Annotated in this window: 63 protein-coding genes and 1 other RNA gene (2 of these 64 only partly in view); 36 read left to right on the forward strand and 28 right to left on the reverse strand. The window is 57.7% G+C overall.

Features of this window, described 5'->3' with window-relative positions; all coding sequences use genetic code 11:
• The 8 genes from MWU60_RS12485 to MWU60_RS12520 form a co-directional block, all read left to right on the forward strand.
• A protein-coding gene (locus tag MWU60_RS12485; RefSeq protein ID WP_247227662.1) for an ABC transporter substrate-binding protein crosses the window boundary here: on the forward strand, positions 1-64 show its 3' portion. Its footprint begins 1,673 nt before the window's first position; the window shows 64 of its 1,737 coding nt (coding positions 1,674-1,737); its start codon lies off the left edge, out of view; it ends in the stop codon at positions 62-64.
• A gap of 89 nt (positions 65-153) precedes the next feature.
• A complete protein-coding gene (locus MWU60_RS12490) occupies positions 154-1,221 on the forward strand; it encodes an ABC transporter ATP-binding protein (protein WP_247227663.1) in 1,068 nt (355 codons plus the stop codon).
• Positions 1,221-2,297 (forward strand): ABC transporter ATP-binding protein, encoded by a 1,077-nt coding sequence (locus MWU60_RS12495; protein ID WP_247227664.1) that lies wholly within the window; start codon positions 1,221-1,223, stop codon positions 2,295-2,297. Before MWU60_RS12490 ends, MWU60_RS12495 begins: the two co-directional genes overlap by 1 nt.
• Positions 2,294-3,157 carry a sugar ABC transporter permease gene (locus tag MWU60_RS12500; protein WP_247227665.1) on the forward strand — a complete coding sequence of 288 codons (864 nt, stop codon included), beginning with the start codon at positions 2,294-2,296 and terminating at the stop codon, positions 3,155-3,157. Before MWU60_RS12495 ends, MWU60_RS12500 begins: the two co-directional genes overlap by 4 nt.
• Entirely contained in the window at positions 3,154-3,951 is a 798-nt protein-coding gene (locus tag MWU60_RS12505) for a carbohydrate ABC transporter permease (RefSeq protein ID WP_247227666.1), read from the forward strand. Before MWU60_RS12500 ends, MWU60_RS12505 begins: the two co-directional genes overlap by 4 nt.
• A 1-nt stretch (position 3,952) precedes the next feature.
• Complete coding sequence (locus MWU60_RS12510; protein WP_247227667.1) at positions 3,953-4,231, forward strand: DUF2160 domain-containing protein; 279 nt, start codon at positions 3,953-3,955, stop codon at positions 4,229-4,231.
• Between the two features lie 83 nt (positions 4,232-4,314).
• The gene (locus tag MWU60_RS12515; RefSeq protein ID WP_247227668.1) at positions 4,315-4,710 is read left to right on the forward strand and encodes a BlaI/MecI/CopY family transcriptional regulator; all 396 of its coding nucleotides are present in this window, start codon (positions 4,315-4,317) and stop codon (positions 4,708-4,710) included.
• On the forward strand, positions 4,700-5,824 hold the full coding sequence (locus MWU60_RS12520) for a M56 family metallopeptidase (protein ID WP_247227669.1): 1,125 nt from the start codon (positions 4,700-4,702) through the stop codon (positions 5,822-5,824). Before MWU60_RS12515 ends, MWU60_RS12520 begins: the two co-directional genes overlap by 11 nt.
• Positions 5,825-5,922: 98 nt before the next feature.
• On the opposite strand, the gene rpmG is transcribed toward MWU60_RS12520, so the two are convergent.
• Complete coding sequence (rpmG, locus tag MWU60_RS12525; RefSeq protein ID WP_008233681.1) at positions 5,923-6,090, reverse strand: 50S ribosomal protein L33; 168 nt, start codon at positions 6,088-6,090, stop codon at positions 5,923-5,925.
• A gap of 283 nt (positions 6,091-6,373) precedes the next feature.
• On the opposite strand from rpmG, the gene MWU60_RS12530 reads away from it, so the two are divergent.
• Complete coding sequence (locus tag MWU60_RS12530) at positions 6,374-6,922, forward strand: YaeQ family protein (RefSeq protein ID WP_247227670.1); 549 nt, start codon at positions 6,374-6,376, stop codon at positions 6,920-6,922.
• Between the two features lie 36 nt (positions 6,923-6,958).
• Here the strand turns inward: MWU60_RS12530 and rnpB are convergent.
• The 6 genes from rnpB to MWU60_RS12560 form a co-directional block, all read right to left on the reverse strand.
• Positions 6,959-7,330: RNase P RNA component class A (gene rnpB / locus MWU60_RS12535), an RNA gene on the reverse strand.
• Positions 7,331-7,342: 12 nt separating this feature from the next.
• Positions 7,343-7,993, reverse strand: a complete 651-nt coding sequence (locus MWU60_RS12540; protein ID WP_247228013.1) for an N-acetylmuramoyl-L-alanine amidase — start codon at positions 7,991-7,993, stop codon at positions 7,343-7,345.
• Between the two features lie 59 nt (positions 7,994-8,052).
• Entirely contained in the window at positions 8,053-8,799 is a 747-nt protein-coding gene (locus tag MWU60_RS12545; protein WP_247227671.1) for a hypothetical protein, read from the reverse strand.
• A gap of 40 nt (positions 8,800-8,839) precedes the next feature.
• Positions 8,840-10,327: an Asp-tRNA(Asn)/Glu-tRNA(Gln) amidotransferase subunit GatA gene (gatA, locus tag MWU60_RS12550; protein ID WP_247227672.1), complete on the reverse strand. Its 1,488-nt coding sequence runs from the start codon at positions 10,325-10,327 to the stop codon at positions 8,840-8,842.
• Positions 10,327-10,614, reverse strand: coding sequence for an Asp-tRNA(Asn)/Glu-tRNA(Gln) amidotransferase subunit GatC (gene gatC / locus MWU60_RS12555; protein WP_247227673.1), 288 nt, complete (start codon positions 10,612-10,614; stop codon positions 10,327-10,329). Before gatC ends, gatA begins: the two co-directional genes overlap by 1 nt.
• 33 nt (positions 10,615-10,647) lie before the next feature.
• Positions 10,648-11,301, reverse strand: coding sequence for a ceramidase domain-containing protein (locus MWU60_RS12560; RefSeq protein ID WP_247227674.1), 654 nt, complete (start codon positions 11,299-11,301; stop codon positions 10,648-10,650).
• A gap of 53 nt (positions 11,302-11,354) precedes the next feature.
• Here MWU60_RS12560 and MWU60_RS12565 point away from each other — a divergent pair, with 53 nt between their 5' ends.
• A complete protein-coding gene (locus MWU60_RS12565) occupies positions 11,355-12,026 on the forward strand; it encodes a metal-dependent hydrolase (RefSeq protein WP_247227675.1) in 672 nt (223 codons plus the stop codon).
• Here MWU60_RS12565 and MWU60_RS12570 read toward each other — a convergent pair.
• Positions 12,023-12,469, reverse strand: a complete 447-nt coding sequence (locus MWU60_RS12570) for a nucleoside deaminase (RefSeq protein WP_247228015.1) — start codon at positions 12,467-12,469, stop codon at positions 12,023-12,025. The genes MWU60_RS12565 and MWU60_RS12570 overlap by 4 nt on opposite strands.
• A gap of 65 nt (positions 12,470-12,534) precedes the next feature.
• On the opposite strand from MWU60_RS12570, the gene MWU60_RS12575 reads away from it, so the two are divergent.
• From MWU60_RS12575 to dtd, 11 genes are all read left to right on the forward strand, one after another.
• Positions 12,535-13,338, forward strand: coding sequence for a pseudouridine synthase (locus MWU60_RS12575; protein WP_247227676.1), 804 nt, complete (start codon positions 12,535-12,537; stop codon positions 13,336-13,338).
• A gap of 64 nt (positions 13,339-13,402) precedes the next feature.
• Positions 13,403-14,224 (forward strand): TerC family protein, encoded by an 822-nt coding sequence (locus tag MWU60_RS12580; protein WP_247227677.1) that lies wholly within the window; start codon positions 13,403-13,405, stop codon positions 14,222-14,224.
• A gap of 56 nt (positions 14,225-14,280) precedes the next feature.
• Entirely contained in the window at positions 14,281-14,484 is a 204-nt protein-coding gene (locus MWU60_RS12585) for a hypothetical protein (protein ID WP_247227678.1), read from the forward strand.
• A complete protein-coding gene (locus tag MWU60_RS12590) occupies positions 14,484-15,380 on the forward strand; it encodes a 5-bromo-4-chloroindolyl phosphate hydrolysis family protein (RefSeq protein WP_247227679.1) in 897 nt (298 codons plus the stop codon). The genes MWU60_RS12585 and MWU60_RS12590 overlap by 1 nt, the downstream gene beginning before the upstream one ends.
• Positions 15,380-16,573, forward strand: coding sequence for a toxic anion resistance protein (locus MWU60_RS12595; protein WP_247227680.1), 1,194 nt, complete (start codon positions 15,380-15,382; stop codon positions 16,571-16,573). The genes MWU60_RS12590 and MWU60_RS12595 overlap by 1 nt, the downstream gene beginning before the upstream one ends.
• A gap of 3 nt (positions 16,574-16,576) precedes the next feature.
• Positions 16,577-17,539: a DUF2927 domain-containing protein gene (locus MWU60_RS12600; protein WP_247227681.1), complete on the forward strand. Its 963-nt coding sequence runs from the start codon at positions 16,577-16,579 to the stop codon at positions 17,537-17,539.
• A gap of 46 nt (positions 17,540-17,585) precedes the next feature.
• Positions 17,586-18,689 (forward strand): SPFH domain-containing protein, encoded by a 1,104-nt coding sequence (locus MWU60_RS12605; RefSeq protein WP_247227682.1) that lies wholly within the window; start codon positions 17,586-17,588, stop codon positions 18,687-18,689.
• The gene (locus MWU60_RS12610) at positions 18,686-19,108 is read left to right on the forward strand and encodes a hypothetical protein (protein WP_247227683.1); all 423 of its coding nucleotides are present in this window, start codon (positions 18,686-18,688) and stop codon (positions 19,106-19,108) included. The genes MWU60_RS12605 and MWU60_RS12610 overlap by 4 nt, the downstream gene beginning before the upstream one ends.
• Position 19,109: 1 nt before the next feature.
• Positions 19,110-20,213, forward strand: a complete 1,104-nt coding sequence (locus MWU60_RS12615) for a TFIIB-type zinc finger domain-containing protein (protein WP_247227684.1) — start codon at positions 19,110-19,112, stop codon at positions 20,211-20,213.
• A gap of 19 nt (positions 20,214-20,232) precedes the next feature.
• The gene (locus tag MWU60_RS12620) at positions 20,233-21,138 is read left to right on the forward strand and encodes a carbohydrate kinase (protein WP_247227685.1); all 906 of its coding nucleotides are present in this window, start codon (positions 20,233-20,235) and stop codon (positions 21,136-21,138) included.
• A complete protein-coding gene (gene dtd, locus MWU60_RS12625; protein WP_247227686.1) occupies positions 21,135-21,572 on the forward strand; it encodes a D-aminoacyl-tRNA deacylase in 438 nt (145 codons plus the stop codon). The genes MWU60_RS12620 and dtd overlap by 4 nt, the downstream gene beginning before the upstream one ends.
• Here the strand turns inward: dtd and MWU60_RS12630 are convergent, their stop codons facing one another.
• The 3 genes from MWU60_RS12630 to MWU60_RS12640 form a co-directional block, all read right to left on the reverse strand.
• Positions 21,573-22,049 carry a CAP domain-containing protein gene (locus tag MWU60_RS12630; protein WP_247227687.1) on the reverse strand — a complete coding sequence of 159 codons (477 nt, stop codon included), beginning with the start codon at positions 22,047-22,049 and terminating at the stop codon, positions 21,573-21,575.
• A gap of 118 nt (positions 22,050-22,167) precedes the next feature.
• Positions 22,168-23,727, reverse strand: a complete 1,560-nt coding sequence (locus MWU60_RS12635) for a trimethylamine methyltransferase family protein (protein ID WP_247227689.1) — start codon at positions 23,725-23,727, stop codon at positions 22,168-22,170.
• Between the two features lie 84 nt (positions 23,728-23,811).
• Positions 23,812-24,516: an HAD family hydrolase gene (locus MWU60_RS12640; RefSeq protein WP_247227690.1), complete on the reverse strand. Its 705-nt coding sequence runs from the start codon at positions 24,514-24,516 to the stop codon at positions 23,812-23,814.
• A 61-nt stretch (positions 24,517-24,577) separates the two neighbouring features.
• Between MWU60_RS12640 and MWU60_RS12645 the strand changes: the two genes are divergently transcribed.
• Positions 24,578-27,763 (forward strand): reductive dehalogenase domain-containing protein, encoded by a 3,186-nt coding sequence (locus MWU60_RS12645; protein WP_247228016.1) that lies wholly within the window; start codon positions 24,578-24,580, stop codon positions 27,761-27,763.
• Here MWU60_RS12645 and MWU60_RS12650 read toward each other — a convergent pair.
• The gene (locus tag MWU60_RS12650) at positions 27,760-28,038 is read right to left on the reverse strand and encodes a DUF3572 domain-containing protein (protein WP_247227691.1); all 279 of its coding nucleotides are present in this window, start codon (positions 28,036-28,038) and stop codon (positions 27,760-27,762) included. The two genes, MWU60_RS12645 and MWU60_RS12650, sit on opposite strands and share 4 nt — an antisense overlap.
• 96 nt (positions 28,039-28,134) lie before the next feature.
• On the opposite strand from MWU60_RS12650, the gene MWU60_RS12655 reads away from it, so the two are divergent.
• The gene (locus MWU60_RS12655; protein ID WP_247227693.1) at positions 28,135-29,526 is read left to right on the forward strand and encodes a diguanylate cyclase; all 1,392 of its coding nucleotides are present in this window, start codon (positions 28,135-28,137) and stop codon (positions 29,524-29,526) included.
• On the opposite strand, the gene MWU60_RS12660 is transcribed toward MWU60_RS12655, so the two are convergent.
• The 4 genes from MWU60_RS12660 to MWU60_RS12675 form a co-directional block, all read right to left on the reverse strand.
• Positions 29,515-30,006, reverse strand: a complete 492-nt coding sequence (locus MWU60_RS12660) for a periplasmic heavy metal sensor (protein WP_247227694.1) — start codon at positions 30,004-30,006, stop codon at positions 29,515-29,517. The genes MWU60_RS12655 and MWU60_RS12660 overlap by 12 nt on opposite strands.
• Complete coding sequence (locus MWU60_RS12665) at positions 29,999-30,361, reverse strand: hypothetical protein (RefSeq protein WP_247227695.1); 363 nt, start codon at positions 30,359-30,361, stop codon at positions 29,999-30,001. Before MWU60_RS12665 ends, MWU60_RS12660 begins: the two co-directional genes overlap by 8 nt.
• Positions 30,339-30,932 (reverse strand): RNA polymerase sigma factor, encoded by a 594-nt coding sequence (locus MWU60_RS12670; RefSeq protein WP_247227696.1) that lies wholly within the window; start codon positions 30,930-30,932, stop codon positions 30,339-30,341. The genes MWU60_RS12665 and MWU60_RS12670 overlap by 23 nt, the downstream gene beginning before the upstream one ends.
• Before the next feature lie 75 nt (positions 30,933-31,007).
• Positions 31,008-31,463: an EF-hand domain-containing protein gene (locus MWU60_RS12675; RefSeq protein ID WP_247227697.1), complete on the reverse strand. Its 456-nt coding sequence runs from the start codon at positions 31,461-31,463 to the stop codon at positions 31,008-31,010.
• A 179-nt stretch (positions 31,464-31,642) separates the two neighbouring features.
• Between MWU60_RS12675 and MWU60_RS12680 the strand changes: the two genes are divergently transcribed.
• Together MWU60_RS12680 and MWU60_RS12685 are read left to right on the forward strand one after the other, a co-directional pair.
• Positions 31,643-32,032 carry a DUF983 domain-containing protein gene (locus MWU60_RS12680; RefSeq protein ID WP_247227698.1) on the forward strand — a complete coding sequence of 130 codons (390 nt, stop codon included), beginning with the start codon at positions 31,643-31,645 and terminating at the stop codon, positions 32,030-32,032.
• Positions 32,010-32,720, forward strand: a complete 711-nt coding sequence (locus MWU60_RS12685) for an NUDIX hydrolase (RefSeq protein WP_247227700.1) — start codon at positions 32,010-32,012, stop codon at positions 32,718-32,720. Before MWU60_RS12680 ends, MWU60_RS12685 begins: the two co-directional genes overlap by 23 nt.
• Here MWU60_RS12685 and MWU60_RS12690 read toward each other — a convergent pair.
• Together MWU60_RS12690 and MWU60_RS12695 are read right to left on the reverse strand one after the other, a co-directional pair.
• Entirely contained in the window at positions 32,717-33,619 is a 903-nt protein-coding gene (locus MWU60_RS12690) for a DMT family transporter (RefSeq protein ID WP_247227701.1), read from the reverse strand. The two genes, MWU60_RS12685 and MWU60_RS12690, sit on opposite strands and share 4 nt — an antisense overlap.
• 23 nt (positions 33,620-33,642) lie before the next feature.
• Positions 33,643-34,530 (reverse strand): fatty acid desaturase, encoded by an 888-nt coding sequence (locus tag MWU60_RS12695; RefSeq protein WP_247227702.1) that lies wholly within the window; start codon positions 34,528-34,530, stop codon positions 33,643-33,645.
• Between the two features lie 82 nt (positions 34,531-34,612).
• Here MWU60_RS12695 and MWU60_RS12700 point away from each other — a divergent pair, with 82 nt between their 5' ends.
• Positions 34,613-35,473, forward strand: coding sequence for a helix-turn-helix transcriptional regulator (locus MWU60_RS12700; RefSeq protein WP_247227703.1), 861 nt, complete (start codon positions 34,613-34,615; stop codon positions 35,471-35,473).
• Here the strand turns inward: MWU60_RS12700 and MWU60_RS12705 are convergent.
• Genes MWU60_RS12705 through MWU60_RS12720 form a run of 4 tightly spaced genes read right to left on the reverse strand, consistent with a single transcriptional unit; the run spans position 35,470 to position 38,623 of the window.
• Positions 35,470-36,930, reverse strand: a complete 1,461-nt coding sequence (locus MWU60_RS12705) for a carnitine 3-dehydrogenase (RefSeq protein ID WP_247227704.1) — start codon at positions 36,928-36,930, stop codon at positions 35,470-35,472. The two genes, MWU60_RS12700 and MWU60_RS12705, sit on opposite strands and share 4 nt — an antisense overlap.
• 3 nt (positions 36,931-36,933) lie before the next feature.
• Entirely contained in the window at positions 36,934-37,182 is a 249-nt protein-coding gene (locus MWU60_RS12710; protein ID WP_247227705.1) for a hypothetical protein, read from the reverse strand.
• A gap of 2 nt (positions 37,183-37,184) precedes the next feature.
• Positions 37,185-37,712, reverse strand: a complete 528-nt coding sequence (locus tag MWU60_RS12715) for a lipocalin family protein (protein ID WP_247227706.1) — start codon at positions 37,710-37,712, stop codon at positions 37,185-37,187.
• Positions 37,709-38,623, reverse strand: coding sequence for a 3-keto-5-aminohexanoate cleavage protein (locus tag MWU60_RS12720; protein WP_247227707.1), 915 nt, complete (start codon positions 38,621-38,623; stop codon positions 37,709-37,711). The genes MWU60_RS12715 and MWU60_RS12720 overlap by 4 nt, the downstream gene beginning before the upstream one ends.
• 252 nt (positions 38,624-38,875) lie before the next feature.
• Between MWU60_RS12720 and MWU60_RS12725 the strand changes: the two genes are divergently transcribed.
• A complete protein-coding gene (locus tag MWU60_RS12725; RefSeq protein ID WP_247227709.1) occupies positions 38,876-39,355 on the forward strand; it encodes a GNAT family N-acetyltransferase in 480 nt (159 codons plus the stop codon).
• 12 nt (positions 39,356-39,367) lie between these two features.
• Here MWU60_RS12725 and MWU60_RS12730 read toward each other — a convergent pair whose 3' ends face one another.
• Positions 39,368-40,411 (reverse strand): aldo/keto reductase, encoded by a 1,044-nt coding sequence (locus MWU60_RS12730; protein WP_247227710.1) that lies wholly within the window; start codon positions 40,409-40,411, stop codon positions 39,368-39,370.
• A 131-nt stretch (positions 40,412-40,542) separates the two neighbouring features.
• Between MWU60_RS12730 and MWU60_RS12735 the strand changes: the two genes are divergently transcribed.
• Positions 40,543-41,766 carry an MFS transporter gene (locus MWU60_RS12735; protein ID WP_247227711.1) on the forward strand — a complete coding sequence of 408 codons (1,224 nt, stop codon included), beginning with the start codon at positions 40,543-40,545 and terminating at the stop codon, positions 41,764-41,766.
• Here MWU60_RS12735 and MWU60_RS12740 read toward each other — a convergent pair.
• On the reverse strand, positions 41,763-42,227 hold the full coding sequence (locus tag MWU60_RS12740; RefSeq protein ID WP_247227712.1) for a hypothetical protein: 465 nt from the start codon (positions 42,225-42,227) through the stop codon (positions 41,763-41,765). The two genes, MWU60_RS12735 and MWU60_RS12740, sit on opposite strands and share 4 nt — an antisense overlap.
• Positions 42,228-42,360: 133 nt before the next feature.
• Between MWU60_RS12740 and metG the strand changes: the two genes are divergently transcribed.
• Positions 42,361-44,079 (forward strand): methionine--tRNA ligase, encoded by a 1,719-nt coding sequence (metG, locus tag MWU60_RS12745; RefSeq protein WP_247227713.1) that lies wholly within the window; start codon positions 42,361-42,363, stop codon positions 44,077-44,079.
• Positions 44,080-44,081: 2 nt separating this feature from the next.
• Complete coding sequence (locus MWU60_RS12750) at positions 44,082-44,684, forward strand: YdeI/OmpD-associated family protein (protein WP_247227714.1); 603 nt, start codon at positions 44,082-44,084, stop codon at positions 44,682-44,684.
• 13 nt (positions 44,685-44,697) lie between these two features.
• Here MWU60_RS12750 and MWU60_RS12755 read toward each other — a convergent pair whose 3' ends face one another.
• The 3 genes from MWU60_RS12755 to MWU60_RS12765 all read right to left on the reverse strand — a co-directional run bounded on the left by MWU60_RS12755 (position 44,698) and on the right by MWU60_RS12765 (position 48,528).
• On the reverse strand, positions 44,698-45,849 hold the full coding sequence (locus tag MWU60_RS12755) for a TRAP transporter substrate-binding protein (protein WP_247227716.1): 1,152 nt from the start codon (positions 45,847-45,849) through the stop codon (positions 44,698-44,700).
• Positions 45,846-46,880 carry a hypothetical protein gene (locus tag MWU60_RS12760; protein ID WP_247227718.1) on the reverse strand — a complete coding sequence of 345 codons (1,035 nt, stop codon included), beginning with the start codon at positions 46,878-46,880 and terminating at the stop codon, positions 45,846-45,848. The genes MWU60_RS12755 and MWU60_RS12760 overlap by 4 nt, the downstream gene beginning before the upstream one ends.
• A gap of 91 nt (positions 46,881-46,971) precedes the next feature.
• Positions 46,972-48,528, reverse strand: coding sequence for a phosphate ABC transporter substrate-binding/OmpA family protein (locus tag MWU60_RS12765; RefSeq protein WP_247227719.1), 1,557 nt, complete (start codon positions 48,526-48,528; stop codon positions 46,972-46,974).
• A 335-nt stretch (positions 48,529-48,863) separates the two neighbouring features.
• On the opposite strand from MWU60_RS12765, the gene MWU60_RS12770 reads away from it, so the two are divergent.
• Entirely contained in the window at positions 48,864-49,577 is a 714-nt protein-coding gene (locus MWU60_RS12770) for an acylneuraminate cytidylyltransferase family protein (RefSeq protein WP_247227720.1), read from the forward strand.
• Here MWU60_RS12770 and MWU60_RS12775 read toward each other — a convergent pair.
• The gene (locus MWU60_RS12775; protein WP_247227721.1) at positions 49,574-50,281 is read right to left on the reverse strand and encodes a tyrosine-protein phosphatase; all 708 of its coding nucleotides are present in this window, start codon (positions 50,279-50,281) and stop codon (positions 49,574-49,576) included. The two genes, MWU60_RS12770 and MWU60_RS12775, sit on opposite strands and share 4 nt — an antisense overlap.
• Positions 50,282-50,413: 132 nt before the next feature.
• Between MWU60_RS12775 and MWU60_RS12780 the strand changes: the two genes are divergently transcribed.
• The 5 genes from MWU60_RS12780 to MWU60_RS12800 all read left to right on the forward strand — a co-directional run.
• Entirely contained in the window at positions 50,414-51,445 is a 1,032-nt protein-coding gene (locus tag MWU60_RS12780; RefSeq protein ID WP_247227722.1) for an N-acetylneuraminate synthase family protein, read from the forward strand.
• On the forward strand, positions 51,438-52,574 hold the full coding sequence (locus MWU60_RS12785) for a capsular biosynthesis protein (RefSeq protein WP_247227723.1): 1,137 nt from the start codon (positions 51,438-51,440) through the stop codon (positions 52,572-52,574). Before MWU60_RS12780 ends, MWU60_RS12785 begins: the two co-directional genes overlap by 8 nt.
• On the forward strand, positions 52,571-53,497 hold the full coding sequence (locus MWU60_RS12790) for a glycosyltransferase family 92 protein (protein ID WP_247227725.1): 927 nt from the start codon (positions 52,571-52,573) through the stop codon (positions 53,495-53,497). Before MWU60_RS12785 ends, MWU60_RS12790 begins: the two co-directional genes overlap by 4 nt.
• Positions 53,498-53,504: 7 nt before the next feature.
• The gene (locus MWU60_RS12795; RefSeq protein ID WP_247227726.1) at positions 53,505-54,263 is read left to right on the forward strand and encodes a polysaccharide pyruvyl transferase family protein; all 759 of its coding nucleotides are present in this window, start codon (positions 53,505-53,507) and stop codon (positions 54,261-54,263) included.
• A 76-nt stretch (positions 54,264-54,339) separates the two neighbouring features.
• Positions 54,340-54,459 carry the beginning of a putative DNA modification/repair radical SAM protein gene (locus tag MWU60_RS12800; protein ID WP_247227728.1) on the forward strand. It continues 1,116 nt past the right edge of the window, so 120 of the gene's 1,236 nt are visible here — the first part of the coding sequence; the start codon lies at positions 54,340-54,342; its stop codon lies off the right edge, out of view.

Consider the following 54,459-nt stretch of genomic DNA (forward strand, 5'->3'; position numbering starts at 1 on the left):
CGAGAAGCCGCAGGGTGAAACCGTCAACTACGACGAATTGGTCGCCCGCTGGGCGTCTGAGTAACCTCCCTGTCTGGCGCTAAGTTGCGCCGACACACGACCGGGGCCTGTCATGGGCCCCGGTCACTCATCCCGACCTCTCAAAGAGCACCCATGACACTCCAAGTTTCAAACATCACCAAAATTGTTGCGGGCCAGGTCCACATCAAGCCGACGACGCTGACGCTTGAGACCGGGCACTTCAACGTCCTTTTGGGCAAAACCGGGTCTGGAAAGACGTCGCTGATCAAGATGATGGCCGGGCTTGATCCGATTGCAGATGGTCAGATTTTGATGGACGGCCAAGACGTCACCAAGCTCAGCACGCAAAAGCGCAACATCTCATTGGTGCATCAGTTCTTTGTCAATTATCCGCATATGACAGTTTACGACAATATCGCCTCGCCGCTGAAAGTGGCTGGAATGGCGCAGTCGGAAATACAGGGCCGCGTCGAGGAAGCAGCCGACATCCTTCAACTGCGCCCGATGCTAAACCGCCGCCCCCATGAATTATCCGGTGGCCAGCAACAGCGCACCGCGTTGGCGCGTGCCATTGCCAAGGAAAGCCGTGCGGTGTTTCTGGACGAACCGCTTGCAAACCTTGATTACAAACTGCGCGAAGAGCTGCGCGAGCAGCTGCCCGAACTTTTTGCCGGACGCGGCGCTGTTGTTGTCTATGCCACATCAGAACCCGAAGAGGCCCTGCTCTTGGGTGGCTACACCGGCCTGATGGATGACGGCAACGTCGCCCAGTTTGGGCCTACTGCCGCCTTGTACCGCAAACCCGAAACGCTTGTGGCAGCGGCTGTTTTTTCCGACCCCCCCATCAATTCGGCGACCGTCACCAAAGAAGGCAACATCGTCCGTATGGGCGATGCGGTTTGGGACGCGCCCGATGCCGGTATGGCCGACGGCAACTACGTCGTGGCCGTGCGCCCGCACCACGTCTCCCCTGTGCAGACCGCCAAAAATACCGTCGCCCTTTCAGGCGAGGTTCTGGTGACCGAACTTTCCGGCTCTGAGAGCTCTGCGCATTTTCGCATGCCGAGTGCCGATTGGGTGTCACTGGCGCATGGGGTTCACCCTTATGAGATCGGCGTGACGCACCCCTTCTATCTGGACCCCAGTGCATGCTTTTACTTCGCGCCCGATGGCGCCCGCGTGATAGGAGAAACCGCCTAATGGCCAAGATCACCCTATCCAAGCTGCGACACAGCTACATGCCCAATCCTACGTCGCCCGATGATTATGCGCTCAAAGAGATTGATCTTGATTGGTCTGATGGCGGCGCATACGCGCTGCTGGGACCGTCCGGTTGTGGAAAATCGACGTTGCTGAACATTATCTCGGGGCTGCTGGAGCCTTCGGAAGGGCAAATCCTGTTTGATGGCAAAGACGTCACTGCCCTGCCCCCGGACCAACGCAACATCGCGCAGGTTTTTCAGTTCCCGGTGATCTACGACACGATGACGGTCTTTGATAACCTTGCTTTCCCGCTGCGCAATCGTGGGGTGGATGAGGCACGCGTTCAGCGCCGCGTCTCTGAAATTGCCACGATGCTAGAAGTGACCGACCTGCTGGGGACCAAAGCCGCTGGCCTGTCCCCCGACAACAAGCAGAAGATTTCGATGGGCCGGGGATTGGTCCGCGATGATGTCAACGTCGTCATGTTCGATGAACCGCTGACCGTCATTGACCCGCATCTGAAATGGAAACTCCGCTCGAAACTCAAAGAGCTGCACCAGAAGGTGCGCGCAACGATGATCTACGTCACCCATGACCAGACGGAAGCACTGACATTTGCCGATCAGGTTGTTGTGATGCAAGACGGCGAGATCGTGCAAATCGGCACGCCGGTTGAGCTGTTTGAGCGTCCGGCGCACACGTTTGTCGGCCATTTCATTGGCTCACCAGGAATGAATGTGCTGGCGGCTGAAATGCGCGATGGTGGGGCATTTCTGAATGGGCACCACATCGCGCTGGAAGGTGCTGTGACCGCGCAAGATGGAACGCCGCAGATCGGTGTCCGGCCTGAGTTCGTGCGCATTGGCGACACCGGCCTACCGGCGACGGTGCGCAAAGTATCCGACATCGGACGGCACAGCGTCATTGAGGCAATGGTTGGCGATACGTCCGTCAAGGCCATCACCGAGGGTGCGGTGCCCGAACAAGGTGCCGATGTGCATCTGCAATTCCAACAAGACCAGACGCGGCTTTACCGTGACGGCTGGCTTGCGACCGAAGGGGCAGCATCATGAAAACCCAAAACCAAAAAGCGTGGTACTTCGTTCTGCCGGTCCTGTTACTGGTCGCCTTCAACGCGCTGATCCCGATGATGACGGTGGTCAATTATTCGGTGCAGGAAACATTCGGCAATAACGTGTTTTTCTGGGAAGGACTGCGCTGGTTTGAAGAACTGCTGAACTCCGACCGCTTCCACGCCGCCTTGGGCCGCCAGTTCCTTTTCACCGGTTTGATCCTGCTGATCGAGGTTCCACTTGGCATCATCATCGCCTTGTCGATGCCGCGCAAAGGCCCTTGGGTGCCGGTCTGTCTGATTCTGATGGCGCTGCCGATGTTGATCCCTTGGAATGTCGTGGGTGCGATGTGGAACATCTTTACCCTGCCCGACATCGGCCTGCTGGGCTATCTGATGAACACGACGCTGGGCATTGATTATGACATGACGCAAAGTCCTTTTGCGGCGTGGGCCACGATTATCACGATGGACGTCTGGCACTGGACGTCGCTGGTTGTCTTACTGTCCTATGCGGGCCTGGTGTCGATCCCGGACGCCTATTATCAGGCGGCAAAGATCGACGGTGCATCACCTTTCAAAGTGTTCCGCTACATCCAACTGCCCAAGATGAAACAGGTACTGACCATCGCAATACTGTTGCGGTTCATGGACAGTTTCAACATCTACACCGAGGTCTTCGTCTTAACGGGCGGCGGTCCAGGAAACTCAACAACGCTGTTGTCCATCGACCTTGTCAAAATCGCGCTTGGGCAGTTCGATCTTGGTCCTGCCGCTGCGATGTCGCTGATCTACTTTGCGATCACGCTGCTGGTCAGTTGGCTGTTCTACACCCTCATGACGAAGGATGACGCGAAATGAAGAAACGCGCGCTTATTCCGATCCTCTATATCGCCTTCCTGATGTTGCCGATTTACTGGCTGGTTGCGATGTCGTTTAAAACGACGAATGAAATTCTGTCCGGGTTCAGCCTGTTTCCACAGAGCTTCACGCTGGAAAACTATGCCACCATCTTTACCGATCCGACGTGGTACTGGGGCTATATCAATTCGATCCTCTATGTCTCTCTGAACACCGTGATCTCACTCGCCGTGGCCCTGCCTGCCGCCTACGCATTCAGCAGGTATCGGTTTCTTGGCGACAAGACGCTGTTCTTCTGGCTTCTGACCAACCGGATGGCACCTGCGGCCGTTTTTGCTTTGCCGTTCTTTCAACTTTATTCCGCCGTGGGGCTGTTTGACACGCACATCGCCGTGGCACTGGCGCATTGCCTTTTCAACATTCCACTTGCGGTCTGGATTTTGGAAGGCTTCATGAGCGGAGTGCCGAAGGAACTGGACGAAACCGCCTATGTCGACGGCTATTCCTTCCCACATTTCTTTGTCACGATTTTCGTGCCCACGATCAAAGCTGGTGTGGGTGTCGCAGCTTTCTTCTGCTTCATGTTCTCATGGGTTGAGCTTTTGTTGGCCAAAACGCTCACCTCCGTCAACGCCAAACCAATCGCCGCAGAAATGACCAAGACCGCATCCTCGGCAGGCTATGAATTGGGACTGCTGGCGGCGGCGGGGACATTGACCATCATACCCGGCGCCATCGTGATCTATTTCGTGCGCAACTACATCGCCAAGGGCTTTGCCCTGGGGAGGGTCTGATATGTTTGGCTGGATGGCATGGACATGGCCGACTGGGCTGTTTTTTATCGGATTGTTCACCGCAATGGGGATCATCACTTTCATCGAAATCCGCTACCCCGGCACATCGGAACGCAAGGGCGCGCTGGGGCTGACCACAACACGCGGGGATCGGTTGTTTTTGTCGCTTCTGGGCACGGCCTACATTTTCCTTGCTTGGATCTTCTTTTTCGGAATGCCGCTTTGGGGCCCGCTAGCAATCAGCATCGCGTGGGGCGGCTTTTGCTTTTGGAAGGTCTGACGCGAAATTTCTTGGCGATACGAAAGTCTTAGTATCTACTTCCCCACGGGAGGGGAGCAGTTCAGATGATGATGAGGCGCGGTATGCGGCAAAAGAAAAAAAGCGAGTTCCTGACCGAAGTTGAACTTGAGTTCATGACAGAGCTTTGGGCATTGGGCGAAGGCAGCGTACGTGACGTGCTGGCCCAGCTCGCACCCGACCGCAACCTTGCCTACACTTCGGCGGCAACGATCCTGCGAATTATGGAACAAAAGAATTTTGTCGTCAGCGAAAAGCGCGGCAAGGTGTTTGTCTATCGACCGCTGCTTGCCAAAGATGCGTATCAGTCAAAAACCCTCCGCGATCTGTCTGATAAGCTTTTTGACGGCACGCCTGCATCTATGGTGGCGCGGCTTGTCGATGATCAGGGCATGTCAGAAGAGGCACTTACCGAAATACGGGCACTTTTGGATAGGAGGTTGAAAGACAATGACAACTGAACACCTACTTAGCGCCTATATCGACACCAATGTTGTGCTTATTGCCGTGGCAATCATCTGGTTTGGATCCAAGCAGATACTGGCGCGGTCGTCGCTACGCACGGCCTATCAGCTGCAACTGCACCTGCTTTACGGGCTCGTCGCAATGGTCGCGCTGTCTCCGCTTTTTGTGGCCGGTATCGAGATCTTGCAGCAACGCGGCATTCTTTCACAGCATTCAGGATTGCGGCTCTCAGACTTCCTTGTGTCGCAGTATCTGCACGGCAACATTGCCCTCGCTCCAACGGAATTTGAACGCATCCTGGCATGGCGCAGTGAAATCACCCATGAAATCGCGTCCGTCTCAAGCGGATTAAGCTATGTGGTCCTGACCGGATTGATTGGCGGGTTCGCCATCGTCGTGATACGCAATGCACGCGATACGCTGAGCCTGATGAAGATGATCCGCAACAGCTATGTGCTGCGCCGCATTGGCCGGATTGATATCCGCTTTACCCATCAGACACGGGTGCCCTTTTCAACCCGCGGGTTGTTTCGCCATTATGTCGTTTTGCCGACCGATCTGCTAGCGCAGCAAAATGACGTGCGGATTGCCGTGTCTCACGAAGTGCAGCACATCCGTCAGCACGACCTGACGTGGGAAATAGCACTGGAACTCATCCGCCCATTTTTCTTTTGGAACCCCGCCTTTGCGGTTTGCAAACGCGACGTCGAGCGGCTGCGGGAACTTGCCTGTGATCAACAGGTGCTGGGCAGAAAGACGCATCCTGTGTTGGACTACTGCGAATGTCTTTTGCGGGTTTGTCAGACAAGCCTGACCGGGGACCGCAGAAACCAGATCATCACGCCAAGCGTGCCCTTTGTGCAAATTGACCGTCGGATGCACGCCAGTCACACGGGCAGCTTTCTCAAGCTCCGTATCGTGTCTTTGCTGGATGGAAATGCCGCAGGCGAGGCCCGCCGCATCGGCAAAGCGATCATCATGCTATCGGTTGTTTTGACACTTTTCGCGGCCCTGTCATTGCGGCCCACAAACGACTGGAGCCATGATCGGCTGATGCTGTCCACGATCGTGAACCTTGAGCGGCTGAACACGCGGACAGTCCTGCCCTAGAGCGCGCTGACCCAAGACATCCTTCGGTCCCAACACCATCAAAGAGAAAAGCCGCGCTCAAAGAACGCGGCCTCATCACTGTTCAAAGTGGCGATCAGTTACTTGATCTTGCCTTCTTTGTATTCGACATGCTTGCGCACAACGGGGTCGTACTTTTTGATGACCATCTTTTCGGTCATTGTACGTGCGTTCTTTTTTGTCACATAAAAGTGCCCGGTCCCCGCAGTGGAGTTCAGGCGGATTTTGATGGTGGTAGGCTTCGCCATATCTCATATCCTCTGATTGCGGGCCGCGTTCGGCACATCGCGTTAATCTAATTGAAGCTGCCTTTTACCCGTGGGTGGGGCCGAGTCAACCGCAAAGGTGCGGGTAAGCTGGGAATATAGAGGCGGGGTGGTTCCATGTGCGTGATTGGCAGGTTTGGACAGCGGCGACAGCAATGGTGCTGGATCAGCGTTCTAAGGTCAGAACCCTGAAGCCTGTTTATATGCTTTCACAGAACGAGTTAACACACTAGGCATCTCTGAGCTTGCAAGTTTGGGAAGTATCATGGCGCAAAAAGCCACCATCTATAAAGTTGAACTTTCCGTTTCCGATATGGATCGTCACTATTATGAGACCCATAAACTGACCGTCGCCAAACATCCCTCTGAGACGGATGAACGGATGATGGTGCGTATTCTCGCTTTTGCACTGAATGCCCACGAGCAACTGGAAATGACCAAGGGCCTTTCAACAGACGAAGAGCCCGACATCTGGCATAAAAGCCTCAGCGGCGAGCTTGAGTTATGGGTCGCATTGGGACAACCAAGCGAAAAGATCATTCGTCAGTCCTGCGGCAAATCCAACAAAGTGATTATCTATTCCTACGGCGGCAGAACAGCCGAGATGTGGTGGGAAAAGATCAAGAATGGCACCACCCGGTTTGACGGCCTGACGGTCGTGAATTTTTCCGAAGCGGACACCAGCGCACTGGGCCAACTTGCCAATCGCGCAATGAAACTACAGGTCAACATACAGGACGGCGATGTGATGGTCAGTGTTAATGACAGCATCGTTTACGTAGCCCCGGTCATATGGAAGAATGCTGCATCGTGAGCGGATGTCATACATCCGGCCCACTCAGTAACAAATTTGCGCGGATGGCCTATAAGCCGGATTCTGTCCCTTGTGGTTGCCCACAAATGGATGACCATTCATCTTAAGCGCCTGTTGCCAAGCGCCCTCTAGCTGCCAACCCGGACCGTCTGGGGTTCAAGCATCCCCGTCTTGCGACGCGAGGTCCCTATTTGGCATTGCTCCCGGTGGGGCTTGCCGTGCCGCTTCTGTTACCAGTCGCGCGGTGGGCTCTTACCCCACCGTTTCACCTTTTCCTGACCAAGGTCAGGTAGTCTGTTCTCTGTGGCGCTATCCCTGGGGTTACCCCCGCCGGGCGTTACCCGGCACCGTGCTTTTTGGAGTCCGGACTTTCCTCGGCATCACTGCCGCAGTCATCCAGCCATCCGCGCAATTGCGCAGTTAGGCCCAAGCTGCGTTCACGTCAACGGGGAAACGGCGGGCAAGGTCGGTGATCATGGCAAGGTCAGTCGCATCCAGCGGGCCTTTTGCACCTGGCCGAAACCGCAAACGGAAGCTTTGCAAAAGCAAAGCGGGATCGTCCGTGGCCGTATACCCGAAGGCCGCCATCGCAGCACCAAACCGCGCGTCATCGGCCCCTCGCGGGCCCTCTTCCAAAGAGGGCGCGCCAGCGACCAATGAGGGCCACACAGACAGCCCTTCAAGCGCCAGCCTGCGCCAGTCAAATCGCCCGCCGGGATCAATCTTGCGCCCCGGTGCCATATCCGAATGCCCGATCACCCGCTCTGGCCGGATGTCCCACCGCGCTTTGATCCCATTGAGCAAATCCGTCAGCGCGTCGATCTGCGTCGCCGCAAATGGCGTGAACCCGGTGTTGGCCAACTCAATTCCGATTGAGCGGCTGTTCACATCCGTGACACCGCCCCAAGCCCCCGCCCCCGCATGCCAAGCGCGCAACGCCTCAGGCACCAGCGACACGACCTCACCGTCTTCCGCAATCAGGTAGTGCGCAGAGACTTCCGTTTCAGGATTACACAGCGTGTCCGCCGCAGCACGCGCGGTTGTCATCGCGGTATAGTGGATCACCACCATGTCCGGCGTCGCCGCATCGCGACGCGGCCCGCAGTTGGGCGATTGTCGTGTGGTCAGCTTCAGTTGCGCACAGCCTGAATGAAAGGCGCTGGATCCCAACCACAGGCGAACCCGTCGCCATCCGGGTCAAGTCCACGCCGATCCCGTTCCGGACCGCCACGGGCAAGAAAATCGCGCTGCGCGTCATCTGGCGTGGCGTAGACCGCACAGTTCCGCCTGAAGCGCCCCTCGCCGGACAACAAAGAGCGGCTGTACCATTCCTGTCCCTTCACGTTCGGCGCATTCAATGCGTATTGCACGATATTCGGGCCGGTATTGGAAGGGCGCTCAGGCACTGCCGTAGGCGCGATCTGTTCGCGCGCCGCAGCTTGCGCCGCACGGCGTTGCGCGTCACTTTCAATGGTCTCGCGACCACTGACCGCATCAAAGCTCTGCTCATCCGATAGGCTACCATCAGAGTTCGCCAGGGCGGGAGCCGCATTGGTTGGGGAAGCATCAAGGCCTTGCCTGCGTAAAGGATCGCCTGAAGTATTCAGCGGGCCCCCACTACCAATCCCGGCCTGCGCCAATGCGCTGGAAGGGATGCCCTGCGTTTGGTTTGCCGGTGCGCCGGACGGTATCGAATTGACCCGTGGCCCCGGCACAATTGTGCCACGTGGCGCGGTCAGTTGGGCCTCACGGCGCGCGCGCTCAAGTTCGAAATCGGAAAAATCATCAAAGCCCACGCCCCGTTCGGTTGGAACAACCCTCGGGGAACAGGCACTCAGACCGATCAATGTCACTGCAATAAGGATGCTCGGTTTCATACCATGTTACCTGTCAGACTACGTTTTCTTATCGGAGGGTTTACCACCACTTTGCAGGTTTGGCCACAAAACCGGCGGATTGCTCGAGGTTGTAGGCTACATTGAGCAATTCCCCCTCTTCCCAAGGCCGCCCGATCAGCTGTAATCCAAGTGGCAAACCTTGCTTATCCTGCCCCGTCGGCACTGCGATACCCGGCAGACCTGCCAGGTTGACCGTCACGGTAAACACGTCATTCAGATACATCTGGATCGGATCAGCATCCGTCATTTCACCCAATCCAAAGGCCGCAGATGGTGTTGCTGGCGTCAGGATTGCATCAATCCCATCGGCAAAGACCTTCTCAAAGTCCTGCTTGATGAGCGCACGCACCCGGCGCGCCCGGTTGTAATAGGCATCGTAAAAACCAGCGGAGAGCACATAGGTTCCCACCATGACCCGGCGCTGCACTTCTGGCCCAAAGCCTTCGGCGCGGGTTTTTTCATACATCTCGGTGATGCCGTCGCCCTGCGCCAGCTTGGCCCGATGGCCAAAGCGCACACCATCATAGCGCGCAAGGTTCGAGGATGCTTCAGCCGGCGCGATGACGTAATACGCAGGCAGCGCGTATTTCGTATGCGGCAGCGTGATATCAACGATCTTGGCGCCTGCGTCTTTCAACATCGCAGTGCCATCAGCCCAAAGCTGTTCGATCTCTTCCGGCATCCCGTCCATGTGGTATTCCTTGGGAATGCCGATGGCTTTGCCACGAATATCACCCGTCAAAGCCGCTTCAAAGTCCGGCACCGGCAAATCCGCGCTGGTGCTATCGAGCGGATCATGGCCCGCCATGGCCTTTAGCATAATCGCGGCATCGCGCACGTCTTTGGTCATCGGCCCCGCCTGATCAAGGGATGAGGCGAAAGCCACGATGCCCCAGCGTGACACACGACCGTATGTGGGCTTCATCCCAGTGATACCGACAAAAGCGGCGGGCTGGCGAATAGAGCCACCGGTATCCGTGCCCGTTGCGGCAAGGCAAAGATCGGCTGCAACAGCACTGGCAGAGCCACCAGACGACCCACCGGGTGTGAGTGCCGTATCATCATTGCCACGGCGCCAAGGGTTGACCGCGTTGCCATAGACAGACGTCTCGTTTGACGAACCCATCGCGAATTCATCCATGTTGAGCTTGCCCAACATCACGGCACCTGCATCAAAAAGCTGGGTGGTGACGGTGCTTTCGTATTCTGGCTTGAAGCCTTCAAGGATACGGGAGGCTGCCTGCGACGGCACACCCTTGGTGCAGAACAGGTCCTTGATGCCCAGCGGGATGCCACACATATCGGGGGCATCGCCTGCTTTGATCCGCGTATCAGCGGCGGCGGCCTGCGCCTGCGCGATCTCCGGCGTATGGTGCACGAAAGCGCCCAGCGCGTCTGCACCTGCGATGGCGGTCAGACAAGCTGATGTAATCTCGGCGCTGGATGTATCACCCTTGCGCATCGCGTCGCGGGCCTGTGCGATGGTCAGTTTGGTCAGGTCAGACATTATTCCACCACCTTTGGCACAGCAAAGAACCCTTCGCGCGCGTCAGGCGCGTTCTTCAAAACCGCCTCTTGTTGATCACCGTCTGTCACCACATCGGCGCGACGCTTCAGGCGCTGCGGGGTGACTGATGTCATCGGCTCCACGCCGTCCACATCGACCTCGTTCAGCTGCTCGATGAACCCAAGGATCGCGCTGAACTCGGATGCCAGCGCGGGCAGTGCGTCGTCTTCCACCTTTATGCGGGCCAGCTTGGCCACGCGGCGGGCGGTTTCGGTGTCAATCGACATGTGGAAACTCTCCGGTAAATCTGTGACCCGCGTTTAGCGCCCTGCGGGGGCAGTCGCAAGCATGTGGCGGATGTAAACATGGATCATCCAGCCCAGCATGATCCCATTGAGCACATGCCACATGAAATGGGTGCCAATCGGGAAGACATCGCACAGGATTTCATCAAGCGACCGGATGGTGATCGACAGGCACAGCAACGCCGCGCCAAATAGAAACCCTTGGGCGATTCCCGGTCTTTTGCGCAGGAAGATGGCATAAAGCACCAGCAGGATCGGCACGGTCCAATAGAAATTGGAAATCGCAATAAAGGGGATCTGGTTCAGGATCGGCACCATCGCCGCGGCATAGGGAATGAACAAGGCGGTTGCGAAAACCGCATACCAATGACCCATCGGCACAATGTCCCGGTTCACAACGAACAGGTAGACAAGGATGAAAACACCAATCGGCACCACATCCGCGACCGAGGCCCAGATCGTCGCATGGGTGTGAAACAGGAAACTGCCAACCCCGATCGCAAACAAGATACCTGACAAGACCCGCGCCATCGGAACGCCCGCGCTGCGCCGCCAAAAGATGATAGCCGCGATAATGAACGCCAGATTGGTGGTCGCGTTCAGAGGCTCGGACCAGTAGGTGAAATCCGTCCGCTCGCAATAGCCGTCAATCTGTTCGAACCAGTCCACTTTGCGCCCTCGCCTTTTGCGCCTATCCTGCCGACAAAGCGATGGAGGGCAATATGAAAATCACCTGGCTGGGGCATGCAAGTTTCCGAATTGAAATCGAAGGGGCGGTCTTGCTGATCGATCCTTGGCTAGACGGGAACCCGTCGTTTCCAAACGAACACCGCGCGGCCGCGTTGCAGGGTGCAACCCATATTCTTCTGACCCATGGCCATTTCGATCATACGTCAGAGGTTGATGCGATTGCCAAGGAAACCGGCGCCCCGGTCGTGGGCATCCCAGAGCTTTGCGCGATCTTCGATGCGCATGAGACGGTGGAGTTCAACAAAGGCGGCACCGTCGATCTGGGCGGGGCGATGGTGTCGATGGTGCAGGCGACGCATTCGTCTTCCGTGGGGTCCGCCTATGCCGGGACCGAGGCCGGCTATATGATCAAAGGCGAAGAGCATATGATCTATGTCTCAGGCGATACCGATATCATGGCCGATATGGATTGGATGGGGGATTTCTATAATCCTGACATCGGCATCCTGTGCTGTGGCGGGCACTATACGATGGGGATGGAAGGTGCTGCCTATGCCGCCAAACGCTACTTTAACTTCAAGACGGTGATCCCGTGCCACTATGGGACTTTTCCCGTGCTTGAACAATCAGCCCAACCTTTGGTGGACGGGCTGCCAAGCGTCGATGTACGCACCCCTGCAGTGATGGAAACGCTGGCGTTCTAGCGCTTTGCCGCGAAGAAATCGCGCAGCAGAGTTTCTGAAGCCTGCGCATCAATGCTGTCATAAACTTCAGGCGCGTGGTGACATTGCGGATGGCTGAAGATACGCGGCCCCTGCGCAACGCCACCTGATTTGGGGTCTGCCGCCCCGTAATAAAGCCGTGCAATCCGCGCATTGCTGATCGCGGCCGCACACATCGGGCAAGGTTCCAGCGTCACATAAAGGTCGTAGCCCGTCAGCCGCTCTTGCCCCAAGGCAGCACAGGCCGCTCGGATCGCCAGTACTTCGGCATGGGCGGTCGGATCGTTCATTTCCCGCGTACGGTTGCCTGCCTGTGCAATCACACCGTCTGGCCCCGCAATGACAGCACCAACAGGCACCTCGCCGCGTGCGCCTGCCGCGTGTGCCTCCTGCAGGGCGATGTGCATGTAGGTCCGAAACTCCATATCCATTGCATGCACCGCCGCTGCTATCGCTGGCAAGGGGCGATCAAAGCCGTTATGGGGCTTGCATGAACACTGATACCCCCCCACCCGGCGACCGGATCGCCAAAGTCCTGTCCCGCGCAGGCATCGCCAGCCGCCGCGAGGCCGAACGTATGATCGAAGACGGCCGCGTCAGCGTCAACGGCAAGACCATCACCAGTCCCGCGCTGAATGTGACCGACGCCGACCGCATCGTCGTGGATGGCAAACAGGTGGGCGAGCCCGAGCCGCCGCGCATCTGGCTTTATCATAAACCTGCGGGGCTTGTGACGACGGAACGGGACGAGAAAGATCGGCCAACTGTCTTTGCGTCGCTACCCGAGAGCATGCCGCGCGTGATGTCAGTTGGGCGGCTTGACCTGAATTCCGAAGGGTTGCTGCTGCTGACGAATGACGGTGAGGTAAAGCGCAAGCTGGAACTGCCGTCAACCGGCTGGCTGCGCCGCTACCGCGTGCGCATCAACGGGTCGGTCAGTGAGGCCAGGCTGGACGAACTGCGCGCCGGTATCACTGTCGAAGGCATCCAGTATCAGCCCATGGTCGTAACGTTTGACCGTCAGCAAGGGGCCAACGCCTGGCTCACAATCAGTCTGCGTGAAGGCAAAAACCGCGAAATCCGTCGGGCGATGGGTGAAATCGGCGTGACCGTGAACCGCCTGATCCGCGTGAGCTATGGCCCATTCCAACTGGCAGCCCTGAAACCGGGCGAAGTGGAAGAACTGAAACAACGCGTTGTGCGTGATCAACTGGGAATTTCGGGAAAACCCACACCAAAACGGGTCCGAAAGCCCGTGAATCGCCCTGCAAGGGGGAAAAAGCGGCCCAGTTGAACCTTGTTCTACCCCAAGCGTTGTGCATGGTGGTTGCTAATAAAAATACCTGGGGGACTTTGCATTGGCCGACTTGCTGACGCTCGAAAACGCTATCAACCTGATCATGCTGTGCTTTTTGCAAGCAGTATTGGGTTTCGACAACCTGCTATACATCTCAATCGAGAGTAAGCGCGCACCGGTTGCGCAACAAAAATCCGTGCGCACATGGGGCATCATCATTGCGGTCGCCCTGCGGGTCGTGCTGCTTTTCACCATGATCCGGCTGATTGATATGCTCGCCGAGCCGTTCTTTATCATGGATTGGGAAGGTGTCATCGAAGGTGGCGTGAACTTCGCAACCATCGTCTTTGTGTTCGGTGGCGCCTTTATTATGTACACGGCGGTCAAAGAGATCGGCCATATGCTGTCGATGGATAAGCTTGACCATGACGTTGATGGCAAAGGGGCCAAGTCAGCGACCCAAGTAGTGATAATGATCGTGGTGATGAACCTGATCTTCTCGTTCGACTCCGTGCTGTCCGCGCTTGCGATCACCGACGTCTTCCCGATCCTGGCCTTTGCGATCATCCTGTCTGGTCTGGCGATGCTTTTGCTGGCTGACGGTGTGACGCGGTTCTTGGAAAAGAACCGGATGTATGAAGTTCTGGGTCTGTTTATCCTGCTGATCGTCGGTGTTGTTCTGCTGGGCGAGGCTGGACCGGCGGCGGCCCATGCCATGCATGACGACAGCCTGCAAATCATGGTCTTTGGTCAGGACATCATTCCGATGTCAAAATCTACATTCTACTTCTCGGTCGTGGTTCTTGTTGCAGTGGAAGTCATCCAGTCCGGCTATCGCCGCAAACTGGATGCAGAGCGCGCGGCGTTGCAGAAACACTCGTAATTCAACGTACTACACCCTATTTGGAATGATGAAGAAACGAGCGGAGTAACGCGAAAATGGTGCGGTTGATCCTTGTAGTTGCCTTTGTAGCCGTGGTTGCGATTGCAATCATTGCTGTGCTGGGGACAATGATGGCGGTTGCCCGACCAAGTGCGGGAAAGGATGTTGACGATATGCCTGCGAAATTCCGACGGATCACTTATGTCCTGCTGGTTGTCCTGCTCTTTGGGGTCACGACAGGCTGGCTAGGGGGCGTGTGATGGCCAAACGCTTTGGCGGCAAATACAGCCCCGATGGGCAGGCACCTAAGGGTCCGCGGGACTCTGTGCAAAGCGACCGTCAGATCGCTGTGTCCAGTGGTCGGGTCAAGCTGCTTTATGTGCCCGCGGTTGTTTTGGCAGCTACGTCCCTGAATGAAGGGCCCGTCACGCTGGTCACAGCGCTTGTCGGTGCAGCGGTCCTGACGCTTGCGGCTTGGTTGCTGCAGGAAGGGCTTGAGGCCGAAGCTGCCTATAACGCCCGCAAAGTCGCCCGACGCCCTGCCCTGCCGCGCAAGATGCTGGCCACGGTGCTGACCGGCGTTGGTGTCGCGATTGCGGCCTATACCGGGGATAGCGGCACTGTTGGCTCCATACTTTACGGGATTGCAGCAGCAGGCCTGCACACTGCCACGTTCGGCATTGATCCGATGACCGACAAACGCATGGAGGGTGTTGATACCTTCCAGCAAGACCGCGTCGCTCGCGTGGTGGACGAGGCCGAGGCGCATCTGGACGTGATGAAGTCGCAGATTGAGGCAGTGTCTGACCGTCGCCTGACCGAACGGGTTGAGGATTTTCAGATCATCGCCCGCCGCATGATCCGCACGGTCGAAGAAGACCCGCGTGATCTGAGCGGCGCGCGCAAGTTTCTGGGCGTCTATCTGATGGGTGCGCGCGATGCGACGGTCAAATTCGTCGATCTCTATACACGCAAGAAAGATGCCGATGTGCGCGCAGACTATGAAGCGCTTCTGGACGATCTGGAACAGAACTTTGCCGCTCGCACCGATAAAATGCTGCTCGATGATCGCAGTGATGTGGATATTGAAATTAAAGTACTCCGCGACCGCCTTCAACGCGAAGGTGTAAGCTTGAAAACGAAAGGAAACGATTAATGTCAGAGACCGTCCGCCAAAAGGCCGAAGCGGCACTTGCCGAAGTCGAAAAAGTCACCGCAGTTGTCCTGCCAGAGCCAAAGGGTGAGCTGATCACGTTAGAGGCTGCTGATCCGGCGACAAGCGCCGAGATTGAAAGACGCGTGGCTGAGATTAATATCGAAGAAACCAACTCCATTGTGTCGTTCGGGTCCTCCGCCCAAGCGGAATTGCAGGAAATCAGCCAATCCATGCTGGCAGGTGTCCGCAACAAGGACGTCGGTCCTGCCGGGGATAGCCTACGCAATATCGTGACAACGATCCGTGGCTTTTCCATCTCAGAACTCGACGTGCGCCGCGAGCGCAGTTGGTGGGAGCGCCTGCTGGGTCGTGCGGCGCCGATGGCAAAATTCGCCGCCCGCTTTGAAGAGGTGCAAGGTCAGATTGATCACATCACCGACGATCTGCTCAAGCACGAGCATGTCCTGCTTAAGGACATCGAAAGCCTGGATGTGCTTTATGACAAGACCCTGCAATTCTACGATGAACTGGGGCTCTATATCGCGGCTGGTGAAGCCAAGATCGCTGATCTGGACGCAAATACCATCCCCGCCAAAGAGGCCGAAGTGCAAGCCGCCGCCGAAGATCAGGCCGTAATGAAAGCGCAGGAACTGCGTGACCTGCGATCGGCCCGCGATGATCTGGAACGCCGGGTGCATGATCTGAAACTGACCCGACAGGTGACAATGCAATCGCTGCCGTCCATCCGTCTGGTGCAGGAAAACGACAAATCACTGGTCACCAAGATCAACTCGACGCTGGTCAACACCGTCCCACTTTGGGAAACCCAGCTGGCACAGGCCGTCACGATCCAACGCTCAAGTGAAGCAGCAGAGGCCGTGCGCGATGCCAATGATCTGACCAACGAATTGCTGAAAGCCAACGCCGAAAACCTGCGTCAGGCCAACCGTACCATCCGCGAAGAAATGGAACGCGGTGTGTTTGACATCAATGCGGTGAAAGAGGCCAACGCCAACCTGATCGCCACGATCAACGAAAGCCTTGAGATTGCCGACGAAGGCAAGCGCAAGCGGGCCGAGGCCGAGACCGAGTTGCAGAAGATGGAGCAGGAGTTGAAAGAAACCCTCGCCTCTGCCAAAGCGCGCGGCACAGGTACCGGCGACAATATCGGCACGGCGGCTGGCGCTGAATAAAATATGACGATTGGGGGCAACACAAACCGTATCCTGATGCTCGTCCTAGCGACGGGTCTGATGGGCTGCGATTTGTTCATGCCCCCGATTGATGCCCCAACGCCACCCACGGTCGAGGTCCCGGAACCACCCGCCGGGCCGGTCGTCACACAACCTAGCCAAGCCAGCAAAGATCTGACGACCTATTATACACGCCTGCAAAACGACCTGCTGACCCAAGGCCTACTACGCGGCGACGGCGGCGGGCCCGACACGCCCTTTACAGATACACAACTGGCCCGCAACTTTGTTCGCATCGCATTGTTCAACGAATACCGCGATGACAGCGATTTCCAGCGCCCTCAGGCGACAGTGTCCAAGCTACGCCGCTGGACCGGGCCGATCCGCATGTCGGTAGAGTTTGGCAATACCGTCCCGCTTGCCCAGCGCGATGTTGATCTGGCCAGTGTCAGCGCCTACGCCGCACGTCTTTCGCGGACCACGGGCGTGCCGATCAGCATCACAGACCAGAACCCGAATTTCCGGGTGCTGTTCCTTGGCGAAGATGATCGCCGGCTTTACGGCCCCCGTCTACGCCAACTCATCCCCCGCATTTCCGACGCAACGGTGCGCACTTTCGTGAACCTGCCCCGCGACCAGCTTTGCGTCGTGATCGGCACTTTCGCGCCCGGCCAGTCGAATTATACCAAAGCCGTCGCGATGATCCGCGCCGAACATCCCAACCTGATGCGCAGTGCTTGTATCCACGAAGAGCTGGCGCAAGGCATGGGCCTTGCCAACGACAGCCCCGGCGCGCGGCCTTCAATCTTTAACGACGACGAAGAATTTGCGCTGCTGACAACGCATGATGAGCTATTGTTGCGCATGCTTTACGACCCCCGCCTGCAAACCGGGATGGACCCCGCCGTTGCTGCCCCGATTGCACGCCAGATTGCGCGCGAATATCTTGCGCCAGGACAAAGCTAACCGGATGCCCCCGCATCCATATTGATTGAACCACGGAGGCCACATCATGGGCATTTTCGATTTTCTGACCGGTGAATTCATCGACGTCATCCATTGGACTGACAAGACCCGCGACACGATGGTTTGGCGGTTCGAGCGTGAGGGGCACGAGATCAAATACGGCGCCAAGCTGACCGTGCGCGAAGGTCAGGCAGCCGTGTTCGTCCATGAAGGCCAGTTGGCGGATGTCTTCACCCCCGGCCTGTATATGCTGGAAACCAACAACATGCCGATCATGACGACCCTGCAACATTGGGATCATGGTTTCCAAAGCCCATTCAAATCCGAAATTTACTACGTCAACACGACCCGCTTCTCGAACCTCAAATGGGGCACGAAGAACCCCATCATGGTGCGCGACCCGGAATTTGGGCCGACCCGCCTGCGCGCCTTTGGCACCTATACCGTGAAGGTTGCCGATCCGGCTGTGTTCCTCCGTGAAATCGTCGGCACCGATGGCGAATTCACGATGGACGAAATCAGCTACCAGATCCGTAATATCATCGTGCAGGAATTCAGCCGCGTGATCGCGCAATCGGGCATTCCGGTGCTGGATATGGCCGCGAATACGGCTGATCTGGGCAAGCTGATTGCCAGCGCGATTGATCCCACGATGAAGCAATACGGCCTGACGATCCCAGAGCTATATATCGAGAACATCAGCCTGCCGCCCGCGGTAGAAGATGCGCTGGATAAGCGCACGTCCATGGGCCTCGCCGGTGATCTGGGCAAGTTCACCCAATACTCTGCCGCAGAGGCGATGACGTCGGCCGCGAATAACCCCGCAGGCGGCGGCATGGCTGCTGGCCTTGGCGCGGGTATGGGTATGGCGATGGCAGGTCAGATGGCACAAGGCGGCCCTTGGGGTGGGGCGCCGGCAGCAGCACCTCCGCCTCCCCCACCGGTTGAGCATGTCTGGCATATTGCATCAGGTGGCGAGGTCACCGGCCCATTTTCAAAGGCCGCGATGGGCCGCATGGTCACCGAGGGCAAACTGAGCCGTGACAGCATGGTCTGGACCCAAGGGCAGGACGGCTGGATTGCAGCGGGCGAGGTCATGGAACTGGCCCAACTCTTCACCGTTATGCCACCACCGCCCCCCGGCGCATGACGCGACGCAGGCTGACAATCCTGCTGCATTGGTCAACGCTGATGCTGGTGCTGGTCATGGTCAAAGGCGGCACGTCCGCGGCATGGGTTCGTTGGGCCTTTGTGCTGGGAGGTGGTGTCTGGATCGGCATGGCGCTGATCAAGGGCATGATGTGCAAACCGGGCCCGAAGCTGACAGGCACGATGCGGACTGTCTATCCTTGGATGCACCGCGGCATGTACGCCGTCTTGGCCGTTACCGTGGCGTTGAACGGCGCGGCACTCATGGGTTGGATGCCGCATGACACCGGATGGATAGCACTGCTGGTGCTTCTTGCAGCGGGCGCTTTGCATGGGCTGTTTCACTTCTGGCGGCACAACGTGCTGTTTGATGGCGCACTGCGGGTGATGATGCCCCGTTTTATGCATAAGATACTGTAAGATGGCAGACGGACAAACCTCAGATACCGACCACCGCTTTCCCTGCGATGCCTGCGGGTCTGATCTGCGGTTTGATCCCGGTGAGCATCAGCTGACCTGCGATCACTGCGGCAACGTCCAAGCGATCGAAAGCGCGGGGCCTTGGGCGGGCAGCATTGTCGAGCTGGACTTTCAGCGTGCCGTGCAGGAACGGCTGGCCGATGAGGATATCGAAGAAACCCGCGTCAACGCCTGCCCCAATTGCGGCGCGCAGACCGAATTTGACCCGGATATTCACGCCGCCGAATGCCCCTTCTGTGCAACCCCGGTCGTCACTGATACCGGCACGCATCGCCACATCAAGCCACGGGGATTGCTGCCCTTTGCGCTGGAAGAGGCACAGGCGCGCAATGCGTTGGTCAGTTGGCTGGGAAGCCTGTGGTTCGCACCCAACGGGCTGACCGACTATGCCCGCAAGGGGCGCAAGATGAACGGGATCTATGTCCCTTATTGGACCTTCGATGCCGATACCAAAAGCCGCTATACCGGGCAGCGCGGCACGCATTACTATGAAACCAAAACCGTGGTCCGCGACGGCAAGCGCCGCCAGGTGCGCGTGCGCAAAACCCGCTGGCGTCCCGCATCCGGGCGCGTCGCGCGGTTCTTTGATGACGTGCTGGTATTGGCGTCACGGTCCCTGCCCAAAAAGTACACTGACGGGCTGGAACCTTGGGATCTATCGCAATTGGAGCCCTATAATCCCGAATACCTCGCTGGATTTCGGGCAGAAGGATATCAGGTGGAACTGACCGACGGGTTCACCGAAGCCCGCGCCTATATGGACCGGATGATCCATCGCGATGTAAAATACGACATTGGCGGCGACGCGCAGCGCGTGCATTCGGTTGATACGGACGTCAAAGATGTGACCTTCAAACATGTGCTGCTGCCCGTCTGGCTGGCGGCCTACAAATACCGCGGACAGACCTATCGCTTTGTCGTCAACGGACGCACAGGGCGAGTGCAGGGCGAACGCCCTTATTCCGCGTGGAAGATTGCATTTGCGGTGGTTGTGGGACTAATCCTTGCGCTTGGCGTCGGATTTGTTATCGCTAACAGCCAGTAAAGACGGAAAGGCCTCTGCGATGATCCTGTGCTGCGGTGAAGCCCTGATTGATATGTTGCCGCGTGAAACGGCCGCCGGTGAAACCGCCTTTGCGCCGCATGCGGGTGGATCGGTGTTCAACACTGCCGTGGCACTGGGGCGGCTGGATGCGCCGGTGCAGTTCTTTTCTGGCCTGTCGTCCGACCTTTTCGGGGATATCCTGCGCGCGCAGTTGGCCGCATCACAGGTCGATAGCAGCCCTGCCGCGATTGCAGACCGCCCAACCACGCTGGCCTTTGTGACGCTGACCGATGGTCATGCATCTTACGCATTCTATGATGAAAACACCGCCGGGCGTATGCTGTCGGAAAGCGATCTGCCCAAAACTGACGCCGACGCGCTGTTCTTTGGCGGCATCAGCTTGGTCGTCGAACCCTGCGGTGCGGCCTACGAGGCGATGATGCTGCGCGAAGCCTCACATCGCCTGACCATGATTGACCCCAACATTCGGCCTTCCTTTATCACTGATGAGGCCGCCTATCGCGCACGGCTGACACGCATGATGGGTGTCGCGGATATCATCAAAACCTCTGACGAAGATCTGGAGTGGATCACTGGCAATACAGATGCGGATGCACTGCTTGCCAGTACTGGCGCGCAGGTGATCCTGCTGACGCGCGGCGGCGATGGGGTCAGCATCTTCACAGCAAGCGGGACCTACGATGTTGCCGCCGAGAAAGCCGAGGTGGTCGACACCGTTGGCGCAGGTGACACCTTCAGCGCGGGGTTCATGGCCCAAATGCATAGAAGCGGGCATTTGACCAAATCCGGGATCAAACAAGCAACCAAAGCGGATCTGCGCGCCGCTGCCAGCTTTGGGGCCAAGGTAGCAGCCATCACAGTCAGCCGGGCCGGAGCCAACCCGCCTTGGAGCCGCGAGCTTTGAGAGCACTTGTTCAGCGCGTCACCGACGCCTGTGTGCGCGTTGATGGCGCACTCATTGGAGAGATCGGCACAGGTCTGTTGATCCTTGTCTGCGCGATGGACGGCGATGATGCGGCAAAATCCAAAGCACTCGCTGCAAAGATCAGCAAGCTGCGCATTTTTACCGACGAGGCTGGCAAGATGAACAGATCGCTGGTGGACGTGGGCGGTGCGGCCCTGATCGTCAGCCAGTTCACGTTGGCCGCGGATACATCACGCGGCAACCGTCCCGGCTTTTCTGCCGCCGCAAGCCCTGATCAGGGCCGTGCGCTTTATGAACAGTTTGTCACGGATATCGCAGATTTGGGGATCAACACCGCGACCGGATCTTTTGGGGCTGACATGGCTGTCAGCCTTACCAACGATGGACCAGTCACCATTTGGTTGGACGTCTAACTAGCACTGCTTGCCGACAACCAGCACCCAATAGGGGCCTTTGGGGCCTTGGGTGATCCCGATCCCCATGTCCTCAATCCGGGGGTGCAGCATATTGCGGCGGTGACCGGGTGAATTCATCCAGCCAGAGATGATCCGCTGCGCCTGCGGATAACCCCATGCGATGTTCTCAGCCACGATACAATCATTGTAACCGGCCTGTTGGACGCGCGCCTGAGAGCTGGATCCGTCCGATCCACGGTGATCAAAGAAATCATTCGCCAGCATATCACAGGCATGCACCATCGCGGCCTGACCCAAGCGGCGGTTAAAGCGCAACGGCGCTTGGCCATTGGCGCGGCGGCTCTGATTGACGCCGGCTGCGATCTCGGTTGCCAGTTGATTGACATTCGGCGGAGTAACGCAGTTGCCAGCGACGGCGGCTGTGCCCAGAGAGGAAAACGCCAGAGCGGCAATAACGCGTGCGAGATTTTTCATAACGTTTGCCCCGAAACGTAAGTACATTTGCTGTACTCTTCACCTAGGAACAGGGCAACGCTAAGGCAGGCGGTGGGCCGCTCTGCGGCAATTACGTGCCGAAACCCAAAATACCGTGCTAAAAGTCAGTAGGCGCTCCTCCTTCGGCTTTGCGCCGGTCCACGAAGGCCCTGAGTTCTTCTTTCACTGCGACGTCCATAGGAGGCTCTTCAAACTGCGCGATGATGTCTTTGAAAATCCGATGGGCGCGTTCTGCCGTCCAGACACCGCCTGCGACTTCCCATGCTTCATAGTTGCGCCAATCTGACACGAAGGGCTGGTAGAACGCCTCTTCATAGCGTTCCTGCGTGTGTTCAATACCAAAGAAATGGCCATTGGGTCCGACTTCTTTGATCGCGTCAATCGCAATGTCATCAGGCGTCGTCGCTACGATCTGTGGTTCCATGTACCGCTGGATCATCTGGATCACTTCGCAATCCATGATGAATTTCTCTGGGCTGGCGATGAGGCCACCTTCTAGCCAGCCTGCCGCATGATACACGACGTTCGTTCCCGACTGCACCGCCGACCAAAGCGAATTGGATGTTTCCCACATCGCCTGCCCGTCAGGGACATTCGCCGCACAAACGCCAGAGGCCCGCATCGGCAACCCGTAGAACCGTGCCATTTGGCCAGTCACCTGGGTTGCACGCATATATTCAGGCGTCCCAAACGCGGGCGCGCCAGATTTCATATCAACATTGCTGGTGAATGTGCCGATCACGCAAGGCGCGCCGGGGCGGACGTATTGGAACAAAGCAATCGCGCTGATAGCCTCGGCGATTGAAAGTGTCACGGCCCCGGTCATTGTCACAGGTGCCATCGCTCCGGCAAGCGTGAAAGGTGTCACGATCACCGCTTGCCCCCGTCGCACACAACGCAGGCAGCCGTCGATCATCGGCACGTCGTGTTTCAGCGGCGAGGTCGAGTTGATGTTGGTGTACATATGCGGCTTGGATGCGAATTCTTCCTCGGTCATCCCGCCCGCGATCTTGACCATTTCCATCACATCCTCGACCCGCTCTCTGCCTAACGAATAGGCGTGGGCCACTTTGTCGGTCAGGGTCATCTTGTCATAGACCACGTCCAGATGGCGGACCGACGCGTGCACATCGACCGGCTCCACCGGATAGCCGCCCGCGAAATGGATGCAGTTGAAGTATTGGGTCAGCCGCAACAGGTTGGCGCATTGTTCACGACTGCCAGAGACCTTCTTGCCAATCTCCAGGTCAAAGTAATTCGGCGGCGATGAGACATTTCCAAACAGGATATGTTTACCCCCGATCGTGATTTTCTTGTCCGGGTTACGCGGTGTGATATCGAACTGCGCCGGTGCGTGGCCCAACATCTCCATCACCCAGTCGCGCCCCATGCGCACGTTGGTGCCGTTTACGGTGCAGCCAGCCTCTTGGAAGAGCGCCAGCGCCTCTTCATTCAGAAACTCGATCCCGATATCTTCAAGAATGCGCATCGCGCCGTCATGGATCGCCTGCACACCATCCGCGTCCAAAGGCTCGGTCGGCAGGTCGGTGTTGATCGGAAGCCGCCAGGGCATTTGCTCAATCGTCGCTGTGCCGCGTCGGTTTGCAGCCCCTGCCCTGCCGCCGCCGCGCCGCCTTGGTTTGCTGGTGTCTGTCATGGGTTTGATCCCTCGTTACTTGAGGATCAGCATCGCAAAGCGAGAATGACTTGGATGATGGGAAACCGACAGATGATGTCGGATTTAGAGTGCCAGCAGTTTTTCTGATTTAAGCCAGCCGGGAATGGCACCAATATCCGGCAAGACGACATCCGCGAAAGGCGCAAGTTCCGCATGTGGCGCAGGCCCCGTCAGCACACCAACCGTACGCATGCCGGCCGCCTGACCTGCGTGCAGATCATGGGTGCTGTCACCAACCATCAGGCAGGTCTTTGCATCCAATCCGGTATGCGCACAAAAAGCATGGAGCTGGCCGGGGGCAGGTTTGCCCCCATGCCCGCTGTCGTAACCCGCGATAAAATCAAAGTGCTTAGTCACACCGGCGCGGTCCAGATGCGTCCGCGCGGGCGCTTCTGCGTCATTGGTAGCGATGCCGAGGCGCAAGCCCAATGCAGTCAATTCGCTGAAGTAGGGAACGAGCGGGACCGCTTCAACTTGTGTCACTTCCGCCGTGGCTGCGTTCATACGGGCCAATAGTGCAGATTTATCCTTGTCGGGAATTGCGCTGAGAATGCAATCGGCCGTCTCACCAGCCGTGGCTGCAATCACGATGCTGTCAGGCCGAAATTGATTTGCCACGACGTCAAATCCCAATGCGTCAGAAAGCGCGTCGAAAACCGCAGGATCGCCCCTGCTTTCGGCCTCCAGCATTCCGCGCGTCCACGCCCCCCAGGTGGCGTTGAAATCAAACAACGTCCCGTCCTTGTCGAAAATGATGCCCTTGATCACGCGTCACCTCACCCTTCGTGCATTGACACCGGACCCTGCGCGCAAGACGGTGTCAATCGACATGTTGAAACTCCGCTCTTACGCTGCCCGCCCGATGCATCTTGGCCCCTTTCCTTTGGAAGGATTGCGACGCGTCGATGCAGTCGATTTATCCGATTTGCCGCCCATGAAAGGGCTGTCCTTTCGCAGGCCAGATGACCCCAAAAGCATCATCAACGCGATGCAGGATTATCAGGCGATGCTGGATGCCACCCGTGACGGCATGGTCAAGCGCGAGATCGCAGAAATTCCAGAGGGTTTGACGGAACGTGCCAATCACCTCAAGGCCTTTGGCTACTATTGCGATGCCAGCATGGTTGGTGTTTGCGAACTGACGGACGCGGCTTGGCTAGATAAGCCGATTGCAAACCCTGATGTAGACAGGCTTGCCCAGAAGCTGCGCACAATCCAACCCAAATCGCTTGCCGCGGGCATTGATGTCATCATGGCGGGCCTGCGCGAAAGCATGGCAATGCCGCCCGAGGATTGCCGCCACCACACGCATGCGCTGGTATTTTTGTACGATCACCCCCGCCCGCCCAAGGACACCGAACAAGGTACCGACTGGATCAAGGACGCCCTGCCCCAGCGGGCCTGCCTGCGCGGGATGGAAACCGCTGTTACACTGGCCAGCTATATCCGCACGCTGGGTTACGACGCACGGGCGCATTCGATGGCAGCATCCGATGTGCATTTGGGCACTCTTGCGGCCCTTGCGGGCCTTGTCGCGTTGGAAGACGGCACGCTGAAAAATCCATTCACGGGCGACCGCTATGGGCTGGCTGCGCTCACGACAACGCTCGCGATGACGCCGGACCAGCCGATTACACCGAGGCAGAAACCGCCCAGCAGTTATCGCACCGGGCTTGGCGATCATGCCAAATCTGCCCGCACCCGCGACCCTTTTGCAAAACGCGACTTTGCCCTTGGGCCGCACCCGTTTGAGACCCTCAAGCGCGTAGACGAGCCCACGACTTACATCGACAGGCCCAATGTCGCACGCGTGCCCAAACGCGCCAATCTGTTTGTGCGCGGGCTTTTCGGTGACATGGGCAAGCACGTGCAAGAGGCCACGAAAAACGGCAACTACGTGCGCAAATCTGCCGCCGCCTATGCCTTCCGCCCATCACTGGGGGCCTTTGTGCTGTTACAGGATGGTGAAGCCGTAGGTGACCCCGTCAGCGACACCCCTGAAAGCAATGCAGCCAATATCAAAGCCGCGCTATATTTCCTTGGGGTCGATGCTGTCGGCCTTTCGGCCTGCCCGGACTGGACCTACTACAGCCACGACACAACCGGCGCGCCGATCACGCCTTACCATGAAAACGCCATTTCGATGATTGTCGATCAGGGGCATGAGACGATGGAGGGCGCATCCGGCGACGACTGGATCGCCTGTGCGCAATCCATGCGCGCTTATCTGCGATTCTCCCTATTGGGCGGCGTCCTCGCACAGCATCTGCGCAACCTCGGCTATACCGCCCGCGTCCATTCCGTGATGGATGAAGAAGTGCTGCACCCGCCCCTCTTGCTCCTCTCCGGCTTGGGCGAGGTCAGCCGCATCGGCGAGGTGATCCTGAACCCTTTCCTCGGCCCCCGTCTGAAATCCGGTGTCGTTACGACAAATATGCCGATGACCCACGACAAGCCCATCGACTTTGGCCTGCAAAAGTTCTGCGATGCCTGCAACAAATGCGCCCGTGAATGCCCCTCGGGCGCGATCACTGCCGGGCCAAAGCTGATGTTCAACGGATACGAGATTTGGAAATCCGACAGCCAGAAATGCACCACCTACCGGGTCAGCCAAAAGAACGGTGCGATGTGCGGGCGGTGCATGAAAACCTGCCCATGGAACCTTGAAGGGCTGTTTGCCGAGGCCCCTTTCCGCAAGCTGGCCATGACCGTCCCGCAGGCGGCCAAGACGCTGGCGGCATTGGATGATAAGCTGGGCAAAGGATCAATAAACCCGGTCAAGAAATGGTGGTGGGATCTGGAGATGGAGGATGATGGCGCCTACCGCCCATCGCGCCATCCGGTGAATGCGCGCAGCCTGCAAACCGATCTTGATCTGCAATACGCCGATCAGACGCTTGCGGTCTATCCAGCGCCGCTCGCACCACCGCCTTACCCGTGGCCCGCACCTATGGATCGCGAGGCCGGGATTGCGGCGTATGAGGCGATGATATCGGCGGAGGAACACCAGAAACGGCGTGCAGAAGGGCAGCCACCAGAGCATGTCTACGCCCCCGCCCAAGGCGATGCCCCGGTCCTAGAAGTTGTGATCAGCAACGCCACGCAAATGACGGACGCGGTGACAAAATACGAATTCTCACGCCCCGATGGCAGCGACCTGCCCCCTGCCACCGCAGGCGCACATATTGATGTGGTCGTGGCACCCGAGTTCTTCCGCCAGTACTCGCTTAGCGGTGATCCTGCCGACCGCAGCAAATACCAGATCGCCGTACTGCGCGAAGATGAAGGGCGTGGTGGATCAAAGCTGATGCATCGGATTTTTGAAGTAGGACGGCGGGTCTTTATCTCGCTCCCGATCAATCATTTCCCGCTGTTTGAGGAGGCATCCAAAACGCTGCTGATGGGTGGCGGTATTGGCATTACGCCGATGATCGCGATGGCGCACCGGCTCCATGCAATTGGGGCTGACTTTGACCTGCATTATAGTATGCGCCGCCGCACAGATGCGGGATTTCTTGACGACCTGAACGACATGGCTTGGTCGGACAAGCTGCATCTACATGTCTCTGAAGAAGGGACGCGCGCTGATCTGGCAGCGCTCACGCAGTATCAACCGGGCGCGCATATCTACACCTGCGGGCCGGACGTATATATGGCCGCTGTAATGGACGCAGCTGCGGCCAACGGGTTCCCCGAAGACGCGCGTCATCTTGAGTATTTCGCGGTACCAGAACAGCCGGAATATGAGAATCATCCGTTCATGCTGATCCTCAACGATGGTCGTACGGTCGCCGTATCAGCGGGGGAAACGGCATCAGATGCGCTCATTGCGGCGGGCGTTCATGTCGATGTAAAATGCTCTGACGGTCTATGCGGCGTATGCAAATGTGGCCTGCGCAATGGGGCCGTCGAACACCGCGATTTCGTGCTGTCCAAGGCCCAGCGTGAAACCGAAATCATTCTTTGCCAAAGCAGGGCTGCGGAACCGGGCGGCACACTGAAAATCGACCTCTAGGTCCAATGCACGTTTTGCGCACCCGGTAAGGCATAACGTGCTTGCAATGGCAGCTCATAGGCCAGCCCGATCGTATCGCAAAACGCCATCACCCACGCATCATCCATCGTGATGAATTCAAGCACAGCACCCAGAAACGCAGGGTCCGTGGCGCGGTCGCGCAAATCATCAACGGACCCGCCTGAGGCCCCCAAAAACGTCGGGCAAAGTTCATCATTTCCGGCCAACCACGCCAAGGCCTGTAGGGCAATCACTTCGGCTTGTTCTTGTTGCATTCATCTTCCTTACGCTGATGGAAACCGTTTCTTAACCATTAATCCCGACATTGCTTGCAAGGAATCGAGCTAACCGCTCTTGAAAAGGTGCAAGAAATGCCAGGCCGCATATTGATCATCGACACTGTTGCGACAAACAGGATCGTGTTGAAAGTGAAAATGATAGCCGCACAGTTTGTTGTGGATGCCTGCTCTAGCAAGGCCGAGGCGATACGCATTATCGCCGCCAACAAACCCGACCTGATTTTAGTCAACCTGTCCGACGCGACCGAGGATCAACACAGCTTGTGTCATGATCTGCGGCGCACACCCGAAACGGCAGCCATAGCGATTATCGCTGTGGGCGTCGCTGATACCTCGCGGGCGCGGTTTGCCGCCCTTGATGCCGGTGCAGATGATGTGCTGCCCCACCCGGTGAACGACGCGCTGCTGCTCGCCAGCATCCGCAGCCTTTTGCGGGTCCGCAGCACCAGCCAAGAGCTATTTTTGCGCGAAAGCACCAGCCGTGCGCTTGGCTTTGAAGAACAAAAGAATGGCTTTGATGGTGCCGCCAAGGTGGCGGTGCTTACCCCCAACCCGGCTGTCGAAAACAGTCTGGTCGCACAACTCAGCGCTGGGCTGCGCAGCACGATCAATGTACTGCCGCCTGCCGATCTGCTGAAATCCGAAGGCGAAGATGCAGCACATGACCTGTTTGTCATCAATGCCGCTGAAGCCGACAGCAGTCATAGCTGGCTCTTTGGCCTTGTGTCTGATCTGCGATCACGCGCACAAACGCGGCTGGCAACCCAGCTTGTGCTGGTCCCCAAAGACAAACCCGAGGTCGCGGCAATGTTCCTTGATCTGGGCGCAGATGATGTGGTGCCAGACACATGTGACGCAGCCGAACTGACCTTGCGCGCCAAAAAACTGATCACCCGCAAACGCCAACATGACAAACTGCGTGACACGGTCCGCAGCGGGCTGAATGCGGCGGTGACCGACCCGCTGACCGGGTTGTTCAATCGGCGCTACGTTGATTCGCATTTGGCGCGGTTGGCTGAACAATCACGTAAATCAGGGCGTGAACTGGCCGTGATGATGATTGATATTGATCACTTCAAAACCATCAATGACACCTATGGGCATGCCGCAGGCGACAATGTTTTGGTTCAAATTTCAAACCGCTTGCGTGAAAATCTACGCGCAATAGACCTTGTGGCCCGTATGGGTGGCGAAGAATTTCTGGTCGCTATGCCGGGCGCATCCGTGAAAGACGCGCGTCTGACGGCGGACCGTTTGCGCGCACTGGTGAATACGACACCATTTGCCTTGGGCGATGACCAACCCGCGATCAAAGTTACCGTCTCTGTGGGGGTCGCCATGAGCGGTCAGATTTCCGCCGAACGTGGCGCGATGAGCAAGATTTGCAATCAGGCCGATCAAGCGCTTTATGCGGCCAAATCCGCTGGGCGTGATCAGGTCGCAATGAGCAAATCAGCCGCCTGATGAGCGGTCGCGGGGCGGCCGCGCGCGGGAGAGTTCTTCGGCCAGTCGATCCGCAAATGCGCGGCGACGTTCCGGTGTCATCGCGGCAATCTGTTCGATGAATGCGTTTTGCGCTGTCGCCTGAACCTCTGCGATACGGCTGGCTTGCGCGGCCATCAGCTCGCGAAATACATCCGGCTCAAACGGCTCTGCCTTCAAGGCTGACACCATATCCGTCACCCGGTTGCGCAGATTAAAATCACGCAGCGCACGATCTTGCCGCATGGTGCGACCAATGGCGCGGCGTTCATCTTTATCAAGCGCACGCGCGACGGGGCCAAGGCCCAGATCAAAGCTGCGCGGTGGCTCTTTTCCAAAGCGACCCGACGCCGCAGCCCCCACAACAAGCCCCACAACAGCAAGGTTCAAGGCGAGCGATATCACCAGCACAATTCGCCAAAGACGGCTTGGTCGCGGCGCAGGCATTTTAGCGTCAGCCATCCGAGAACACTCCTTCATCCAACATCAGCTCTGTGGAAAACAAACTGATGCTGACCTCATCGCCAATCAGTGTCGCCGTCAGATCCGAAACCGAGGCTGGGGGCGCAACACCCACCCAGAGTCCTGCGATAGTAGCAGCCGCCAATCCGCTAACAGCAGGCCAGCCGCCGACCGCATCAACTAGACGCACCCAGAACCCCGGTCGCGTGTCCGGTCTCACAACCGGCTTGGGCTGGACCGCATCGGCATCCGTCAGGACGCGGGTCATCAAATCGTTGCTCGGCGTAGGGTCCACACCCCGCGCTTGCGCGAAAAGATCGTCTAGCATGTCATCATTCGGGTTCGTCATCGTCATACCCCAGTTCTGCCTTCCGCCCTGCCATGATATCGGCAAGGGCCCGTTTTCCGCGTGCTGTCAGACTTTCCACGGACCGCACGCTGATGTCCATGATCTGTGCAATCTGGGGGTTGGATAACCCTTCGAGATGTCGCAGCGACACGGCCTGCGCCTGTCTTTCCGGCAATTGCGCCAACGCCTCTGACAACGCCGTCATGCGCGCCTGCGTCTGCATCTGTGCTGTCACACTTGGCGTTGCATCCAGCGGCTCGGCTACCTGATCGAGCGACACACCACGACGTTTGCGTAAGCGGTCGGTGCATAGGTTCGCCACGACCCGGTAGAGCCAAGTGGTCACCTGTGCTTCGCCCTGCCGCCAATCGGGCGCGACTTTCCACAAACGCATCATCGCGTCCTGCGCGACATCCTCGGCCTCGGCGGGCACACCCAGCATCCGTGTCGCCTGCGCCAAAACACGCGGCAGCAACCGCCGCGTCAAGACCCGCGCAGCCTGCCCATCGCCATTGGCGTATGCGACCAAAAGCGCCTCGTCTGGGGCGCCCGCAAAAGGATCCGGCGATGCGTTCATTTATACGTGTGCTAGCCAATTCAAACCCAAGAGGCAATTGGCAGGGGGATGAGGCACCCCCTGCCAACGCGTGGCTTAGCCCCGGCCTTTGGGGCCATGACCGCGGCGTCCATCACGACGTTCGCCCATACGTTCCTGGGCCTGCTCGAATTCTTCAGCTGAAATTGTGCCATCTGCGTTGGCATCGACACGGTCGAACATGCGCGCGGCGCGGCGCTCATCGCGCGTTGGCATCTCATCAAACTGCAACGCACCGTCACCGTTGTCGTCAAAGCGTTCAATCATCGTCGTGGCTCGCGCATTGGCTTGGGCCGCAATCTCGTCTGCTGACAAAGCACCGTCGCCGTTTGCGTCCAGATCGGCAAAACGCGCTTCGCCGCGTGCCTGCATTTCTTCCAAGGTCAAGGCACCATCGCCGTTCAGATCAAGGGTGGAAAAATCAGGTCGGTCGCGCTGCTCTTGCGCCTGTACCGCACCCGCAGTCATTACGAGGCCTGAAAGAAGGGCTGCCATCAAAATCTTCGTTTTCATTTTCTTTTCCTTTGTTCCGTTCATCACAGCGTTTCGGCGCTGCTGACCCTCCTTCAACGCAGCTGCCTGTCGCTTCCGTCGCAGGTTTTGGGAAAAATATGCATGGCCACTATTCCGCGCACCCCCTTTCAAAATCCCCGCCAATGGTCCATGTGAGGGCCAGTGAATGGAGCCGCATGATGTCCAACGCAGATTTTCCAATTGATGACCGCCCAACAAGGCCTGCCATATGGCATGGCCTGCGTTGCAAGTGTCCCAACTGTGGCAAAGGGAACCTTTTTGCGAAATATCTGAAAGTGGCGGACAATTGCCCGAATTGCGATGAAGAGCTGTTTCACCACCGCGCCGATGACGGCCCCGCCTATCTGACGATTCTTCTGGTGGCTCATATCATCGGCTTTGTGATCCATTTCATGTGGGTCTACTTCCGACCAGAGCCTTGGGTCATGGCGACCTCGCTGACGATTGGTGCGGTCGCACTGTCGCTCTTTCTTTTGCCGCGTATGAAGGGCATGATTGTGGCCATTCAATGGGCGCGCCGGATGCATGGGTTCGGCCATAACGGCTGAGGGCAACCATATCGACAAATCCGCGATCAGAGATGCCTCTACCATCATTGTGTTGCGCGACGTCGCCACGACACCATCGGTCTTGATGGGTCAACGTGGTGCAAGTGCGGCCTTCATGCCCGGCAAATTTGTGTTCCCCGGCGGCGCAGTTGACGCCAATGATGCAACCGTTCCGGCAACGGCATTGACAAAAATGGACCATGAAAGACTTGCCAGCGAAAGTACGCTTTCGCCCACTGCACTTGCTGCGGCGGCCATCCGCGAGCTGTGGGAAGAAACCGGACAAGTACTGGGCTATCGCGGCACCTGGACCGATCCACCACAAGGCTGGCGCGGCTTTGCCGGCACCGGCCATGTACCCAACGCGGCAGCCTTGCAATTCTTTTTCCGCGCCGTCACCCCGACATGCCGCCCCCGCCGCTTTGATGCGCGGTTCTTTCTGGCAGACGCAGCAGAACTGCAAACCGACCTCGATGACTTTTCAAACGCCGAGGATGAGTTGGCCCATCTGCAATGGGTGCCGCTTTCAGATGCCCGGCAATTTGACCTGCCATTCATCACGCAAGTCGTACTGGCCGAGCTTGTTAGCCACATCAAACGCGGTGGCCCGCCGGCCAGCGTGCCGTTCTTTCGCAATGATGATGAAGCCCATCTGGTCAGTCGCCTCAGCGGGCGCAGTCCGATCTAAAGCAGTAAAACGAGCATGATAATGCTACAGGTGAGCAGCGTCAGCCCTTGCCATTCGCGGGCGCCTATCTTTTCGCCGAACACGAATGCACCGATCATCAGCGAGAACAGTAGCTCAATCTGGCCGACTGCGTTCACGTAGGCTGCGTTTTGCAATGTGAACGCAGTGAACCAGCAGATCGACCCGATCATGCTGGTGATCCCGACCAGTCCCGCCACCCGCCAAGACGCGAGCACCCGCGTAATCTCGCCGTGTTCGCGCCAAGCAAGCCATAGTGCCATGGCAAGTGTCTGAAATGCCGTCACCAAGGCCAGCGTGATAATGGCGCGGTAGAACACATCGCCGTCCGCCAATGACAGTGACGCGCCGCGATACCCGTTACCGGAGATGCCAAAGAGAACCCCGGCTCCAAGGCCAAGTGCCGTGGCACGGTTGAAAATCCGTTGGTGCCAGGGGCCAATGCCGCCCGGAGGATCAGACAGCAACAACACCCCAACCAATCCGATCAGCATGGCAACGATCGTGAGCGCCGTGAATGTGTCGCCCAGAATGAGGAAACCAAAAAACGCACTTAGCAGCACTTCGGTCTTCTTGAACGTGATCCCGACGGCAAAATTGCGATGGCTGAAAAGCGCCACAACGCACATCGTTGCCAAAATCTGCGACATGCCGCCAGCAAGCGCATAGGGCCAAAAGGCCGCTGGAATATCAGGTGTGCCCTGTCCAGACGCCATCGCATAGACAAGCGCAATGACCGCTACCAAGGGCGAAGAATAGATGAACCGTGCAAACGTCGCCCCCGCGGTCGACAACGCCATGCCCTTCAAACGCTTTTGCAGCATGAACCGTAGTGTCTGTGCCGTCGCGGCACCGATTGTGATGGGGATCCAGAGTTCCATCCGTTCCCTATGCCCGCAATCAGCTACCTCCGCCAGAGTGGGTGCGCGACCGGGTCTTTGGCTTTCCACAGGTACTTGCGGATCACGTCGCGATAAGAGGCGAAGTAATAGCCGCCATTGCGGCGCAAGTAGTGATCTTTCCGCGCACGATAGAGCGCCGGAAGCGCGTACCACGCCACGCGTGGATGCATGTGATGCACGACATGCAGGTTGTTATTGAGAAAGAGGAAAGCCAAAAGCCCGCCCCTTTCGACAATCACACTGCGCCCGCTGGCGCGCTCATGTGCCTGGTGCTCAAGAAATGTACGCAGCTTAAGGATCGACATCGCCGCATAGGCCGCAATGAGATAGGCCCACAACGGCATGGGCGATGCGACAACGACGGCAAGCACCGCAATGACAGCCGGTAGATGAATCAACCAACCGCGCAGTATCTCGGCATCCCGCTTGCGCCACTCACACACCGCAAAGGCAATGGTGCCGATCATGGGCCCCAGCGTCAGCCTGCCCGCGACGGTGTTGTTCATTCGTAAGATAGCTTTCACAGACCACGGCAGACGCTCCCACACGCCGGCGTCCAGATAGTTGCTTTCAGGATCGTCAAAGGGATCTGTGATCACCTCATCATGGTGATGCGCAAGGTGGGTTGCCTTGTAGCGCACATATGGGATGAACAGGACCAAAGGCGGCCAAATGAGCATATCGTTCAGCCATTGATGTTGAAACGGATGTCCGTGGATCACTTCGTGTTGCAGCGAGGCGTGCAAGGCAATCGCCAAACCCGCAATGGCGATCCCCGCCCAAAGCGGCAAAACCCACAGCGCCAGCGCCCAAGTGCCATAACAAGCTGCAATCAATATAACTGTTGGCCACGCGATCTGCGCGCGTGATCCGCTTTTCTTTTGTCCCATAGAGGAACGCTAAGCTAGGCAGCTATAGCGGACCATTCTGAGAGTAGTTCACAAAAGCATCAAAATGTGATTAAATTCTTGCATGTTAACAATTATGGACAAACGTGACCGCGCCGCGATCTTTCGCTCCCGCCTTCAGGCAGGCATGGCACAGACGGGGATTACGCAAAGCGCGCTGGCGCGACAGGCGCAGGTTGACCGCTCAACCCTGTCGCAACTGATCAAGGACGATGGTGCACGACTGCCGAACGGGCAGTTGGTCGCGGCTTGTGCAACCGTTCTTGGGGTCAGCGCGGATTGGCTTTTGGGTCTCTCGGACCGTCCTGAGCAGGCCGAAGATCTGGTCGCCAGTGCCATTTCGATGACCCAAGCGCCTCGCGCCTTGGTCGACGAAGCCATCTTTGCATGGCATCAGGAAGCCGAGGGTTACAAAATCCGCCACGTGCCTGCGGGCCTGCCGGATATGCTCAAGACCGACGATATTCTGCGCTGGGAATATGCGCCGTCACTGGGCAAGACGACCGAACAGGCAATGGGGGCCAGCAACGACCGGCTGGAATGGATGCGCAGCGCGCGGTCGGATTATGAAATCGCGATTCCGCTTGCCGAAGTCGAGAGCTTTGCAAGCGGCGACGGGTATTATCGCGACTTGTCGTCTGCGCTGCGCAAACCCCAACTGGAAAAATTCCGCGATCTACATGCGCAGCTTTATCCCGCGTTGCGGCTTCATCTTTTTGATCAGCGCAAACTCTATTCTGCACCTGTCACGGTTTTTGGCCCCCTGCTTGCCGTGATCTATATTGGCCAGAACTATCTGGTCTTCCGGGACACTGAACGGGTTGCAGCGATTACTGCACATTTCGACGAGTTGGTGCGCGCAGCCAGCATCAGCCAGCGTGATATTGCGGCGTATTTCGATCAGCTGATCGCAAGGATCGACTAGCCGCGCACGCCCACAGCCTTGCCCACGCCCTCTGGCATCGGAAGTGCGGCATGCGCATCAGCGACTTTGCCAAGTGTTGCGGCCAAATGGGGGGCAGGCTCTGAGGCGCGCCGTGTCTCAAGGCTGACATGGATCAGCAAATGCTCTCCCGTTGCCAGCTCGCGGTCGCCCGCGAACATTCGGTGGAAGACGTGCATCTTCTTGCCCTCACCGTTCAACACCTGCGTTTCAATACGGATGACAGTCCCGGCGCGCACCTCATCCAAATGGCGAATATGCGTTTCGACGGTGAAATAGCTACCACCTGTCGCGATGTACTCCGCATCACAGCCGATCAGCAGCATGAGCCGGTCCGTCGCATCGCCAAATGCCTGCAAATAACGCGCTTCGTTCATATGGCCGTTGTAATCCGTCCAATCGAGCGGCACCGCGCGTTCCACCGTCACGACGGGTTTACCGAGGTCCTCTGGAAGACCAATCGCCCCTTCAACCCGGCGGTCCTGTTCATTCAAAAGTTTGCCGGCACCCCAATCCTGTGCTTTCAGGCCACGCAGGATGGTGACAAGGTTGTCATCGCGCGCGCGCTCCAATTCGCGAATGGTGTATTGACCGGACTGCGCATCCGACTGATCCGCAACCGCATCAATCAGCTCATCCGTCAGCTCTGGCACATCCATCAGCTTGGTCCACGGCCATTCAAGGCAAGGGCCGAACTGTTCGATGAAATGGCGCATCCCTGCTTCACCCCCGGCAATGCGGTAGGTTTCAAACAACCCCATCTGCGCCCAGCGCAGACCAAAACCATAGCGGATGGCGTTGTCGATCTCTTCGGTCGTGGCAATACCGTCCTTGATCAGCCAAAGGGCCTCGCGCCAGACCGCCTCAAGAAAGCGATCCGCGATATGGGCGTCGATTTCAGCACGGACGTGCAACGGATGCATCCCGATACTGGTCAGTATTTCTTTCGCACGCTCCACAATGGCGGGGGCGGTTTTATCGCTGGGGACCAGTTCGACCAGCGGCAAAAGGTAAACCGGATTGAACGGGTGGGTGACGACAATCTGCTCGGGACGGGTTGCGCAGCCTTGCAATTGAGACGGTTTGAATCCGCTGGTTGATGATCCAATGACAGCGTCCTGCGGGCAGTGCTCTTGCAGGGACTGATAGACCTTGCGTTTCAACTCCAGCCTCTCTGGCACGCTTTCCTGTATCCACGCCACGTCAGCGACTGCGGCAGACATTGTATCGTGAAAACTTAAACGTCCCTCGGCGGGCAACGCCACATCCGACAACCCCGGCAAAGACCGGCGCGCATTGTTCAGCACTTCCGAGATCTTGCGCTCGGCTTCCGGATCAGGGTCAAAGACCCGCACGTCCCAACCCATCAGCAAAAATCGCGCGGCCCAACCGCCACCGATCACACCACCGCCGATAATGGCCGCCGCCTGCCCCGCCATGACTTAGCTTGCCGGTTTGTCGTTGGGATGGTTGAACTCATCCGCTGGCACGGGTTCGCGCCGGATGGATGGATCGCAAGCCACCATCGCGGTGTTACTGTCGCGAATGATCAGACCGCCACGCGCGCGGCAGTCCTCAAACGACATGCGGTTCCCGATCACCATGAACTCGCGCATACCGCCGCCACTACCCATGCCTGCACCGTCGCAGGCGGCCAGTGCCAGCACACTGCACAATACCAAACGTTTCATCACTAAAACTCCTCCAGTCGGCCTAGATCATAGCCGTTGAATGCCAAAACATCACGCGCCGCTTGCAACCTGTCGGCGCGAATATCCGGAGTGCGGTTCAAAATCCAGCCGGACCGGCCATTGGGGGCGCCAACGACGGCAGTGCGATAGTCTTCATCTGTCCAAAGAACCCAATAGTCCGCCGCAACGAACGGCACAGATGGAAAGCGCACCTTCAGCCTGCCAGGTCCGACAATTTCAGCGGTGCCTTCGATCCGTGATGTCTCGGCTCCGCGCGCATCCCTGCAGATATTCAGCACCGACAGCAGGCCATCGTCGCGTAAACCGTATTCAGCTGTTACGCCAACGCAGCCCGCCTGAAACGGCACCGGGTAGCGTGATACTTCATGCCAGACACCTAAATAACGCTCCGGCTCAAACACCGCCTTTGATGCGATCGGCGTGTCCGTATCGCGGTAAACCGAGAACAGACCGCCACTGTCCTGCGTGGCACAACCGGCAAGTAACAGAACCAGCGCCAGTGCCCTCACGTCGTCACCGGCGCGCGTTTGGTCAGGCCAAGCTTGGCGCGCACTTCTGCGGGGCCGATCACCTTGGCGCCAAGGTTTTCAACGATGCCAGCGGCCCGTTCGACCAGCTGCGCGTTTGTGGCCAGCACGCCGCGATCCAGCATCAGGTTGTCTTCGAGCCCGACGCGCACATTGCCACCCGCAAGAACCGAGGCCGCCACATAGGGCATCTGGCTGCGCCCTAAACCAAAGGCAGAGAACGTCCAATCGTCAGGCACATTGTTCACCATCGCCATGAAGGTATTGAGATCATCGGGCGCGCCCCACGGCACCCCCATGCAAAGCTGGACCAATGCCGGACTGTCCAGCACGCCGTCTTTCACCAGTTGTTTCGCGTACCACAGGTGGCCCGTATCAAACGCTTCGATCTCAGGCTTCACGCCCAGATCCGTCATCATCTGCCCCATCGCCACCAACATGCCGGGGGTATTCGTCATGACATAGTCGGCTTCAGCAAAATTCATCGTGCCGCAATCGAGCGTGCAAATCTCGGGCAGGCACGCAGCCACATGCGCGACCCGTTCGGTCGCACCGACCATATCGGTCCCGGCAATCGTGGGCAGCGGGCTTTCCGTGCCGCCGAACACGATGTCACCGCCCATGCCAGCGGTTAGGTTCAAGACGACATCAACCTCGGCATCACGGATGCGGTCGGTGACCTCGCGATAAAGCGCCAGATCACGCGACGGTACGCCAGTTTCGGGGTCACGCACGTGGCAATGGACGACCGCAGCACCGGCCTTGGCGGCATCAATCGCACTTTCGGCAATCTGCTGGGGGGAGCGGGGCACATGCGGGCTGCGGTCTTGGGTGGACCCAGAGCCGGTCACAGCACAGGTGATAAAGACCTCGCGGTTCATCTCAAGCGGCATATGCAGTCTCCCTTTGTTGCGGGGACATTTGCCGATATCCCGGTATGGCACAAGCCGGAATTCTTGACACACGGGCGATGGCAATGGCATCAACGCTTTTATGAACAGAACGCTACAAAACACCGCGGTCTATTTTACCAGCGCCATATGACGGCGGCTGGGCCTTTTTGACGACATCTTGAAACAACAGCCGCCCGCAAGGGTGACTGATCTGTTGTGCGTCCTTGCGGGCCAACACAGCAAGGAACCACGATGACGGATACTTTGATCGAAGTTGCAAGACCGCGCGATCTGAGGCGCATGCAAGAGTTGATCCGGGAACTCTCTGCTTTTCATGGCGATGAAGCGCAGGTGACATTGGAGCAGCTGCAAGGGATCTTCTTTGGATCAAACCCCAAAGGCATTGCATTTCTGGCGCGCGAAGGCAGCGAAACCGTCGGATACGCTGGCGTCCTCGAAACGGTTGCGGTCCACAGCGCGATCCCGCGTTTTGATATTCATCACCTGCATGTCGTCGAGACCAGACGCAGCCGGGGTGTGGGGCGCAAGCTGATTGCGGCCGCCAAGAACTATGCCACGATGCGGGGCGCACGCGGATTGACCATTGGCACCGATCCACGCAACGCAACAGCGCAAGCGGCCTACCGCGCGATGGGGTTGGAAGAGATAACGGATGCCGGACCACGGTTCTGGATTGAAATCACAACAGACACGTCGGGTAAGGTGGATTAATATCCATCTTGCCTAGTAGGGCATAGGGTACTGCTTATGCACGGCGTCAATCTCTGCAATGACATCTTTTGACAGCACCACATCTTTGCCTGCCAATATCTGCGTCAGTTGATCGCTCGTCGTCGCACCAAAGATCGCAGAAACAGCAAAGGGCCGCGTTCTTTGCCATGCCATCGCCATATGTACCGGGTCCAGCCCATGTTTGGACGCCAGATCCAGATAGACCTGAACTGCCGGCCAGAGTCGTTCAGTGACGCGTCCACCCAGGTCATTGTTGATCGACAGGCGGCTGCCCTCTGGCACCGCACCGTTTTGGTATTTGCCGGTCAGCAGTCCACAAGCCAGCGGCGAGAAGGACAGTAGCGTCACATCCTCATTCACCGCCATCTCGGCCATGTCAGTGTCATAGAGACGGCAAAGCAAGGAGTATTCATTCTGCACAGAGGCCATGCGCGGCAGTCCCGCAGCCTGCGCCTGATCAATCCACTTGGTCATGCCCCAGGCACTTTCATTCGACATGCCGATGCTGCGAATTTTGCCCGCTTTGACCATATCGCCCAGCGCTTCAAGCACGTCCAACATATGGTCCATTGTCTGTTGGCGGTCCTGACCAGACGGATCATAGGTCCAGTTCTGGCGAAACATGTATGATCCGCGGATCGGCCAGTGCATCTGATAAAGATCAATCACGTCTGTTTGCAGCCGCTTGAGCGAGGTATCGACCGCCTCGCGGATCACCGCCCCATCATATCCACGCCCTTCGCGTACCCAGCCGGGGTTGTTGCCAGAGACCTTGGTGGCCACCACGATGTCATCCCGGCGGCCCGTCTTGGCGATCCAGTTGCCAATCACCTGTTCCGATAGCCCCACAGTCTCGGCGCGGATCGGGTTGACCGGGTACATCTCGGCCGTATCCAGAAAATTGATGCCAGCATCGACCGACATATCAATCTGGCGATGCGCATCATCTTCCGGCGTCTGGTTGCCAAAGGTCATCGTGCCCAGGCACCATTCACTGATCATGATGTCGGTACGACCTAGGGGGAGCTGCTTCATTCTGCTGTGCCTCAATGCGTGATTTCCGCAGAGCCTAATGTGCACAGCCCCAAGGGCAAGGGCACAAAGGCGACATGGCTCTGTCGATTATGGTCTAGCATAGCCTCAGCAGGCAGCGCATAGGTCAGATCATGCGGATGATCATTTCCTTTGCTGCATTGTTTTTGTCAGTTGCCCTGTTGCAGCTTTCCTCTGGCGGTGTTGGCCCCCTTGATGCGCTGACTGGGCTTGAGTTGGGATTTTCGCAATCTCAGGTGGGCTTTCTGGGTTCGGCTCATTTTGTGGGCTTCTTCATCGGCTGCTGGTGGGCGCCGCGCCTGATGGGCAGCGTGGGACACAGCCGGGCATTCGCGACCTTTACTGCAATGGGTGCCATCGGTCTGGCCGCACATGTCGTCACCACTGATCCTTACTTCTGGGCGTTCTTTCGGATCGGGTCCGGCATCTGCGTGGCGGGGTGTTACACGGTGATCGAGGCATGGTTGCAGGCCAAAGTGACCAATGAAACGCGCGGCCGCGCGATGGCCAGTTACCGGATTGCGGACACAAGCGCGTCTTTTGTCGCGCAGTTCATGATCGGGGCGCTGGCAACCGTGGAAACCTATATCGCCTATAACATCCTGACGATCCTGTGCTGTGCGTCACTCTTACCCTTGGCGCTCACGCGGGTGCCGCAACCCGAAACCCCCGCGGCGACGCGATTGCGCCCTGCCCTTGCCTGGGCGTGTTCGCCTCTCGCGGTTGCCGCTGTGCTGGTTGCTGCCCTATCCAGCGCGTCGTTCCGCATGGTCGGCCCAATCTACGGGCAAGAGGTTGGATTGACCGCAAACCAGATCGGTTCGTTCTTGGCCGCATTCGTTGCGGGCGGTGCCATCGCGCAATATCCCGTCGGTTGGCTGGCCGACAAATATGATCGGCGCTGGGTGATGATCTGGCTATCGGTCGCCGCGGTCATCTCTTGCACCTTCACCGTCGCGACAGCCGGGCAAGGTACATCGTTGATCCTCACCGCGTCGTTTCTGTTTGGCCTGACCACTTTTCCAATCTACTCGGTCGCGACGGCCCACGCACATGACTTTGCGACCTCTGATCAGCGGGTCGAATTATCAGCCGCCTTGATGTTCTTTTTTGCAGTGGGCGCGATTGCCGCACCTCTCACAACCTCGGCGCTGATTGGTGCATTTGGCCCGGCGGCCCTGTTTTACTTCATCTCGGTCGGGCATGTTCTGTTGGTCATCTTCGGGCTCAGCCGAATGCGCGTGCGCAAGGCCCCCGAAGAGCGGACACGCTATATTTACGCTCCACGCACCAGCTTTGGGATCGGGCGACTGCTGGGCCGCAGCCGCGACCGCTAAAAGCTGTAGAGGACCGCGATGCGTGTGGTCGTGACGGCTTCGGTAAAGATATCGTCCATAAAGTCACGAATGAACCCACCGCGTAAGACAAGGTTGGGCGACACCTCGCGTTCCGCCGCAAGCCCAAAGTTGAAACCGCCCGCGTTGTCGTCCTCGAAATAATACTCGGTGATGCCGCCACTGACGCGGAATGTATAGTCAGACCAATCATAGCTGAGCCAGCCGCCGACCCGGGCGGTGTCATAATCATTGTCACCTCCGACGCGCAGACCATATTCCGCCTCTGCGCCGATGCCAAAGTATCCGGTGTCAAACCCAAGCCCGCCAATGACAGACGTCACGGTTTGCCCATCACCAGAGTGAGGGTAATGATAATCAAGGCCCGCACCGACATAGGCGTCCTGCGCATGGGCAGCCGATCCGACCGTGGCCGCTATAACGAAGGGGAACAGACATTTCATGAGTATCTCCTTTGGCGCATGGGTATGGCTTAGATGTAATCGGGACCCGTCGAAAATGCCAGCGCGTCCGCAACATCTGGCATCTATGCGCGCACCCCGCTAGATAGGCTGCAAATCTGCAAGGACAGCACGCATGGCCCGCCATCTGATCACATCCGCCATTCCCTACATTAACGGGATCAAACACCTTGGAAATCTGGTGGGCAGTCAACTGCCTGCTGATCTCTATGCCCGCTATCTGCGGCAACGCGGGCATGAGGTTCTATTTCTTTGTGCGACCGATGAACATGGCACGCCCGCCGAGTTGGCGGCTGCAAAAGCGGGCAAACCGGTCGCGGAATACTGTGCAGAGATGCATGAAGTGCAGGCCAAAATCGCTGATGGGTTCCGGTTGTCCTTTGATCATTTTGGCAGGTCTTCCAGCCCACAGAACCATAAGCTGACCCAAGCGTTTGCGACGCGACTGGCCGAGGTTGATCTGATCAAAGAGGTAACCGAAGAGCAGGTTTACTCTGTCGCTGATGGTCGCTTCCTGCCCGACCGCTACATTGAAGGTACTTGCCCCAACTGCGGGTTTGACTCTGCGCGCGGCGATCAATGCGACAATTGCACCAAGCAGCTTGATCCGACCGACCTGATCAATCCGCATTCCACGATCTCTGGCGCGACCGAGCTTGAGGTGCGCGAAACCAAGCACCTCTATTTGCGCCAGTCTGATCTGAAAGAACAACTCGCCGCATGGATCGACACCAAGAAAGACTGGCCGATCCTGACAACCTCCATCGCCAAGAAATGGCTCAACGATGGTGACGGCCTGCAAGACCGCGGCATCACCCGCGATCTGGATTGGGGTATTCCGGTCAAGCAGGGCGACCAGATATGGCCCGGCATGGAAGGCAAAGTCTTTTACGTTTGGTTTGATGCCCCCATCGAATACATCGCCTGCGCACAGGAATGGGAAGACGCAGGCAAAGGCAGCGACTGGGCGCGCTGGTGGCGGACGGATCAGGGGGCGGCCGATGTGACCTACACCCAGTTCATGGGCAAGGATAATGTGCCGTTCCACACGCTGTCGTTCCCGGCCACCATTTTGGGCAGTCAAGAACCCTGGAAACTGGTCGATTACATCAAATCCTTCAACTACCTCAACTACGATGGCGGCCAGTTCAGCACCTCGCGCGGGCGCGGTGTGTTCATGGATCAAGCGCTGGAGCTTTTGCCCGCAGACTATTGGCGTTGGTGGCTTTTATCGCATGCGCCTGAATCTTCAGACGCGGAATTCACGTGGGAAAACTTCCAAACGGACGTGAACAAGGACCTTGCGGATGTTTTGGGCAATTTTGTTAGCCGGATCACTAAGTTTTGCCGCTCGAAGTTCGGTGAAGCTGTCCCCGAAGGCGGCAGCTACGGCCCAGCCGAAGAGAAACTGATCGCAGACCTGACCGCCCGCCTGAAAGCCTACGAAGGCTATATGGACGCGATGGAAGTCCGAAAATCCGCCGCCGAATTGCGGGCCATCTGGGTGCTGGGCAACGAATACCTGCAAGCCAACGCGCCTTGGACCACCATCAAGACCGATCCCGAAACGGCAGCGATGCAAGTGCGCCTCGCGCTGAACCTGATCCGTATCTATGCGGTGTTGTCAGCGGCGTTTATTCCTGATGCCGCCAAGACAATGATCACCGCGATGCAAACCGATGATGATGCATGGCCGACAGATATAGAGGCAGCGCTTCAGGCGCTACCAGCGGGCCACGCCTTTACCGTGCCTGAAAACTTATTCCGCAAGATCACGGATGATGAGCGCGAAGATTGGGCGGCGCGCTTCGCCGGGACACGCGACGAAGGCTAGCGATGGCAAAACCGCCACTTCAGGATGCGCCAGAAGTCACGGTCGAAACCCGTGCAGCCTTGCGTGATTGGCTGGCCCAGAACCACAACACCGCTGGCGGGGTCTGGATCGTGGCTTTCAAAAAGGCGGACGCCGACCGCTATCTACCGCTTAGCGAGGTCGTGGATGAGGCGCTGTGCTTTGGCTGGGTCGATAGCCTGCCGCGCGCCAAGGATGCGACACGCACCATGCTCTACGTCAGCCCGCGCAAGCCCGGATCAAAGTGGAGCCGGGTGAATAAGGATAAAGTGGCCAAACTGATTGCAGACGGTCTGATGACGCCAGCCGGGCAAGCCGTCATCGACAAGGCCAAAGCGGATGGTAGTTGGACGGCGTTAGATGACGTCGAGGATCTTATGATTCCGGCGGATCTGCAAGCGGCCTTTGATGCTTGCCCCGGCGCGCAAACCAACTGGGAAGGCTTTCCGCGATCCGTCAAACGTGGTGCTCTGGAAATCGTTCTTAACGCAAAACGAGCGGTTACCCGCGCAGCGAAGATTGCAACAATCGTCGAGGACAGCGCCCAAAACAAAAGGCCCTTCCAATGGAAGGGCCCTAAATCGTGACTTTGATGGAGACTTAGACCTCTGCGAAGAGATCCTCAGCGCCGCGCTTGGCGAGGTATTCCGCCTGCGAAATCGGGCCAGCACTACCAACCATCGCGCGGTAGGCATCATAGCTTTCCACAATACGGCGGCCCATGTCGTCATCTTCGGCAACACCTGCGGCCACTTCGAATGACACACGTGCCAGTTCGTTCCAGACGTCATCAGGCAGGCGCGTCGGCTTCACACCGGATTCGGCCAGCAACTGGACCAAAGCAAGACCATTGTTACCATAGTAGTCAGCGGTATGGTTGGTCAGCTCTGCGTCGGTCACCGTTTCGATCACTGCACGATCCAGATCAGACAAGTTGTTCCAGAAATCCAGGTTCATTCCGATCGAAGCCATCGTGCCGGGTTCATGGAAGCCGGGGTAGATGTACGTGGACAGCAGTTTCTGGAAGCCAAACTGCAGGTCGTTGTAAGGACCAACCCATTCGGTCGCGTCGATGGTGCCTTCGAAAAGCGCCTCAACAATACCACCACCGGGAAGGACAACAGCGTTTGCACCCATGCGCGCAATCACCTGACCACCAAGGCCGGGCATACGCATTGTCAGACCTTCAAAGTCTTCCATGCTTGTGATTTCTTTATTGAACCAACCGCCCATCTGGACGCCCGTACCGCCAACCGCCAGTGATTTCACGCCATAACCTGCGTTCAATTCGTCCCAAAGCTCCTGACCACCGCCGTATTTGACCCAAGCGGTCTGCTCGACCGATGTCAGGCCCAATGGCACCGTCGTAAAGAAGTTGAAACCACGGTGCTTGCCTTGGAAATAGTACTCAGCCGAGTGGTACATCTCGATTTCGCCGTTGCTGGCGGCGTCATGCACACCCAGCGGTGGGACCAATGATCCGGCCCAGTAGGTTTCAACATTCAGGCGACCATTGGACGCTGTGTTGATCCCGGCAGCCACGCGTGCCGCACTGTCAGCCAGACCACCCAGACCCTGCGGCCAGGACGTTGCCATACGGATCGTCAGCGGTGCGCCTTGGGCCACAGCAGGGGCGGCAAGAGCAGCACCGGTCAGCGCAGCACCGCCACCCAGCAACGCACGGCGGCGCGACAGGGTTTTCAGTTCAGATGACGTGTTCTGCATCATGTTGTCTTTCGCTTGATAAGTCATTGTGCGAGTGCCTCCTTACGGCCAAGGAAGAAGGCGGTTTCACCGATTTCGCTCCAACCGGCAACGTCGCCGATGAAGTACAGATAGGCATCCCCAACATCAGCGCCCAGATCACCGGACTCGATGATTTCCAGCATCACCGCGTTTGAGGCGCTGATCTGAGCGGCCCAGATATCCTCTGGCACCTCATGGGATGTCACATCAGACCCGGCTGCTTGCAGCGCGCTTGCACTGTCGTGCATTGCCTTGCTGCGGTTTTGGCCATGTTCAGCCATGATGCAACGTTCCAGCAACAACTGGTCAACTTCGGACAGACCATTCCACTTGCCCAGGTTGAACCCGACGGACAAGGATGAAGTCGGACGACCAGCGTTTGGTGTGGTCATATGTGGGAATGAGCCCAGCAACCCAGCCTCGGCCATCTGTGCAACGTTCAGCCCTTCAAAGGCATCCAATGAGCCCAGATCAACCGCTTGCGCACGGATATCGACGACGTCTGTCGCACCGATGGCGCGCATCACATTGACGCCCAGACCGATCGAACCGACGCGACCACCGGTCAGATCACCAGCACCGGACAGCGGAGCCTTGGACCAGATCGGCATCGGGCCATCGTCACCGGCCATAAAGGCTTTGACGCCATATTCTTCGCCAAGGATGTCCCACATGAAACGGCCATCAGCGACAAGGATCCAGGATTCCAGCTCGCTTGGGCTCATGCCACCAGGCATGGACGAAAAGATGCCGAAGGCGGCATTTGTGCCGACAAAAGCTTCTTCAGCGGTCATGTACATGTCGGCGCTGCCATCTGAGACGGTGGACAAGAAGCCCGCTGCATCCGGCGCGGGTGCCGTTTGTACGTTGATTTGGATGCTGCCGCCTGACGTGCGGGCAACGCGGTCGGCCAGGGCCTGAGCGGCGGCGGGCCGGTCGGTGATCAGGGACAGCGTGGTGGCACTTTGTGCCTGCGCTGTGGTTCCTGCGACCACCATGGCACCCAATCCGGTGCCGAGTAACGTTCTACGTTTCATCTACAAGTGTCCTTCACTTGGCGGTTCCTTGAGGTTGGCTTGTTCCTACCCCGGAACCCTGTTCTGTTTATGACGTGGATGGGGCGATTGCTTAGCGCAACCAGATCTCAACACGACGATTGCTTTCGCGGCCATCCGCAGTCTCGTTGCAGCCGACTGGTGCCAGCGGACCATAAGACGACACCTGCATGCGGCCTGCCAGAACGTCACCACCCACGGCGCCGACAAGCGCGTCACGCACGCTTGAAGCACGCAGTAGCGCCAGACGCTCGTTCAAGTCAAAACGACCAACGTCATCCGTAAAGCCAATGATCAGGATATCGCGGTTGCGCGCCTCAGGACCGTTCAAGAAGTCGACCATACGCTGTACGTCGACAACCGACTTCGTATCAAGCAAGGATGAGCCGGATGTAAAACGGAACGTCGTGGACAAACGATCAGCGGTGGCCAGATCACTTGAGAAGTTTTGCACCAAACCCAATGTTGTGTTGTTGTTGGCCGACAAGATTGCTGAAGTCATCCGTGTACCCTGAAGGCTGATCGGCTGCGCCACGACGGTTTGATCGACGTAGCCGACACCTTGGATCAACGGCTGCGCAGCCGGAGAGGTCATGAAGTCGACGAAGTCAGCACCGGTTGACGCCAGCACGGCATCACCAGAATAGGCAAAGACACGACGGCTCAGCGGGTATTCTTCGGCCTTGATCGCAAAGTCTGTGGCATAGGCGAGCGGACCACAGGTCTGACGGATTGGCAGCACTTCGCTATCGCCGGTTCCTGCCAGTGTTGTGATCGTGATCGCTGTTTCGTCCTGTGCAACGAGGGCAGCAGCTTGGCTTTCGCTCTCAGCGCGCTCGGCGCTGCGGCGCAGGCGGACACGCAAAGGATCCAGCACCAGTTCAGAGAAACCATCATCCAATGATGATCCTTCCGCAGGCAAGAGCATACGGATCGGTGCGTTGTCACCACCTAGTTCAGACCAGTTTCTGATCCGGCCGGAGGCGATCTGGGCGAGTTCTTCCAATGACACAGACCGCACTGGGTTATTGGGGTGCACGATCGGGACGAGTGCGTCCAGTGCGATAACCCGCTCGCGCGAAAGATCACGCAAATCATCACCACCACGCGCGATCACGCCGTCAGCCACTGACGCCGGCACAGGTGTTTTGGTAAGAGCGAGGCCAATCTGATTGCTCACCAGTTGCGCAAAGCCGTCAGTTGGCGAAACCACACCAACGTCTACTTTACCTGCGGTCGTGTTGGTGGCCATGTTTTGCAGGTCGATCCGGGCAACAACACCGTTTGCATCCGGGACGGAAAGGCCTGTCAGATCACGTGAAGACGCAAAACCATTTACCATCGCCTGCAAAAGGCTGGCGGTTGCAGGCTCGGTCACGGCGACTGTCAGATCAAGGTTTGTGTTGTTAGACGGGCACCCTTCGCCTGTGCAATTCGTTGCATCGCGCGATAGGCGCAGTTGGCCAATATCTGTGTCCAATACGTAAATTTCGTCGTCAAATGACAGCAGCGTACCGGAAATGGTCACCGCGTTGTCCTTGCTTGAAATCGTTACTTCCTGCGCCGTCACGGCAAGTGGTGCGGCTGTTAAACAGGCTGCCAGGGTGAGTTTTTGTCGAAAATGATTCATGTCATTAACCTTCTTTAGTGGTAAGCGACGCCGTAAATCACGGCGGACCGTTTCTGACCGTTGTGCTAAGAATCCATTTTGTCCAAAAAAAGATACAATTGCGTCCAAAGGGGAAATTGTTTCCTCTCAATGCCTATTATTATGCAACCTTTGATTGAATTGCTGTACTCAAGCGAGGGATTCTGGCGGCAAATTCGGGCCAGCGATGCGAATGTGACGGCTTTGAGGCACCATGCGAAAGGGCGTAACCTGCGCAATATCACGCCACGCTTGTTTCCATTGACCCAAAGCCATGCTTACTGCACATGTTCGACACATTTGCAAAGGATCTAAGCATGATTATCGGTCACATCGGCGCGCGCGCAGGCAGCAAGGGGGTGCCAAACAAGAACTTTCGCATGCTGCATGGCAAGCCCCTGATTGATTGGTCACTTGATCAACTTTTCGCCTGCGGCCGGGTCGACCATGTCGTGGTTTCCACGGATTCACCTGAAATATATGAACATGCGCTGAAACGCGGCGGGCTTGATATCGGTCTGCGCCCGGCGGTGCTGGCAACAGACACGGCAGCCAAGTGGGATGTCTGGCAACACGCATTGGGCGAGGTTGAAAAGCAAACGGGTCCGGCAACGGCATTTCTTGATCTTGACTGCACGTCACCCCTGCGACTGCCTCAGGACATAGAGGCGGGGCTTGATCTGTTTGCCGCCCAATCACCCGATATGGTGATGTCGTGCTGTGAAAGCCGCAAGAACCCCTACTTCAACATGCTTGAAACTGATGCCAATGGCGCTTTGCAAGTGTCAAAGCCGCTACCCCACGGTGTCGTGGCACGCCAGCAGGCACCGATGGTCTATGATCATGTTGGATTGGTCTATGTGGTCAAGCCAACCTATCTGCGGACGGCGACACGATTGTTTGAAGGGCATGTCATTCCACTTATCGTCCCGAACGAACGCGGGCTGGACGTTGACAGTCCATTTGACTGGGATGTCATTGAGTATTTGCTCGGCAAACAGATTGCCGATGGCCTGCGCGACCCGGCCTAGCGCCACCCCTGCCATGGCTTGAGCGCTGCCTGCTTTGCCAGAAAGCTTTGCGTGACCGCCTCGCGGTCATATTCGGTCTTGATCCAATCCAGAATAGCAATGGGTGATTGCGCATTTCGGGCAGCATAGACATCACAGAAGTGGTCCAGAATACCGGTCGCCGTGCGCCGGATATGGAGATAACGAAAGCTCAGATGTGCCCGTGCCTGATCCAGCGTTTTCCCTTCATGTACCATCAGATATAGGATGGCGGCCAAGCCGGTTCGGTCCGCGCCTGACTTGCAGTGCATCAAAAACGGACGTTCTATGGTTTCAAACGCGTCCATCAAATCCAAAAGGGCCTGCACCTTTGGCGCGCGTCTTGCGGTCATCTTGATGGTCACCAGCGTCATGCCAAGCGCGGCACAGCTTTCTTCTTCGAACAGATAGTGTGGCTGTTTTTCAACGCCACGCAAATTCAACACGGCCTTGATGCCCATCTTCGCGTAGGCTTCAAACCGTTTCGGGTCCGGCTGATTGGACCGATAGACGCCATCGGCGACCTTGTCGAAATTATGCCAGAACGTGCGAAAAATGCCGTGATCCAACCAACGCATGTGCGACATCGACCGGCGCCGTTCGGCTGGATCGGTGATGTCATGACCAAAGGATTTGCGCAGATCGCGTTCCTTTTGGTCCAATGCTCTGAATATCTTGCGGATCATAGCGGGCTCTGTCTGCGGTGTTGCGCTGTCACTTGGACCATGCCCGCCCGCATTGCAATGGGCGCTGCCCAATTGCCCCCCAAGGTGAAACCCCATAAACACGCACTTAACGTCAAACACAGGAGCCTTTTCATGGATATCGCTGGCCGCAAAATCGGGCCCGAGCACCCGCCCCTTTTGATCGCCGACATCGGCATTAACCACGGCGGTGATCTGGCTGTCGCCAAGGAAATGGTGCGCCTTGCTGCCGGTGCCGGCTGCGAGATGATCAAACATCAAACTCACATCATCGAAGACGAGATGACCGAAGAGGCCAAGCAAATCTTCCCGCCCAATGCAGATGTGTCGATCTGGGATGTGATGGAGGCCTGCGCCCTTTCGCTAGAGGATGAGGCGGAGTTAAAGCGCTATACCGAAGAGCTTGGGATGATCTGGATTTCGACGCCCTTTTCACGGGCGGCGGCAGATTTCCTGCATGAGCTTGATGTACCCGCCTTCAAGATCGGATCGGGCGAGGCAGACAACCTGCCCTTGATCCGACACATCGCGCGGATGGGCAGACCGGTGATCATGTCAACGGGAATGCAAAGCATCGAAACGATCCGCGCTTCCGTTGCGATCTTGGATGAGGCAGGTATCGACTATGCGCTGCTTGAGTGTACCAACCTGTACCCCTCACCGCCCGAGATCGTGTCACTGCAAGGCGTGACTGACCTCAGGAACGCATTTCCAAATGCGGTTGTTGGATTCTCCGATCACTCAATCGGGCCAGATATGGCGCTGGCCTCGGTGGCATTAGGTGCTTGCATTCTTGAACGGCACTATACCGACACCCGCTATCGCAAAGGGCCTGATATCATCAATTCGATGGATCCGGCTGAATTGCGTTACATCATCGACCGGTCCCGCGAAATTCACACGGCGCTACACAACCCCAAGCAACGCACCAGCGCCGAAGAAGATGTGTATCGCTTCGCCCGCGCTTCGGTCGTGGCGGACCGCGATTTGCCTGCAGGACATGTTATCACCGAGGCTGACATCTGGGCACGCCGTCCCGGATCAGGCGAGATTGCAGGCTATGATTTCGACAAGGTGATCGGCAAGACACTGACCCGTGCCGTGACACGAAATACCCAATTGAAGTGGGCCGATCTGGATGGCTAAGCCATTCACCTTTGTTTGCCTTGATCCCCGCAAGAAGAAGCGCGCGCATATCACGACGCTGCTGGCACCTTTGGGCGGGCTGCACTGGTGGCGTCTGCCCAAACTGGCTTTTGCCAACTGGCCCCAGACGACCGAACGCGCCGAAAAAGCGCTGCTGGCAGCGCGCGGCATTCCAGCACCCGGTCTCAAACGTCGCATTTGGACCCATATCCTGCAAATGCAGTACAACGGCACACGCCGCTATTTTGAACGCAACCCGGACAATGTCGCAGTGGTATGGAACGGCCTGAATGGATCGCGCAGGGTCTTTCTGGACGCCGCCAAAGATGCAGGCGCAAAGACGCTGTCATTCGAATTGGGTCCTTTCCCGGGGCGGATCACTGTAGACCCTGTCGGTGTGAATTATGCCAACTGCCTGCCCCGCTCTGCCGTACCCTATAAGAACTGGCTGGCCGACAGCGGCGTCGATCCATCCGCATGGCGCGCCTTGGGCGCACAGATCAGACAACGCACGCCGGACCAGCCCCCCACGCCAAGCGCTGGTTTGCCACCACTCACCGACCCATTCATCTTTGCTCCGTTGCAGGTGCCGGGTGATAGCCAACTTCGCCTCTTTGGCGGCGCGTTTCGCACGGTTGATGCCTTCGTGGGCGCCTTGGTGCAGGCGGCGAAAGCCTTGCCCGACGGCTGGCATTTACGCCTGAAGGAACACCCCAGCACACCCGCCTTCGTGGCTGACATATTGCGCGGGGTTGATGCCCCGATCTATCTGGACAACGCATCCGACACCTTCGGACAGGTCGCGGCCAGCCGAGGGGTTGTTACGATCAACTCTTCCGTCGGATTAGAGGCGATGTTCTTTGATAAACCGGTCGTGGCTTGCGGTCAGTGTTTCTGGGCGATCCCCGGCATGGCCGCGCAGGCGCCCGATCAGGACGGTCTGACCAAAGCCTTGGCGCAAGCTCCCGATTGGACGTTTGATCCCGACACGCGCAACGCAGTGATGAGCTTTCTTGATCAGGTCTATTATCCAAAACTGAGCGACAGCGACCCACAAACGATTAAGGATCGGCTAAATGGCGAAGGCCCGTTTGCCTTTCTGGCCACAAAAGAAGGGGCGGACGCATGATGTGGCCTTTCCGCAGACCCGCACCTTCCCGCGCCAGCCGCATTGCAATTCAGCCGCCCAAACCAGAGGCGGCGCGCGCATCCTTGGCACTGGTTCTCATTGCCCGGAACGAAGCCGCACGCATTGGCGATTGGCTGACGTTTCATGCACTCGCAGGGGTGTCGCACGTCTATCTGTACGACAACGGGTCTACCGATCAGACAGCCCAAATTGCGCGCGATTTTACCGGCTGTTCAGTGACGATCATCCCTTGGAAGCTGGACACATCAGAGGCCAAGACAGGTATGATCCTGCCGCGTCAGATTTTGGCCTACGCCCACGCGATTTGCACCTTTGGCGCAGGGTATCAGCGGATGGGGTTTACCGACACGGACGAATATCTGGTCCCGCACACTACGCTGACCCTGCCAGAAGCCCTGGCGGCGCTACCCAGCCCCAACATCTCACTCCCGTGGACGATGTTCGGGCATGGTGGCCATAAAATCGCCCCGCCCGATGCGGTGCCTTTCGCCTTTCAGCAGCGCGCGCCGGAAGCGGTCGGCCCACTGCTGAACTTCAAGTGCATCGTGGACCCTTGCGATGTGACCCAAGTCAGCACCCATAAGTTCCACACAAGATCGCAAGGTGATGTCAGCAGCAACACACTGGGGCAAACCGCACCTAACGCACGTCGTACGGGTAGTTTCGTGACCCAGCAGGCGATCCAGCTCAACCACTATTACCTGATGTCGGAAGAAGAAATGCAGGCCAAGATATCCGGCCCTGCGGTGTCTGGATCGGCCCAGAAACAACGCGCGGCGGCTGTGCTTCGCAAGGCAGCCTTGATCGAAGAGAACCCGATCACGGACACCGCCGCGATAGACTTTCTGGCCCGACACGGCATCACCAACACACAGGCGCTGCGTGCGCGATTTGCCGGATAGGACAAAAATGAAACTTCATTTCCAACACCTGCGCCGGACCGACAATATTGGGGACAATGCGTGTTCGCCATTCGATTACTTCGATTGGGGTGACGCAACCGTGTCGGACGTACGTGATGACGATACGCCAGATTATGACGTTGGCATCTACGGCGGCGGTAAGATCTTTGGGGGGCTCGCCAACTATGCCGGCGTGCGTCGTCACAAAGGTGCGATCAACATCGCATGGGGTGTTGGGACAGTGCAGTCATTCCCGTTCTCGCTGCGTTACATGAAAGCGCGGCGGAGGATGGATATTGTCGGCTCGCGCGATTATGGCGACAAACGCTACATTTACGCCCCCTGCGCAAGTTGCATGTCGCCCATGTTCGACGCGCCGCCCACTCCTGAACATGATGTGGTGTTCTATGCCCACGCCGGGAAAACGACCAAGATGGGCATCGACATTCCCGCAGACATGCCAACAACCGACAACCACTGCGCGTCACTGGAAGACGCGCTGAGTTTCATCGCCAGCGGCAAAACAGTTATCTCAAACTCGTACCACGGGGTCTATTGGGGGCTGCTGATGGGTCGCCGCGTGCTGTGCCTGCCGTTTTCCAATAAATTCGGTGGCTACCGTTTGCCACCCCATTATGGCACCGCAAAGAATTGGCAGGCCGAGATCAAGAATGCGGTCGCTCAGCCACAGATGCTTGGGCTGGTAAGGGCGGCGACGCAGGATTTCAAAGCCATTGTGGACGCCAAGATCGCGGCACTTTCGTAAGCGGTGCGGCAGTGCGCCGCGCGATTCCTGAAGGAGCGTTGTTGCCAGATTGGGATAAAGAACATAACGTGAACATATGGCAAAACTTGACCTCTCACAAAAGCTGGCGATTCTCAGTGACGCGGCCCGTTACGACGCCTCTTGTGCGTCCAGCGGCACGACGCGGCGTGATAGCCGTGACGGCAAAGGGTTAGGG

It is taken from the genome of Yoonia sp. F2084L (assembly GCF_023015625.1).
Taxonomy (GTDB): domain Bacteria; phylum Pseudomonadota; class Alphaproteobacteria; order Rhodobacterales; family Rhodobacteraceae; genus Yoonia.

Coding starts and splice junctions, on each gene's coding strand:
- MWU60_RS12490 (WP_247227663.1), top strand. CDS start 154: ATGACACTCCAAGTTTCAAACATCACCAAAATTGTTGCGGGCCAGGTC.
- MWU60_RS12495 (WP_247227664.1), top strand. CDS start 1,221: ATGGCCAAGATCACCCTATCCAAGCTGCGACACAGCTACATGCCCAAT.
- MWU60_RS12500 (WP_247227665.1), top strand. CDS start 2,294: ATGAAAACCCAAAACCAAAAAGCGTGGTACTTCGTTCTGCCGGTCCTG.
- MWU60_RS12505 (WP_247227666.1), top strand. CDS start 3,154: ATGAAGAAACGCGCGCTTATTCCGATCCTCTATATCGCCTTCCTGATG.
- MWU60_RS12510 (WP_247227667.1), top strand. CDS start 3,953: ATGTTTGGCTGGATGGCATGGACATGGCCGACTGGGCTGTTTTTTATC.
- MWU60_RS12515 (WP_247227668.1), top strand. CDS start 4,315: ATGCGGCAAAAGAAAAAAAGCGAGTTCCTGACCGAAGTTGAACTTGAG.
- MWU60_RS12520 (WP_247227669.1), top strand. CDS start 4,700: ATGACAACTGAACACCTACTTAGCGCCTATATCGACACCAATGTTGTG.
- rpmG (WP_008233681.1), bottom strand. CDS start 6,090: ATGGCGAAGCCTACCACCATCAAAATCCGCCTGAACTCCACTGCGGGG.
- MWU60_RS12530 (WP_247227670.1), top strand. CDS start 6,374: ATGGCGCAAAAAGCCACCATCTATAAAGTTGAACTTTCCGTTTCCGAT.
- MWU60_RS12540 (WP_247228013.1), bottom strand. CDS start 7,993: ATGGTGGTGATCCACTATACCGCGATGACAACCGCGCGTGCTGCGGCG.
- MWU60_RS12545 (WP_247227671.1), bottom strand. CDS start 8,799: ATGAAACCGAGCATCCTTATTGCAGTGACATTGATCGGTCTGAGTGCC.
- gatA (WP_247227672.1), bottom strand. CDS start 10,327: ATGTCTGACCTGACCAAACTGACCATCGCACAGGCCCGCGACGCGATG.
- gatC (WP_247227673.1), bottom strand. CDS start 10,614: ATGTCGATTGACACCGAAACCGCCCGCCGCGTGGCCAAGCTGGCCCGC.
- MWU60_RS12565 (WP_247227675.1), top strand. CDS start 11,355: ATGAAAATCACCTGGCTGGGGCATGCAAGTTTCCGAATTGAAATCGAA.
- MWU60_RS12570 (WP_247228015.1), bottom strand. CDS start 12,469: ATGGAGTTTCGGACCTACATGCACATCGCCCTGCAGGAGGCACACGCG.
- MWU60_RS12575 (WP_247227676.1), top strand. CDS start 12,535: ATGAACACTGATACCCCCCCACCCGGCGACCGGATCGCCAAAGTCCTG.
- MWU60_RS12585 (WP_247227678.1), top strand. CDS start 14,281: ATGGTGCGGTTGATCCTTGTAGTTGCCTTTGTAGCCGTGGTTGCGATT.
- MWU60_RS12590 (WP_247227679.1), top strand. CDS start 14,484: ATGGCCAAACGCTTTGGCGGCAAATACAGCCCCGATGGGCAGGCACCT.
- MWU60_RS12595 (WP_247227680.1), top strand. CDS start 15,380: ATGTCAGAGACCGTCCGCCAAAAGGCCGAAGCGGCACTTGCCGAAGTC.
- MWU60_RS12600 (WP_247227681.1), top strand. CDS start 16,577: ATGACGATTGGGGGCAACACAAACCGTATCCTGATGCTCGTCCTAGCG.
- MWU60_RS12605 (WP_247227682.1), top strand. CDS start 17,586: ATGGGCATTTTCGATTTTCTGACCGGTGAATTCATCGACGTCATCCAT.
- MWU60_RS12610 (WP_247227683.1), top strand. CDS start 18,686: ATGACGCGACGCAGGCTGACAATCCTGCTGCATTGGTCAACGCTGATG.
- MWU60_RS12615 (WP_247227684.1), top strand. CDS start 19,110: ATGGCAGACGGACAAACCTCAGATACCGACCACCGCTTTCCCTGCGAT.
- MWU60_RS12620 (WP_247227685.1), top strand. CDS start 20,233: ATGATCCTGTGCTGCGGTGAAGCCCTGATTGATATGTTGCCGCGTGAA.
- MWU60_RS12630 (WP_247227687.1), bottom strand. CDS start 22,049: ATGAAAAATCTCGCACGCGTTATTGCCGCTCTGGCGTTTTCCTCTCTG.
- MWU60_RS12635 (WP_247227689.1), bottom strand. CDS start 23,727: ATGACAGACACCAGCAAACCAAGGCGGCGCGGCGGCGGCAGGGCAGGG.
- MWU60_RS12645 (WP_247228016.1), top strand. CDS start 24,578: ATGTTGAAACTCCGCTCTTACGCTGCCCGCCCGATGCATCTTGGCCCC.
- MWU60_RS12650 (WP_247227691.1), bottom strand. CDS start 28,038: ATGCAACAAGAACAAGCCGAAGTGATTGCCCTACAGGCCTTGGCGTGG.
- MWU60_RS12655 (WP_247227693.1), top strand. CDS start 28,135: ATGCCAGGCCGCATATTGATCATCGACACTGTTGCGACAAACAGGATC.
- MWU60_RS12660 (WP_247227694.1), bottom strand. CDS start 30,006: ATGGCTGACGCTAAAATGCCTGCGCCGCGACCAAGCCGTCTTTGGCGA.
- MWU60_RS12665 (WP_247227695.1), bottom strand. CDS start 30,361: ATGACGATGACGAACCCGAATGATGACATGCTAGACGATCTTTTCGCG.
- MWU60_RS12670 (WP_247227696.1), bottom strand. CDS start 30,932: ATGAACGCATCGCCGGATCCTTTTGCGGGCGCCCCAGACGAGGCGCTT.
- MWU60_RS12675 (WP_247227697.1), bottom strand. CDS start 31,463: ATGAAAACGAAGATTTTGATGGCAGCCCTTCTTTCAGGCCTCGTAATG.
- MWU60_RS12680 (WP_247227698.1), top strand. CDS start 31,643: ATGTCCAACGCAGATTTTCCAATTGATGACCGCCCAACAAGGCCTGCC.
- MWU60_RS12685 (WP_247227700.1), top strand. CDS start 32,010: ATGGGTTCGGCCATAACGGCTGAGGGCAACCATATCGACAAATCCGCG.
- MWU60_RS12690 (WP_247227701.1), bottom strand. CDS start 33,619: ATGGAACTCTGGATCCCCATCACAATCGGTGCCGCGACGGCACAGACA.
- MWU60_RS12695 (WP_247227702.1), bottom strand. CDS start 34,530: ATGGGACAAAAGAAAAGCGGATCACGCGCGCAGATCGCGTGGCCAACA.
- MWU60_RS12700 (WP_247227703.1), top strand. CDS start 34,613: ATGTTAACAATTATGGACAAACGTGACCGCGCCGCGATCTTTCGCTCC.
- MWU60_RS12705 (WP_247227704.1), bottom strand. CDS start 36,930: ATGGCGGGGCAGGCGGCGGCCATTATCGGCGGTGGTGTGATCGGTGGC.
- MWU60_RS12710 (WP_247227705.1), bottom strand. CDS start 37,182: ATGAAACGTTTGGTATTGTGCAGTGTGCTGGCACTGGCCGCCTGCGAC.
- MWU60_RS12720 (WP_247227707.1), bottom strand. CDS start 38,623: ATGCCGCTTGAGATGAACCGCGAGGTCTTTATCACCTGTGCTGTGACC.
- MWU60_RS12725 (WP_247227709.1), top strand. CDS start 38,876: ATGACGGATACTTTGATCGAAGTTGCAAGACCGCGCGATCTGAGGCGC.
- MWU60_RS12730 (WP_247227710.1), bottom strand. CDS start 40,411: ATGAAGCAGCTCCCCCTAGGTCGTACCGACATCATGATCAGTGAATGG.
- MWU60_RS12735 (WP_247227711.1), top strand. CDS start 40,543: ATGCGGATGATCATTTCCTTTGCTGCATTGTTTTTGTCAGTTGCCCTG.
- MWU60_RS12740 (WP_247227712.1), bottom strand. CDS start 42,227: ATGAAATGTCTGTTCCCCTTCGTTATAGCGGCCACGGTCGGATCGGCT.
- metG (WP_247227713.1), top strand. CDS start 42,361: ATGGCCCGCCATCTGATCACATCCGCCATTCCCTACATTAACGGGATC.
- MWU60_RS12750 (WP_247227714.1), top strand. CDS start 44,082: ATGGCAAAACCGCCACTTCAGGATGCGCCAGAAGTCACGGTCGAAACC.
- MWU60_RS12755 (WP_247227716.1), bottom strand. CDS start 45,849: ATGACTTATCAAGCGAAAGACAACATGATGCAGAACACGTCATCTGAA.
- MWU60_RS12760 (WP_247227718.1), bottom strand. CDS start 46,880: ATGAAACGTAGAACGTTACTCGGCACCGGATTGGGTGCCATGGTGGTC.
- MWU60_RS12765 (WP_247227719.1), bottom strand. CDS start 48,528: ATGAATCATTTTCGACAAAAACTCACCCTGGCAGCCTGTTTAACAGCC.
- MWU60_RS12770 (WP_247227720.1), top strand. CDS start 48,864: ATGATTATCGGTCACATCGGCGCGCGCGCAGGCAGCAAGGGGGTGCCA.
- MWU60_RS12775 (WP_247227721.1), bottom strand. CDS start 50,281: ATGATCCGCAAGATATTCAGAGCATTGGACCAAAAGGAACGCGATCTG.
- MWU60_RS12780 (WP_247227722.1), top strand. CDS start 50,414: ATGGATATCGCTGGCCGCAAAATCGGGCCCGAGCACCCGCCCCTTTTG.
- MWU60_RS12785 (WP_247227723.1), top strand. CDS start 51,438: ATGGCTAAGCCATTCACCTTTGTTTGCCTTGATCCCCGCAAGAAGAAG.
- MWU60_RS12790 (WP_247227725.1), top strand. CDS start 52,571: ATGATGTGGCCTTTCCGCAGACCCGCACCTTCCCGCGCCAGCCGCATT.
- MWU60_RS12795 (WP_247227726.1), top strand. CDS start 53,505: ATGAAACTTCATTTCCAACACCTGCGCCGGACCGACAATATTGGGGAC.